General features: G+C 71.1%; 40 protein-coding genes, 1 tRNA gene and 1 pseudogene (2 of these 42 cut by a window edge). 24 read left to right on the top strand and 18 right to left on the bottom strand.

Annotation, left to right across the window (positions count from 1 at the left end):
* A protein-coding gene (locus ABS735_RS24215; RefSeq protein ID WP_373900461.1) for an alkaline phosphatase family protein crosses the window boundary here: on the top strand, positions 1-960 show its 3' portion. 474 nt of this gene lie to the left of the window's left edge; the window shows 960 of its 1,434 coding nt (coding positions 475-1,434); its start codon lies off the left edge, out of view; its stop codon occupies positions 958-960.
* Between the two features lie 113 nt (positions 961-1,073).
* Entirely contained in the window at positions 1,074-2,276 is a 1,203-nt protein-coding gene (locus tag ABS735_RS24210) for a sugar phosphate isomerase/epimerase family protein (RefSeq protein WP_373900463.1), read from the top strand.
* 79 nt (positions 2,277-2,355) lie between these two features.
* On the opposite strand, the gene ABS735_RS24205 is transcribed toward ABS735_RS24210, so the two are convergent.
* From ABS735_RS24205 to ABS735_RS24190, 4 genes are all read right to left on the bottom strand, one after another.
* Positions 2,356-3,735, bottom strand: a complete 1,380-nt coding sequence (locus tag ABS735_RS24205) for an OFA family MFS transporter (RefSeq protein WP_373900464.1) — start codon at positions 3,733-3,735, stop codon at positions 2,356-2,358.
* A 120-nt stretch (positions 3,736-3,855) separates the two neighbouring features.
* The gene (locus ABS735_RS24200; RefSeq protein ID WP_373900465.1) at positions 3,856-6,000 is read right to left on the bottom strand and encodes an acetate--CoA ligase family protein; all 2,145 of its coding nucleotides are present in this window, start codon (positions 5,998-6,000) and stop codon (positions 3,856-3,858) included.
* Positions 6,001-6,004: 4 nt separating this feature from the next.
* Entirely contained in the window at positions 6,005-7,255 is a 1,251-nt protein-coding gene (gene frc / locus ABS735_RS24195; protein ID WP_373900466.1) for a formyl-CoA transferase, read from the bottom strand.
* Between the two features lie 10 nt (positions 7,256-7,265).
* The gene (locus tag ABS735_RS24190) at positions 7,266-8,948 is read right to left on the bottom strand and encodes a thiamine pyrophosphate-binding protein (RefSeq protein WP_373900467.1); all 1,683 of its coding nucleotides are present in this window, start codon (positions 8,946-8,948) and stop codon (positions 7,266-7,268) included.
* 143 nt (positions 8,949-9,091) lie between these two features.
* Between ABS735_RS24190 and sucC the strand changes: the two genes are divergently transcribed.
* Genes sucC through ABS735_RS24175 form a run of 3 tightly spaced genes read left to right on the top strand, consistent with a single transcriptional unit; the run spans position 9,092 to position 12,812 of the window.
* Positions 9,092-10,234, top strand: a complete 1,143-nt coding sequence (gene sucC, locus ABS735_RS24185) for an ADP-forming succinate--CoA ligase subunit beta (protein WP_373900468.1) — start codon at positions 9,092-9,094, stop codon at positions 10,232-10,234.
* A gap of 14 nt (positions 10,235-10,248) precedes the next feature.
* Complete coding sequence (sucD, locus tag ABS735_RS24180) at positions 10,249-11,241, top strand: succinate--CoA ligase subunit alpha (protein WP_373900469.1); 993 nt, start codon at positions 10,249-10,251, stop codon at positions 11,239-11,241.
* On the top strand, positions 11,238-12,812 hold the full coding sequence (locus ABS735_RS24175; RefSeq protein WP_373900470.1) for an aldehyde dehydrogenase family protein: 1,575 nt from the start codon (positions 11,238-11,240) through the stop codon (positions 12,810-12,812). The genes sucD and ABS735_RS24175 overlap by 4 nt, the downstream gene beginning before the upstream one ends.
* A 34-nt stretch (positions 12,813-12,846) precedes the next feature.
* On the opposite strand, the gene ABS735_RS24170 is transcribed toward ABS735_RS24175, so the two are convergent.
* On the bottom strand, positions 12,847-14,178 hold the full coding sequence (locus tag ABS735_RS24170; RefSeq protein ID WP_373900471.1) for a DUF2254 domain-containing protein: 1,332 nt from the start codon (positions 14,176-14,178) through the stop codon (positions 12,847-12,849).
* 142 nt (positions 14,179-14,320) lie between these two features.
* Between ABS735_RS24170 and ABS735_RS24165 the strand changes: the two genes are divergently transcribed.
* From ABS735_RS24165 to ABS735_RS24150, 4 genes are all read left to right on the top strand, one after another.
* Positions 14,321-14,405: transfer RNA gene (locus ABS735_RS24165), tRNA-Leu, on the top strand.
* A gap of 122 nt (positions 14,406-14,527) precedes the next feature.
* A complete protein-coding gene (locus ABS735_RS24160; protein ID WP_373900472.1) occupies positions 14,528-15,631 on the top strand; it encodes an effector-associated domain 2-containing protein in 1,104 nt (367 codons plus the stop codon).
* Between the two features lie 54 nt (positions 15,632-15,685).
* Complete coding sequence (locus ABS735_RS24155; RefSeq protein WP_373900473.1) at positions 15,686-15,931, top strand: hypothetical protein; 246 nt, start codon at positions 15,686-15,688, stop codon at positions 15,929-15,931.
* A gap of 29 nt (positions 15,932-15,960) precedes the next feature.
* A complete protein-coding gene (locus ABS735_RS24150) occupies positions 15,961-17,832 on the top strand; it encodes an HEXXH motif domain-containing protein (protein ID WP_373900474.1) in 1,872 nt (623 codons plus the stop codon).
* A 69-nt stretch (positions 17,833-17,901) separates the two neighbouring features.
* Here the strand turns inward: ABS735_RS24150 and fxsT are convergent, their stop codons facing one another.
* The 3 genes from fxsT to ABS735_RS24135 form a co-directional block, all read right to left on the bottom strand.
* The gene (fxsT, locus tag ABS735_RS24145) at positions 17,902-21,807 is read right to left on the bottom strand and encodes an FxSxx-COOH system tetratricopeptide repeat protein (RefSeq protein WP_373900475.1); all 3,906 of its coding nucleotides are present in this window, start codon (positions 21,805-21,807) and stop codon (positions 17,902-17,904) included.
* 197 nt (positions 21,808-22,004) lie between these two features.
* Entirely contained in the window at positions 22,005-23,453 is a 1,449-nt protein-coding gene (locus ABS735_RS24140) for a VMAP-C domain-containing protein (RefSeq protein ID WP_373900476.1), read from the bottom strand.
* 141 nt (positions 23,454-23,594) lie between these two features.
* Positions 23,595-23,903 carry a trypco2 family protein gene (locus tag ABS735_RS24135; RefSeq protein WP_373900477.1) on the bottom strand — a complete coding sequence of 103 codons (309 nt, stop codon included), beginning with the start codon at positions 23,901-23,903 and terminating at the stop codon, positions 23,595-23,597.
* A 476-nt stretch (positions 23,904-24,379) separates the two neighbouring features.
* Between ABS735_RS24135 and fusA the strand changes: the two genes are divergently transcribed.
* Positions 24,380-26,455 (top strand): elongation factor G, encoded by a 2,076-nt coding sequence (gene fusA / locus ABS735_RS24130; RefSeq protein WP_373900478.1) that lies wholly within the window; start codon positions 24,380-24,382, stop codon positions 26,453-26,455.
* 54 nt (positions 26,456-26,509) lie between these two features.
* Here the strand turns inward: fusA and ABS735_RS24125 are convergent, their stop codons facing one another.
* Positions 26,510-28,351: a coagulation factor 5/8 type domain-containing protein gene (locus ABS735_RS24125; protein ID WP_373900479.1), complete on the bottom strand. Its 1,842-nt coding sequence runs from the start codon at positions 28,349-28,351 to the stop codon at positions 26,510-26,512.
* A 266-nt stretch (positions 28,352-28,617) separates the two neighbouring features.
* Between ABS735_RS24125 and ABS735_RS24120 the strand changes: the two genes are divergently transcribed.
* The 4 genes from ABS735_RS24120 to ABS735_RS24105 all read left to right on the top strand — a co-directional run bounded on the left by ABS735_RS24120 (position 28,618) and on the right by ABS735_RS24105 (position 35,482).
* Entirely contained in the window at positions 28,618-29,691 is a 1,074-nt protein-coding gene (locus ABS735_RS24120) for a DUF1996 domain-containing protein (RefSeq protein ID WP_373900480.1), read from the top strand.
* Positions 29,692-29,783: 92 nt separating this feature from the next.
* On the top strand, positions 29,784-31,571 hold the full coding sequence (locus ABS735_RS24115) for a discoidin domain-containing protein (RefSeq protein ID WP_373900482.1): 1,788 nt from the start codon (positions 29,784-29,786) through the stop codon (positions 31,569-31,571).
* A gap of 34 nt (positions 31,572-31,605) precedes the next feature.
* Positions 31,606-34,098, top strand: a complete 2,493-nt coding sequence (locus tag ABS735_RS24110) for a glycoside hydrolase family 3 C-terminal domain-containing protein (protein ID WP_373900483.1) — start codon at positions 31,606-31,608, stop codon at positions 34,096-34,098.
* 343 nt (positions 34,099-34,441) lie between these two features.
* Complete coding sequence (locus ABS735_RS24105; protein WP_373900484.1) at positions 34,442-35,482, top strand: LacI family DNA-binding transcriptional regulator; 1,041 nt, start codon at positions 34,442-34,444, stop codon at positions 35,480-35,482.
* Between the two features lie 13 nt (positions 35,483-35,495).
* On the opposite strand, the gene ABS735_RS24100 is transcribed toward ABS735_RS24105, so the two are convergent.
* Positions 35,496-36,149, bottom strand: coding sequence for a TetR/AcrR family transcriptional regulator (locus ABS735_RS24100; protein WP_373900485.1), 654 nt, complete (start codon positions 36,147-36,149; stop codon positions 35,496-35,498).
* A 180-nt stretch (positions 36,150-36,329) separates the two neighbouring features.
* Positions 36,330-37,646 carry an ROK family protein gene (locus ABS735_RS24095; protein WP_373900486.1) on the bottom strand — a complete coding sequence of 439 codons (1,317 nt, stop codon included), beginning with the start codon at positions 37,644-37,646 and terminating at the stop codon, positions 36,330-36,332.
* Between the two features lie 178 nt (positions 37,647-37,824).
* Here ABS735_RS24095 and ABS735_RS24090 point away from each other — a divergent pair, with 178 nt between their 5' ends.
* The 5 genes from ABS735_RS24090 (at position 37,825) to ABS735_RS24070 (ending at position 44,526) form a co-directional block, all read left to right on the top strand.
* Positions 37,825-39,141 carry an ABC transporter substrate-binding protein gene (locus tag ABS735_RS24090; protein ID WP_373900487.1) on the top strand — a complete coding sequence of 439 codons (1,317 nt, stop codon included), beginning with the start codon at positions 37,825-37,827 and terminating at the stop codon, positions 39,139-39,141.
* 58 nt (positions 39,142-39,199) lie between these two features.
* Entirely contained in the window at positions 39,200-40,264 is a 1,065-nt protein-coding gene (locus ABS735_RS24085) for a carbohydrate ABC transporter permease (RefSeq protein ID WP_373900488.1), read from the top strand.
* A gap of 7 nt (positions 40,265-40,271) precedes the next feature.
* Entirely contained in the window at positions 40,272-41,111 is an 840-nt protein-coding gene (locus ABS735_RS24080) for a carbohydrate ABC transporter permease (protein ID WP_373901261.1), read from the top strand.
* A gap of 44 nt (positions 41,112-41,155) precedes the next feature.
* Complete coding sequence (locus ABS735_RS24075) at positions 41,156-42,514, top strand: GH1 family beta-glucosidase (protein WP_373900489.1); 1,359 nt, start codon at positions 41,156-41,158, stop codon at positions 42,512-42,514.
* A 122-nt stretch (positions 42,515-42,636) separates the two neighbouring features.
* Positions 42,637-44,526: a discoidin domain-containing protein gene (locus ABS735_RS24070; RefSeq protein WP_373900490.1), complete on the top strand. Its 1,890-nt coding sequence runs from the start codon at positions 42,637-42,639 to the stop codon at positions 44,524-44,526.
* A gap of 10 nt (positions 44,527-44,536) precedes the next feature.
* Here the strand turns inward: ABS735_RS24070 and ABS735_RS24065 are convergent, their stop codons facing one another.
* Both ABS735_RS24065 and ABS735_RS24060 read right to left on the bottom strand, forming a co-directional pair.
* Positions 44,537-45,355 (bottom strand): SAM-dependent methyltransferase, encoded by an 819-nt coding sequence (locus ABS735_RS24065; protein WP_373900491.1) that lies wholly within the window; start codon positions 45,353-45,355, stop codon positions 44,537-44,539.
* A gap of 141 nt (positions 45,356-45,496) precedes the next feature.
* Positions 45,497-45,820, bottom strand: a complete 324-nt coding sequence (locus ABS735_RS24060; RefSeq protein WP_373900492.1) for a hypothetical protein — start codon at positions 45,818-45,820, stop codon at positions 45,497-45,499.
* Positions 45,821-45,970: 150 nt separating this feature from the next.
* Here ABS735_RS24060 and ABS735_RS24055 point away from each other — a divergent pair, with 150 nt between their 5' ends.
* The 3 genes from ABS735_RS24055 to ABS735_RS24045 all read left to right on the top strand — a co-directional run bounded on the left by ABS735_RS24055 (position 45,971) and on the right by ABS735_RS24045 (position 49,633).
* Positions 45,971-46,756 carry an SAM-dependent methyltransferase gene (locus tag ABS735_RS24055; protein WP_373900493.1) on the top strand — a complete coding sequence of 262 codons (786 nt, stop codon included), beginning with the start codon at positions 45,971-45,973 and terminating at the stop codon, positions 46,754-46,756.
* Positions 46,757-46,884: 128 nt separating this feature from the next.
* A complete protein-coding gene (locus tag ABS735_RS24050) occupies positions 46,885-48,525 on the top strand; it encodes a phosphodiester glycosidase family protein (protein WP_373900494.1) in 1,641 nt (546 codons plus the stop codon).
* 70 nt (positions 48,526-48,595) lie between these two features.
* Complete coding sequence (locus tag ABS735_RS24045; protein ID WP_373900495.1) at positions 48,596-49,633, top strand: alpha/beta hydrolase; 1,038 nt, start codon at positions 48,596-48,598, stop codon at positions 49,631-49,633.
* 234 nt (positions 49,634-49,867) lie between these two features.
* Here the strand turns inward: ABS735_RS24045 and ABS735_RS24040 are convergent, their stop codons facing one another.
* On the bottom strand, positions 49,868-50,437 hold the full coding sequence (locus tag ABS735_RS24040; protein WP_373900496.1) for a pyridoxamine 5'-phosphate oxidase family protein: 570 nt from the start codon (positions 50,435-50,437) through the stop codon (positions 49,868-49,870).
* Positions 50,438-50,568: 131 nt separating this feature from the next.
* A pseudogene (locus tag ABS735_RS24035) lies at positions 50,569-51,038 on the bottom strand (alpha/beta hydrolase); the annotation flags it as partial.
* Positions 51,039-51,132: 94 nt separating this feature from the next.
* On the opposite strand from ABS735_RS24035, the gene ABS735_RS24030 reads away from it, so the two are divergent.
* Positions 51,133-51,882: a Type 1 glutamine amidotransferase-like domain-containing protein gene (locus ABS735_RS24030; protein ID WP_373900498.1), complete on the top strand. Its 750-nt coding sequence runs from the start codon at positions 51,133-51,135 to the stop codon at positions 51,880-51,882.
* Between the two features lie 82 nt (positions 51,883-51,964).
* Positions 51,965-53,623 (top strand): HsdM family class I SAM-dependent methyltransferase, encoded by a 1,659-nt coding sequence (locus tag ABS735_RS24025; RefSeq protein WP_373900500.1) that lies wholly within the window; start codon positions 51,965-51,967, stop codon positions 53,621-53,623.
* Between the two features lie 8 nt (positions 53,624-53,631).
* Here ABS735_RS24025 and ABS735_RS24020 read toward each other — a convergent pair whose 3' ends face one another.
* From ABS735_RS24020 to ABS735_RS24010, 3 genes are all read right to left on the bottom strand, one after another.
* On the bottom strand, positions 53,632-55,767 hold the full coding sequence (locus ABS735_RS24020) for a UvrD-helicase domain-containing protein (RefSeq protein ID WP_373900501.1): 2,136 nt from the start codon (positions 55,765-55,767) through the stop codon (positions 53,632-53,634).
* A gap of 81 nt (positions 55,768-55,848) precedes the next feature.
* Positions 55,849-57,105: an McrC family protein gene (locus ABS735_RS24015; RefSeq protein WP_373900502.1), complete on the bottom strand. Its 1,257-nt coding sequence runs from the start codon at positions 57,103-57,105 to the stop codon at positions 55,849-55,851.
* Positions 57,102-57,671, bottom strand: the final stretch of a protein-coding gene (locus ABS735_RS24010) for a DUF4357 domain-containing protein (protein WP_373900503.1). 1,248 nt of this gene lie beyond the right edge of the window; the window shows 570 of its 1,818 coding nt (coding positions 1,249-1,818); its start codon lies beyond the right edge, outside the window — the gene reads right to left on this strand; the stop codon is at positions 57,102-57,104. Before ABS735_RS24010 ends, ABS735_RS24015 begins: the two co-directional genes overlap by 4 nt.

Below are 57,671 nucleotides of genomic sequence, written 5' to 3'. Positions count from 1 at the left end.
CGGCCCCCGGCCCTGCACGACGAACTCACCGACAAACTGGGCACCTTCCCTCTCTTCCACTTCTGGGGACCCGGCGCGGACCTGGTCTCCAGCCAGTGGATCATCGACGCCACCCGGCACATCATGGCCACCCGGCACCCCGACCTGACGCTCTGTTACCTCCCTCACCTCGACTACGACCTGCAGCGCTTCGGCCCCGACGACCCGCGCTCCCTGAAGGCCGCCGCCGACCTGGACGCGGCCCTGGCTCCGCTGCTCGACGACGCCCGCGCCGAGGGCCGCACCGTCGTCGCGCTCTCCGAGTACGGCATCACCCCGGTCAGCCGGCCCGTGGACATCAACCGCGCCCTGCGCCGCGCCGGACTCCTCGAGGTGCACACCCAGGACGGCATGGAGTACCTCGACCCGATGGCCTCCCGCGCCTTCGCGGTCGCCGACCACCAGATCGCCCACGTGTACGTCCGCCGACCGGAGGACCTCGACGCGACCCGTGCCGCCCTGGACGGGCTGCCCGGCATCGAGCAACTCCTCGACGACGAGGGCAAGAAGGCCCAGCACCTCGACCATCCGCGCGCCGGCGAACTCGTCGCCGTGGCGGAGCCGGACGCCTGGTTCACGTACTACTACTGGCTCGACGACGACCGCGCGCCCGACTTCGCGCAGCTCGTCGAGATCCACCGCAAACCCGGCTACGACCCGGTCGAGCTGTTCATGGATCCGCTCGACCCCTACGTCAAGGTCAAGGCGGCCGGTGCCCTGGCCCGCAAGAAGCTCGGCATGCGCTACCGCATGGCGGTCGTGCCCCTGGACCCCTCACCTGTTCGAGGCAGCCACGGCCGCCTCCCCGCGAGCGACGACGACGGTCCGCTCCTCATCTGCTCCACCCCCCGCGCTGTCGGAGACCGCGTCGCGGCCACCGACGTGAAACAACTCCTGCTCCGGCTGGCCGGACTCGGCTGACGCACCCTTCGGTACGCCCGCCGAAATCCGACTACTGAGAGTGAAACACACGGCACTGACAACGGCCCGCCCGAGCCGCATCGGCGCAGGCCACGACCCAGAAGGCAGGCACCGTGACCCCGTTCACCGACCCCTCCCGCACCGATGCCGGCACCGACCCGGCCGCCGACGGACCCGGCGAGAGCCTGCGCCGCACCCTCGGCGTGAACCGGCGCCGCTTCCTCAGCACCTGCACCGCCGTGGCGGCCGGCGCCGTGGCGGCCCCCGTCTTCGGCGCCTCCCCGGCCCTCGCCCACGGCCGGGACAGAGACCACGACCACGACCACGGCCGCGGGCAGATCCTCGTCCCGGCGGACAAGCGCGGCATCATCCTCTACACCGTCCGTGACGCCACCGCCCGCGACCCCCTCGCCTCCGACCTGCCCTCGGGCTTCCGCGAGGTCTTCAAGCAGCTGGCCCGCCACGGCTACCGCCAGGTCGAGTTCGCCGGATACAACCAGCACGCCAACGCGCCGGGCGGCGCGAGCCTGGAGTCCGTCGAGGGCGCCCGGCTGCTGCGCTCCTGGCTCGACGACTACGGTCTGCGCGCCCAGGGCAACCACGGCTTCATCCCGTCCTCCTGGCCGCTGACCACGGAGGACAAGGACACCTTCAAGAAGCACCTGGAGATCGCCAACATCCTCGGCATGGACCACATGGGCACCGGCGGCGACCCCACCGGCAGCTCCTACCGCGCGGACTGGGACGTGGCCGCCGACAAGTGGAACGCCCTCGGCGCCATCGCCCACCGGGAGGGCATCAAGCTCTACACCCACAACCACGACAGCGCCTACGGCTTCCTGCTCGACGGCGGGCCGCTGGACGACCAGGGCCGGCCGACCCGCAGTTCGGGCATCAGGAAGCTGGAGTACTTCCTGAAGGTCACCGACCCGAGGGTCGTCTGGCTGGAGATGGACATCTTCTGGGCGCACGTCGCCCAGTACAAGTTCCACGAGTACACCGCCCACGACGGCTCCACCAGGAAGAACGTCTTCGACCCGGCCGGACTGGTCGTCCGCAACAACCGGCGTTACCCGCTGTTCCACGCCAAGGACGGCGTCGTCGACACCACCAACGGCCAGGGCTACGACATGGTGCCCTTCGGGACGGGCGTCATCGATTACACGACGTTCTTCTCCAGGGTCGGGCTGCGGAACTACCACCACCCGATGGTCGAGGACGACAACTCCCCGAGCGCCACCGACCCCGCGCAGTCGCTGCGGGAGGCCAAGATCAGCTACGACAACATGGCGGCCCTGCGCAAGCGGCGCCGCTGACCCGGAACACGGACCGGGCGGCCCCTTCCGCATGCTGCGGGAGGGGCCGCCCGGTCCGTGCCGAGGACGCTGCGCCCGGTCAGCCCTCCCCGAGCGGCTGGGGATTGGGCGTGATGTGCTTGTCCTTCGGGCGTCCCGGCGGCCGCAGGGACAGCGCCACGAATCCGGCGAAGAACGAGATGCAGCCCGCCAGGATGTAGGCGCCGTTGTAGCCCCAGACACCGACGACCACGGAACCCATGCCCGCGCCCAGGCCGGAGACGAGCTTGGAGCTGTAGACCATCCCGTAGTTGGTGGCGTTGTTGTTCTCACCGAAGTAGTCCGCCGTCAGCGCCGCGAACATCGGGAAGATGGCACCGCCGCCGAAACCGGAGATGGCGGAGAAGATCAGGAACAGCGGCAGGTTCTTGATCTCCGCCGACAGGATGATGCCGAACTGGGCGAGGCCCAGGATCGCGCACACGTAGAGCAGGCACTGCTTGCGGCCGTACAGGTCGGAGAGCCAGCCGATGACGCCGCGTCCGGTGCCGTTGACGATCGCCTTCAGCGACATGGCGGTGGCAACGATCCCGGCCGCGAAGCCCGCCTCCTCGCCGATGTCGACCTGGAAGGCGATACCGAAGATGTTCACGCCGGAGGTGCAGGCGAGGCAGAACCACATCAGCGCCACCCGGCCGGTCTTCCAGGCCTCCAACGGGGAGTACTGCTTGACGGCCGGGGGGTTCTTCTCCAGCGAACGCCGGGCACGGGGGTCGTCCGGCGGGTTCAACGGGTCGACGGCGGCCGGCCACCAGTTCTTCGGCGGGTCCCGGAAGTAGAACCCGGCGAGCGCCACCGTCGCGGCGAGGAAGACACCCGCCGCGACGAGCACCCAGCGGAAGTTGGAGCCGTCCATGTAGCCGTGGAAGATGAAGACGAACGGCACCGAGCCGTAGGCGAAACCGCCGTTGACGAAGCCGGTCTTCCCGCCCCTGCGCTCCGGGTACCACTTGCCGACCATGTTGACGCAGGTCGCGTACACCATGCCGGCGCCCATTCCGCTGAACACGCCGAACCCGATGAAGGCGAGGGCGACGTGCGGCGCGAACGCCAGCGACAGGTAGCCGAGCAGCGTGCCGACCGAACCCAGCATCATCGCCCAACGCGCGGGCAGTTTGCCGCTCTCACGCAGCCGCCCCGCCGGAAAGGCGACAGCGGCCTGGCAGAACACCCAGGCGGTCATCATCCAGTAGATGCTGCCGCTGGACCAGTGGTGGGCCTCATGGAGCGTGTCCTCGGCGGACGCGAACGCGTACTCGGCGGAGGAGATGCCCATCATGCCGATCCAGGGCAGGATCACCATCCACTTGCGCTTGCGCCCCATGATGTCGATGTCGGACTCGCCCACGCGATAGACGCGTCCGTTCCTGTCGGTCACCTCCCGGTAGCCGACGACCCGTGTGACATCGGTGGTTGTCATGTCGTTTGCACCCCTAGCGTCGAAAGTTCTGGCCAGCGCCCCCTGTCCAATGCCTTCCGTGCGCGCGCGGGTCCCGGGCCGGCCGACGCGCACCCGTCGGCCGGCCCTCGCCGTCTCACGTCATGAACCGCCCCCCAGCAATCCCGCGGCCCGTGCCCACCGGTACTTGGCGCCCAGCACGGCCACCGGCTTCTCGGTCGTGTACGGGTACGCCACGACGCCGCGCTCGAAGAGGTACTGGCACGCCTCCTCGACCTCGACGTCCCCCGCGAGGGAGGCCACCACGGGCTTCTCGACGCCGCGCTCACGGAACTCGGCCACCACGCGCGCGGTGAGTTCGGCGAACACCATGGGAGGCGTGACGATGGTGTGCCAGTAGCCGAGGACGAGCGCGTGGATGCGCGGGTCCTCCAGGCCGAGCCGGATCGTCGCCTCGTACGTCGACGGCGGCTCGCCCCCGGTGATGTCCACCGGGTTGCCCGCCGCGCCGAACGGCGGGATGAAGGCGCGGAAGGCCGTGTCCAGGTCGGGCGGTATCTCCATCAGCGACAGCCCGTTGTCCGTCACCGCGTCGGACAGCAGCACCCCGCTGCCGCCGGCCCCGGTGATGACGACCACGTTGTCGCCCCGGGGAGCGGGAAGCACCGGCAACGCGCGCGCGTACTCCAGCATCTCGTTCAGCCCCGGCGCCCGGATGACGCCCGCCTGCCGCAGGATGTCGTCGTACACGGCGTCGTCCCCGGCGAGCGCCCCGGTGTGCGATCCGGCGGCCTTGGCGCCCGCCGCCGTACGCCCCGCCTTGAGTACGACGACCGGCTTCTTCGGCACGGTCGCCCGAGCGGCCTCGACGAAGGCGCGGCCGTCCTTGAGATCCTCCAGGTGCATGGCGATGCACTCGGTGTGCGGGTCCTCGCCGAACCAGGTCAGCAGGTCGTCCTCGTCCAGGTCCGACTTGTTGCCGAGGCCCACGATCGCCGACACGCCGGTCTTCGTCGTCCGCGCGAAGCCCAGGATGGCCATCCCGATGCCGCCCGACTGCGAGGTCAGCGCGACGCCGCCCTTGACGTCGTACGGTGTGCAGAACGTGGCGCACAGGTCCTGCCAGGTCGAGTAGTAGCCGTAGATGTTCGGACCGAGCAGCCGGATGCCGTGCCGTTCGGCGACCGCCACGATCTCGTCCTGGAGCGCCTGCTCACCGGTCTCGGCGAAGCCGGAGGGGATGAGCACCGCGTTGGGGATCCCCTTGCGCCCCACCTCCTCCAGAGCAGCCGCCACGAACCGCGCGGGGATCGCGAAGACCGCCACATCCACCTCACCGGGAACGTCGGTGACACTCTTGTACGCCTTCCGGCCCAAGATGTCATCGGCCTTGGGGTTCACCGGGTGGATCTCGCCCGCGAAACCGCCGTCGACGAGGTTGCGCATCACCGAGTTGCCGATCTTCCCCGGCTCGCCCGACGCGCCGATCACCGCGACCGACGAGGGCTGCATCAGACGGCGCATCGAGGTGAGGATCTCCTCGCGCGTGTACCGGCGCCGTTCCTTCGGTGCGTCGGTCGCCAGGATCACCCGGATGTCGGCGGCGACCGCACCCTCGGGCGTGGCGATCACCGGATTGAGGTCCACCTCGGCGATCTCCGGGAAGTCGGCGACCAGTTCGGAGACCCGGCGGATCTGCTCGGCCACCGCCCACCGGTCCACCCCGGCCTGCCCGCGCACCCCGCGCAGCACCTCGGCCGCCCGGATCGAGTCCAGCATGGACAGCGCCTCGTCGGCGTCCAAGGGCGCCAGCCGGAAGGTGACGTCCTTCAGCACCTCGACCAGCACCCCGCCGAGCCCGAACGCCACCACCTTCCCGAACGTCGGATCGGTGACCGCCCCGACGATGACCTCCTGCCCCTGCGGCAGCAGCTCCTGGATCTGCACGCCCTCGATCCGCGCGGAGGCGTCGTACGCGCGCGCGTTGTCGACGATCCGGCAGAACGTCGCCCGCACGTCCGCCGCGCCCTCCACCCCGACGACCACACCGCCGGCGTCGGTCTTGTGCAGGATGTCCGGCGAGACGATCTTCATCACCACCGGCCCGCCGAACCGCGCCGCACATGCCACCGCTTCGTCGACGTCCCGCGCCAGCTCCTCACCCGGTACGGAGATCCCGTAGGCGTCGGCGAGCACCTTGCCCTCGGGGGCGGTGAGCGCGGTGCGCCCCTCGGCCCGGACGGCGTCCAGGAGCCCGCGCACCCGTGCGCGACGGTCCTCGGCCATCACGTCAGATCACCCCGTTCGACTTGAGCAGCCGCAGTTCCTCGTCGCCGAGGCCCAGCTCGCCGACGTAGACCTCTTCGTTGTGTTCGCCCAGCAGCGGCGAACTGGTCACCCGCACGGGGGAGTCCGAGAGCTTGAGCGGGCTGCCCACGGTCACGAACTCGCCGCGCTCGGGGTGCGGGACGGTGACGACCATCTCGTTGGCGACCAGCGAGTCGTCCTCGATGATCTCCTTCGTGGACAGGATCGGCCCGCACGGGATGTTGTGGGCGTTGAGCCGCTCCAGCACCTCCCACTTGGGCAGGGTGGACGACCACTCCTCGATCAGCTGGAACATCTTGTTCAGCTTCGGGAGCCTGGCCTGCGGGGTCGCCCACTCGGGGTCGTCGGCCAGCTCGGGCCGGCCGATCAGCTCACTGAGCGGCCGCCAGCCGACCGGCTGGACGATGACGTACACGTAGTCGTTGGGACCGCCCGGCGCGCACTTGACCGCCCAGCCCGGCTGGCCGCCGCCGGACGCGTTGCCGGACCTGGGAACCTCGTCGCCGAAGTCCTCGTTGGGATATTCGGCGAGTGGACCATGGCTCAGGCGCTGCTGGTCGCGCAGCTTCACCCGGCAGAGGTTGAGCACCGCGTGCTGCATGGCCACGTTCACCCGCTGACCACGTCCGGTGTGCTCCCGCTGGTAGAGGGCGGCGAGGATGCCCGCCACGACGTGGACGCCCGTGCCCGAGTCCCCGATCTGGGCCCCCGTCGCCAGCGGCGGCCCGTCCTCGAAACCGGTGGTGGACATCGATCCGCCCATGGCCTGCGCGACGACCTCGTACGCCTTGAACGCGGTGTACGGGCCCTCGCCGAACCCCTTGATGGAGGCGTAGACGATCCGTGGATTGATCTCCTTGATGCGGTCCCAGGTGAACCCCATCCGGTCGACCGCGCCCGGGCCGAAGTTCTCGACCATCACGTCCGAGCGCCGGATCAGCTCGGTGAGGATCTCCTTGCCGCGGTCGGTCTTGGTGTTGAGGGTGATGCTCCGCTTGTTGCAGTTGAGCATCGTGAAGTAGAGGGAGTCGACGTCCGGCAGATCGCGCAGCTGTCCCCGCGTGATGTCGCCGGTCGGCGCCTCCAGCTTCACGACGTCGGCGCCGAGCCAGGCGAGCAGCTGGGTCGCCGACGGGCCGGACTGCACATGCGTCATGTCCAGGACGCGGATGCCCTCAAGAGCCTTCGCTGACGTTCCCGTCGTGCCAGTCATGGGGGTCACCTCACTTGTACATCGTCTGGTTCATGGTTCCTGGGGCGTACGCGTCCGGGTCCACCCAGACGTTGATCAGGGACGGCTTGCCGGACTCGCGGGCCCGGCGCAGCGCGGGGCCGATGTCGGCGGGGTCGCGGACCTCCTCGCCGTGGCCGCCCAGCATCCGGGCGAACTGGTCGTAGGGCACGTCGCCGAGCGTGTTGCCGACCCGCTCGCGCTCCTTGCCGTACTTGACGGCCTGGCCGTAGCGGATCTGGTTCATCGAGGAGTTGTTGCCGACGATGCCGACGAAGGGGAGGTCGTAGCGGACCAGGGTCTCGAAGTCCCAGCCGGTGAGCGAGAAGGCGCCGTCGCCGAAGAGCGCGACGACCTCCTTGTCGGGCCGCGCCTGCTTGGCGGCCAGCACGAAGGGGACACCGACGCCGAGCGTGCCGAGCGGTCCCGGGTCCATCCAGTGGCCCGGTGACTTGGGCTGGACGACCTGTCCGGAGAAGGTGACGATGTCGCCGCCGTCGCCGATGTAGATCGAGTCCTCGGTGAGGAAGTCGTTGATCTCGCTGACCAGCCGGTACGGGTGGATGGGGGAGGCGTCCGACCTGAGCTGCGGCAGCCGCTTGTCCAGCGCCGTCTGTTCGGCCGCGCGCAGTTCGTCCAGCCACTCCTTGCGCTTGGACGCGCCGCCGTTGAGCCGGCCGGACGCGGCCTCGGTCACCGACTTCAGCACGAGCCCCGCGTCGCCGACGATGCCGAGGTCGATGTCGCGGTTCTTGCCGACGGTGCGGTAGTCGAGGTCGATCTGCACGACGGTCGCGTCGGGGGAGAGCCGCTTGCCGTAGCCCATGCGGAAGTCGAAGGGCGTGCCGACGATCACGATGACATCGGCGTTGGAGAAGGCGTAGCGGCGCGAGAGCTGGAAGTGGTGCGGGTCCCCGGGCGGCAGGGTGCCGCGGCCGGCGCCGTTCATGTACGCCGGGACGTTCAGCGTGCGGACCAGTTCGACGGCCGCCTCGGTCGCGCGGGTCGTCCAGACCTGGCTGCCGAGCAGGATGGCCGGCTTCTCGGCGTGCACCAGCAGGTCGGCGAGCTTCTCGACGGCCTCCGGGTCCCCGGCCGACCGTGTGGAGGCACGGTACGCCCCGGCCTGCGGGACCCGCGCCTTCTCCGTCGGCACCTTGGCGTCCAGCACGTCGCGCGGGATCTCCAGGAAGGACGGTCCCGGCGCGCCGTGGTAGCACTCGCGGAATGCCATCGACACCATGTCGGCGGCGCGCGCCGTGTCCGGCACGGTCGCGGCGAACTTGGTGATCGGCGTCATCATGTCGACGTGCGGCAGGTCCTGCAGGGACCCCATCTTGTGCTGGGTGTGCGCGCCCTGACCGCCGATCAGCAGCATGGGCGACTCGGCGCGGAAGGCGTTGGCGACCCCGGTGACGGCGTCGGTGGTGCCCGGTCCCGCGGTGACCACCGCGCAGCCGGGCTTGCCGGTGAGACGGGCGTATCCGTCGGCGGCGTGTGCGGCGACCTGCTCGTGGCGTACGTCGACGACCTCGATGCCCTCGTCGACGCAGCCGTCGTAGATATCGATGATGTGGCCGCCGCACAGGGTGTAGATGCGGTCGACCCCCTCGGCCTTGAGTGCCTTGGCAACGAGGTGGCCGCCGGAGATGACGTCCTGGGTGTCGTCGGGCATGGCGAAGTCCTGTCCCTTCACGAGGGGTCGGGGCGCTCTCGCGGTACATTGCATACAGTCGACGAATACTGTATGAAACTTGTTATCCCGCATCCGGTGGGTGGTGTCCAGGGGGCGTGCGGCACTTTCAGTCAGGAGCCGAGATGGACCTGTACGAACACCAGGCAAGGGAACTGTTCAAGGAACACGGGATCGTGGTGCCGAGGGCCGAGGTCACCGACTCGCCCGAACGGGCCCGGGAGATCGCCCGCGCACTCGGCGGACGCACCGTCGTGAAGGCACAGGTGAAGACCGGCGGGCGCGGCAAGGCGGGCGGCGTGCGGCTCGCCGCCGACCCCGCCGAGGCCGAGGAGGCGGCGCGACACATCCTCGGCATGGACATCAAGGGCCACACGGTCGACGCCGTGATGCTGGCCGAACCCTGCGACATCGAGCGGGAGTTCTACGTTTCCTACGTCCTGGACCGCGCGTCCGGGGGTTTCCTCGCCATCGCCTCCGCGGAAGGCGGCATGGAGATCGAGGAGGTCGCCGCCCGGCGGCCCGAGGCCGTGGCACGCATCCCCATAGACCCCGCCGTGGGCGTGCACACGGCCACCGCGGTCCGCATCGCCGACGCCGCGGGACTGCCCCCGCAGACCGTCGACACCCTCGTGCGGCTGTGGAAGGTACTGGTCCGCGAGGACGCCCTCCTCGTCGAGGTCAACCCGCTGGTCAGGACGGCCGAAGGCAGGATCGTGGCCCTCGACGGCAAGGTCACCCTCGACGACAACGCCCGCTTCCGGCAATCCCGTTGGGGCGACGAGAAGCCGGCGTCCGCCGACTCCCTGGAGGCGCGGGCCGGCGCCAAGGGCCTCAACTACGTCAAGCTCGACGGCGAGGTCGGCGTCATCGGCAACGGCGCCGGGCTGGTCATGTCGACGCTCGACGTGGTCGCCGGCTGCGGTGCCCGGCCCGCCAACTTCCTCGACATCGGCGGCGGCGCCTCCGCCCGGGTCATGGCCGACGGGCTGTCGGTCATCCTCTCCGACCCCGCCGTGAAGTCCGTCCTCGTCAACGTCTTCGGCGGCATCACCGCCTGCGACGCGGTCGCCGACGGCATCGTCCGGGCCCTGGACGAGGTCCGGCTCACCAAGCCGCTCGTCGTACGCCTCGACGGCAACAACGCCGCCCGGGGCCGGGCCCTCCTCGACGCACGCGCGCATCCACTGGTCGAACAGGCCACCACCATGGACGGCGCCGCCCGCCGTGCCGCCCGACTCGCCACCGCGGCATCCACCGCCGGATAAGGAGACAGGACGACATGGCGATCTACCTCACCAAGGAGAGCAGGGTCCTCGTCCAAGGCATGACCGGCGCCGAGGGCATGAAGCACACCCGCCGCATGCTGGCCGCCGGCACCGACGTCGTCGGTGGCGTCAACCCGCGCAAGGCGGGCCGCACCGTCGACTTCGACGACCGTTCGGTCCCGGTCTTCGGTTCGGTCCGCGAGGGCATCGAGAGCACCGGCGCCGACGTCACCGTCGTCTTCGTGCCGCCCGCCTTCGCCAAGGCGGCGGTCGTCGAGGCCGCCGACGCCGGCATCGGCCTCGCGGTCGTCATCACCGAGGGCATCCCCGTCCACGACGCCGTCGCCTTCACCGCCCACGCCAGGACCAAGGGCACCCGCGTCGTCGGCCCCAACTGCCCCGGCCTGATCACCCCCGGCCAGTCCAACGCGGGCATCATCCCGCCCGACATCGCCAAGCCCGGCCGTATCGGCCTGGTCTCCAAGTCGGGCACGCTCACCTACCAACTCATGTACGAACTGCGCGACATCGGCTTCTCCACCTGCGTCGGCATCGGCGGCGACCCGGTCGTCGGCACCAGCCACATCGACTGCCTCACCGCATTCCAGGACGACCCCGACACCGAACTGATCGTCCTCATCGGCGAGATCGGCGGCGACGCCGAAGAACGCGCGGCCGCTCACATCCGCGAGCACGTCACCAAGCCGGTCGTCGGCTACATCGCCGGCTTCACCGCGCCCGAGGGCAAGACCATGGGCCACGCCGGCGCCATCGTGTCCGGCTCCTCGGGCACGGCACGGGCCAAGAAGGAAGCGCTGGAGGCGGTCGGGGTCCGGGTCGGGAGCACGCCGACCGAGACGGCACGGCACGTGCTCGCCGTGCTCGACGGAGCCGGACTCGACGGAGCCATGCTCGACGGCGCGGCAGACGACGGCGCGGCAGACGACGGCGGGGCAGACGGCGGCGGGGCAGACGGCGGCGCGGCCCGCGACGGGGATCGCGCATGACGCCCGGCGCGCGGGGCTCCGCAGTCCAGGACGCCGCGGCTCTCACCCTCAAGTCCGGCACCTCCTGGTCCGACGCCTGGCGCCGCTGCCGCGCCGTCGCGCCCGAGGCGTTCCGCGACGACCGCGTCCTCAACCTCTGGGACGCCGGCTGGCGGGCGGACGGCCGAGTCCTGCCGGCCACCAGCCCGGTCGACGGCACCCCGATCACCGGCCCGCCCCGGCTCGACGCCGCGACGGCCCACCATGCCGTACGCGCCTCGCTCGACCAGCACCGCGCCTGGCGCCACGTGCCCCTGCCCGAACGCCGCGCCCGCGTCGCGGCCACCCTCGACGCCCTGGCCCAGCACCGCGAACTGCTCGCGCTGCTGCTGGTGTGGGAGATCGGCAAGCCCTGGCGGTCGGCCCGGGCCGACGTCGACCGGGCCGTCGACGGCGTGCGCTGGTACGTGGACGGCATCGACGACATGCTCGACGGGCGCGCCCCGCTGGACGGTCCGGTGTCCAACATCGCGAGCTGGAACTACCCGATGAGCGTGCTCGTTCACGCATTGCTGGTACAGGCACTGGCGGGCAACGCGGTCATCGCCAAGACCCCGACCGACGGCGGCGTCGCCTGCCTGACCCTGGCCTGCGCGCTCGCCGCCCGTGAGGGACTTCCCGTCACCCTCGTCAGCGGCAGCGGCGGCGAGCTGTCCCAGGCGCTGGTGCGGGCGCCCGAGATCGGCTGCGTCTCCTTCGTCGGCGGCCGGGACACGGGCGCCGCCGTCGCCACCGCCGTCGCCGACCTCGGCAAGCGGCACATCCTCGAACAGGAAGGACTCAACACCTGGGGCATCTGGAACTTCACGGACTGGGACGCGCTCACGCAGGTGATCCCGAAGCTCTTCGACTACGGCAAGCAGCGCTGCACCGCCTACCCGCGCTTCGTCGTCCAGCGGCAGCTGTTCGACGCGTTCCTCGCGGCATACCTACCGGCGGTCCGCACCCTGCGCGTCGGCCACCCGCTCGCCGTCGCGGCACCGGACGACCCGTACCCGGCGCTCGACTTCGGGCCGGTGATCAACGCGGCCAAGGCCAAGGAGCTCCAGGACCAGGTCGCCGAGGCCGTCGACCGCGGCGCCGTCCCGCTGCACCGCGGCAGCGCGGCCGACGCCCGGTTCTTGCCCGGCCAGGACACCTCGGCCTACGTCCAGCCGGTCACGCTGCTCAACCCGCCCCGGTCCTCACCGCTGCACCACGCGGAACCCTTCGGCCCGGTCGACACCATCGTCCTGGTCGACACCGAGGCCGAGCTGCTCGCCGCGATGAACGCCTCCAACGGCGCGCTGGTGGCCACCCTGTCCACGGACGACCCGTCGACGTACGACAGGCTGGCGCCGCAGATCCGCGCGTTCAAGGTCGGCCACGGCGTGCCGCGCTCCCGCGGCGACCGCGACGAGCTGTTCGGCGGGCACGGCGCGTCCTGGCGCGGCGCCTTCGTCGGCGGTGAACTGCTGGTGCGTGCCGTGACGCGCGGCCCCGAGGGGGAGCGGCTGCCCGGGAACTTCCCGGACCACCACCTCATGCCGTAACGGACGTGAGCCGGACCATGAGGGCCGCCCCGGGTCAGCCGATGCCCTGGCGGTCCGGCTGCAGGGCGAAGGCGCGGTCCGCCGGGGTCGGCGCGGTCCGCTCGACGGCCTGCCGCAGCAGCTCGCGGTGGCGCAGCAGCGGCTCGCGCCGCTCCGGCGGCACGAGCAGCAGCAGGTCGTCGAGGCCGGCCAGCAGACGTCGCGTGACCTGCGGCGACCCGGCGGCGCAGGCACGGACCTCGGCGAACCCGAGGTCCACCAACTCCGCCCAGCCGGGCACGGGCTGCACCAGCCGGACGACGCCGCGCCTGTCCCGGTGCAGCACGGCGTCCAGCGGCCGCCGGGACAGCGTGGCCAGGATCTGCACGACCCGGTCCAGTGCCTGCACGGCGGTCGTCGGATCGTTCACCGCGGGGGACAGGGCGCGCAGTCCGATGTCGGACAGCTGGCGCAGCCCGAACGCCAGGTCCTGGTGGAAGGTGCGCTCCACCCCCACGGACAGGGCGTACCGCAGCGCCCGGCGCGGTGGAGCCGCCCCGCCGTGCACCGCCAGGACCGGCGTGCCCGGCACCAGGAAGTCACCGATCCGCGGGACCAGCCGCAGCACCACACCGTGCCCCCGGGCCACCCGCACCAACCGGGCGACGTGCACGTCCCGCAGCACACCGGCCTGCCCGTCGTGGGCGACCCACGCCGTCACCGACCCGAGGCCGGGCGCCTCGGCCCCGCCCGCCGGCGCCGGCATCAGCGCCGCCACCCGGAAGGACTCGGCGGCGATACGGGCGATCACATGACTGACCCGCATCAGCCGCAGCGTGGCGTTCACGTACATCACGAAGAGCAGCAGGCTCAGCGCGACCATGACCAGGGTGAGCACCGACTGCACCAGGGGCACCGACGTGGCGGCGCGGGGGTCGGGATTGCTGTCGTAGCTGGTCAGGACGAGCAGCGTCAGGACGAAGGTGGCGAGGAAGACGGCGAAGGTCGCCTTGGTGATCCGGCTGCGGACGAAGAGCCGCACCACCCGCGGGGTGAACTGTCCGCTCGCCATCTGCACGGCGACCAGCGAGATGCTGAACACCACGCCGATGAAGGTCATCATCGCCGAGCCGACCGCCGACACCACCGTCTTCGCGTCGTCCGCGAAGCGCAGCAGGTCGGCGATCGTGTCGTAGTCGCCGTCGTCCTGCAGCGAACGCACGAGGGCGGCATCGAGCTCCTGGGCCACGAGCCAGACCACGAAGACACCCACCATGGCCGCCGTGGGCGCGAACCAGAACGTGTCCCGCAGATGCTCCCTGAGCGGCGACAACGCCCGCGGCCGACGACGCTGAAGCGGGCCCTGCGTAACCATCCGGTCACTCATGGTGCGACCCTAGGCGCAGCGGAGCCGCCGGTCCCGGATCGCCGCTCAGGGGAAGGAAACGCAGGTGAAAGGCACCGCGAAACCTTGGTATGGTTGTCCATGTCGCCGCGGGGGAACACCCCGCACCGCGACAAGACACCTGGTCCGGGTGGCGGAATGGCAGACGCGCTAGCTTGAGGTGCTAGTGCCCTTTATCGGGCGTGGGGGTTCAAGTCCCCCCTCGGACACTCCATGCGACATACGCGAGCGCAGACGAGGGCCTCGACCACACGGTCGGGGTCCTTCGTGCTTGTCACGGGCCCGTGCGGTCGTGTCTTTGGACGGCCGCCGCACAGGGTAGGGGGCCCCTGTGAGCACAGGACGAGGGGGAGTCGGCGGGCCGGAGATCGCCCGGACCGCAGAGGTGATCGTCGGCCGCTCCGGCGGCGCTCCGGGGCGCAGGGGATCCGGCTACCGGGTCACCGGGCGGTACGTTCTCACCGCCGCGCACCTGGTCGAGTCCCCGTCGGCCACCGTCCGGATCCGCTTCGACGCCGACCGCTCCACCGAGTGGGACTGCGAAGCCCTGGTCGCCCTCAGCTCCCGCCCCGCCGACCTCGCGCTGCTGAGACTCACCGGCAGCCCGCCCGACGCTCGCCCGGTTCGTCATACGCCCCGCTACGCCGTCATTCCCGAGACGGCCGTCACGCTCCCCGTCACGGCCGTCGGCTTCCCCCGGTTCAAGCTGCGCGAGGACGGCGGACCCGAGGGCCGCCCCGCAGACGGCCCACCCAGTCGCTACCGGGACTCCTGCCACGTCGACGGCACGGTGTCCGCACTGTCCAACCGCCGGGCCGGCACCCTGGAGGTCGCCGTCCCGCCCCCCGCCGAAGACGTCGAACCCGACCGGTCGCCGTGGGAGGGGATGTCCGGAGCCCCGCTCTGGTACGGCGACGCGATCATCGGCCTCGTCACCACCCACCACCGTTCCGACGGCCTGGGACGCCTCGCGGCGGTGCGGGTGCAGCGCTGGTACGAGCTGCTGACCCCGGCCGAACTGGAACTTCTGCGTACCTGTGCGGGCCTTCCGGACCGGCCCGGGCCGACGGCTCACCCGGTCCACGGGGCCGGGGGCAGCCAATCACCGCCCGGCCTGCCGTCGCTCGCGGCACTGCCGCCCACTCTCACCCTTGGCGAACTCCGGGATCTGGTCGACGCGTTGACCGCACTGCCCACACTGCGCAGGCCGAACGGGATCGACGCCGTTCTGGAGGGGGTCGACCCCCGGGTGGCCGCCCACCGGCCGCGTGACGACCGGCTGAGGTTCGAGGTGTACGGCGTGCTGCGGACGTGTCTGCGCTTCCCCGGCACTTTCGACCGGTTCATGGAGGAGCTGCGGACATGGGAGGAGGACTCGGAGGAACTGCGCAGAGTCGACAGGGCAATGGCCGAACTGGCCCTGCGTCACAACTGACTTGATGTAGCAGCTGGCCGGTACACAGGGTTTCGACCCACCTTCCCCTGGGTCATGATGAAGGGGAACGACGGCGCGTACGAGACCAAACGGGGAGGGGACTTGGCAGCCGTGGAGCGGGCGACGCCGGCCTTTGAGTCCGGACTCATTGACCTCTCGGGAATATCGCTCGAGGCGTTGCGTTCTCTTGACGGCCCAGTCATGTCCGCATCTCTCGAACGGTTGCTGGCCGATGTCGACGATCCTCACGCGATCACGGTGGCCGGCGTCAACCAGACGTACACAGGGCTGGGTGACTAGAACCGTAGCCGTGTGCAGAGGGAGTGCCAGTGGGTCCCGCGGACAGCGCGTCTGCCGATCGGTCCGCCGTTCACCACATCTCGGAGGCCGGCCTGCGCGGGCTCGTACGGGGCGGTGGAGACGTTCACGTCCTCGACGAACTGCTGAGCGCCGAGCGGAGTCGCCGGTTGCTGTTGCTGCGGGCCCTGCTCGACGGAAGCGCCGACCGTTTCCAGGACCCCGCGGGCCGGCCCCCGTCCGTCCACGACGCCTGGCGACTCCTCGAACGTGCGCAGGCCGAAGCCCCCGACGCGGTCGACGGTGTCCTGATGGCGCCGGGGACCGGCACCTGGGTGTCGTCGGCCCTACGGCTCCTGCGAGACCGCGCGCATGAGGAGACCGCCGTCCGGCGGGCCCTGGGGCACCTGTCCGCCCTGGCCGTCGCCGCCGCGGCTCGTGCCCGTATCGGCTTCACCGCGTGGGTCCCGGCACACGAAGGGATGGTCCCGCTCCCCGGCCTGGGGTGCGCGGTCCTCCCCGCCGCACAGAAGTGGGCGGCCGTGCGGGTCGCCGGAGACGGCGAACGCCTGAGGATCACCGGACCGGACGGCGATGTGGTCGTGGGCCCCGACTGGCAGCGCCCGGCACCCGGTTGGCAGCCCACCCGACGGGTCACCCTGGGAAGAGACGGCTCGGCGGGGTCCCTCGCCCTGGAAGAACACGACCCGTTTCGCACCTTCTCCGGCCCCAGTGCGCCACGAGCCCTGTCCGAGCAGGAGGCCGGAGCCTGGCAGCGCGCGGTCGACGACGCCTGGGAACTGCTGCGGCGCGACGAACCGACCCAGACGGAAGCGATGCGCCGGGGCTTGAAGTCCCTCATTCCGGTGCCCAGAGGAGAAAGGTTTCGGCCATACAGCAGCTCCTCCGCGGAGGCGTTCGGCGGGGTCAACGCCTCTCTGCCCGACGAGGGCCCGGAGCTGGCCGCCACTCTCGTTCACGAGTTCCAGCACATCAAGCTCGGCGCGCTCATGCACCTGGCTCCCCTCGTCACACGCAGCGACAAGACCGACGAGCAGCCGGAGCTCTTCCACGCGCCGTGGCGGGACGATCCGCGCCCCCTGGAGGGCCTGCTGCAGGGGATATACGCCTTCTTCGGCGTCACCCGCTTCTGGCGCGCACACCGCCATGCCGCCGAGGCGGCACACAGGCCACTGGCACACTTCGAGTTCGCCCTGTGGCGCGACGCGGTGTGGTCGACGCTCGGCAGCGCCCGTGGCCACCAGCGGTTGACGCCCTTGGGAAACCGGCTTCTGGACTCCCTGGCGCACACATGCGCCGGATGGCTCACCGAGCGCCTTCCCGCACGGGAGCTGCGCCTCGCGCGCGAAGCGGCCGACAGCCACCGTGCCCGGTGGCGTGAGCACCATCTCCGACCGCCGTCCGACGTGGTGTACGAGGCGGTACGCGCATGGCGGCGCGGAGAGAGCTGCCCGGCGTCGGTCCGGACGGCACCGTCGTCGTTGAGACCGGACCCCGACGCCTGCTTTCTCGACACGGCGGCGGTGCTGGCCCGCTACCGCCTGACGGAACCGGACGGCCCCTGGCGGGACCCCGCCGTGGCGGCGGACGCGGTGCGCGGGGCCGGGCCGGTGGATGTCCTGCTGGCCTCCGGTGAGCGCTCGGCCGCCCGATGGGCCGCCGTGGACCGGCTGATGGCCGGGGACCCGGCCGTGGGCTCCTGGGCCGCGCTGGGCCGCGCCGTGGCCGACGCCCCGGAATGGCTGAGCGCCCACCGATTCCTGCTCAGCTCCCCGCAGTGGGCGCGGGCCGTGCGCGACGTGCTGATGGCCGAGCACGGGGAGCGGCCCGAGCCGCTGGCGCTCGCCGCATGGCTGGCCCGCGGCGCCCGGCCGACGGGCTGAAGGCCGCGAGGGCAGCCCGCCCTCGCGGCCGTCCCGCGCCGGTACCTCACGACGTACGCGGGCGGACTCTCACAACGGCATGGGGTCGATGTCGCAGTTGGCCCGCATGCCGTTCATGAAGGCGACGGTCGCAGGGTGGGGCACGGGCTCCTCCTGGCCGGCGGGCTGGGTCTGGGTGCCCAGCACCCGGCCCATACGCTCCAGCGTGTCGGACTGCAACGTCTCTCCCTCGCCCTCCTGCCCTACGGCCGCCAGGTCGAGCGAGAGGTTCGCGGCGCAGGCCAGGGTGGTCGGGTGATCGGGACCGAAGGTCTGCTTGCACCGCGCCAGCGCGTCGCGTCCGGTGCGGACCGCGGCGTCGAGTTCCCCGAGTGCGGACAGGTCACTGGCCAGGTTCACGGCCGCCACCAGCGTGAACGGGTGGTCCGGCCCGAGGGCGTCGGACAGCCCGGCGAGAGCCGCGTCGTCCAGGCCCCGGGCCTCCGCGGGCCGCCCGAGCAGCCGCTCGGACACCGCGAGGCCGACATCCGCCGCCAGCGTGTACGGGTGCTGAGGGTGGAAGACCTTGCGGTAGCCGGCACAGGCCTGGGCGCCGCGGGCCCGCGCCGCCTCGAGGTCGCCGTTCTGGCGCAGCGCGATGGCGAGAGGCAGAGCGGTGGCCAAGGACTGCGGATGGGTGTCTCCGTAGCGCCGGGTGAACGCCTCGTGGGACTTGATGGCCAGTTCCAGCGCGCGCGCGTGGTTGCCGGCCTTGCGGCACGCGATGCCCAGTTCCCGTTCGGTGCTGATCGTGGCCGGGTTGTCGTTGCCGAAGACGTCCCGGAACGCTTCCAGCGCCGCTTCCTGAAGCCGTAGTGCTCCGACGTAGTCGCCCGACTCGCGCACATCGATCGCGATCGAGTTCTCCGTGATGAGACTCCGCTGGTCGTCGCGCCCGAACAGGCGCAGCTTCAAGTGCCAGGTCTTCCGGTCGAGTTGCAGCGCCTCCTGGAACTGTCCCGACAGACGCAGACTCACGCCCAGGTTGTGAGCCATGTTCAGGCTGGCAGGGTCGTCGTCGCCGAAGGCCCGGTGCGCCCGGTCGTGGACGAGCCGGTCCAGTTCGGCGCCCTCCAGGAAGCGTCCCTGCGCGCGCCGTACGGCGGCTTCCATCTGGGCCGCGTCCAGCGCCTCCTCGCTGTCGGGCGAGGAGACGCGTTCGTGGACGCTTCTGATGTGCTCCACCAGAGTGGAGGCGTCGGTGTACCGGCCGACCATCAGGTAGACGAAGACCAGCCACCGCCCCATCAGAAGGGTCTGGACGTCCTCCTCGCCGAAGCGCTCGACCCAGGCGTTCCAGGCGGTCCGGGAGAAGTCCAGCGAGACCTCGTGGTCCCCCCAGTAGTAGAGGTACTTGGCGATGTTCATCACCAGCTGGCGCATCCAGGGCTGGTCGGAGGCGACGGCGTCGGAGGCGATCACGTGGGTGTAGAGCTCCGCATAGCGAGGCCAGCTCTCCGGATCGGTCGGCGTCCTCGGATCCGCGGCCGCCATCAGGGCGTGGGCGCCTTCACGCATGCGGTTCTGCTCCTCTGGGCTCATACGGTTGATCAACACGTGCTGGACCAACCGGTGCATCTCGATGGAGTTCGTTCGATGGTCGATTCGGGCGAGCGAGTAGCGGTTGATCTCCCTTATCGCGCGAGCGAGCTTCATCGGGTCGTTCAGAGCCGCGTCCAGTTCGGGGAAGATGGTGTTGTACCCCGGGCCGGACAGGATTTGCCTCGAGATCGGGTCGGGAGCGAAGTAGGAGCACAGCTGCAGCAGTCGCAGGGCGGCAGGGCTGCGGGTCTCCAGATGGTCGAGGGAGACGTTCCAGGCGGCCGCGACGGGCAGTTGGTAGTCCGGTGGCGGCGCGGTCTCGAGAAGTTCGTTCTGCTTGCTTTCGAAGAGGCGCAGGTACTCGGAGGCGGGCATGCCGGTCTCCGCTCGCCAGGCGGCAGCCTGGACCAGGGCCAGCGGCAGGTCGCCCAGCGCCTCCGCCAGCGCCTCGGCCTCCTCGTCCGCGAGTTCCGGTCCCGAACCGCGGAGCAGGTCCTTGCTCTCCTCACGGGTGAACACGTCCACTTCCAAGGACCCGCCGATCAGGCCCCAGCGGCGGTTGCGGGACGTGACCAGGATCGTGCCGGTGCCCCCGGTCGGGAAGTAGGGCCGTACCTGCTCCGGGCTGTCCGCGTTGTCGAAGATCAGCAGCCACCGGGAGTAGGGGCGCCCCTCGCGCAGTGCCTCCCGGACGGCCGGACCGGCGATGTTGGCCTCGGAGGTGGTCACCAGCCGCAGGCGCTTGGCCAGCTCCACCAGGGACTGGCCGATCTGTCCGGGCCGCTCCGACGGGATCCACCACACGATGTCGTACTCCGACTGGTGCCGGTAGGCGTACTCGATCGCCAGCTGGGTCTTGCCGACGCCGCCCATGCCGTGGATCGCCTCGGGGAGCACCGTGGTCGTGCCCTCCCGCAGCCGCTGGCCGAGCAGGTCCAGCAGTTCGCTCCGGCCTGTGAAGTTCTGGTTTCGCGGCGGCAGGTTCCCCCAGACGCGTGGCTGAACGGCGCGCTCTCCCTCCAACGTGCGCTGGGGTGTGGTGGACATCGGGGTGGCTCCTTCGCTAGCGCCGGAATCGTCGGACGGTGTCAGGGGGGCTTCGGCGGGCGGGACCTTGGCCAGCGGCACTGCATACCGCTGATCGTGCCATTTCAGGGCGTGACGCAACAATTTGGCGCGCTGAAGGTGTGAACCGGACAATGCGTCCAGCGCCATCAGTTCCACTCGGAGGAACGGGGCGTTCTTGTGCGTCACATGCGGTGTCGACGGCTTGTGCGACGCCTCGTCGGGCGGTGGCAGGAGCGTCGCGGTGGCCGGTGCCGAGGCCAGTACCTCGCGGACGTCGTGCAGGGTGCGGATGGTTGCGCTGCGCCGCCCCTGGGCGAGCAGTTCCTCGCGGACGTCGGGGAGGAAGTCGTAGACCACGGCCCCCGGGGCGTCGGCGTGCACACCGGTGGGGCGGACCAGGCCGCTCATGAAGAACTCGGACGCGTGAACAGGCCCGGCCCCGGGCGTCGACCGGATCAGCCGGCGGATGACCGGCAGGCTGAGGGGTGCCGCCGCGAGCCGGGTACCCAGGCGGAAGGCGACGGGGGAGGCCGCGGCACGGAAATCGAACACCCGGTCCGCGGCGGACGGTGGGCCGTCTGCGGCGGGGAACTCGGCGGCCCACGGGAAGACACGGGCCGCGTCCGGCCGCCCCTTCCAGGTGTGGGCCCGGGTCACGGGGAGGTCCAGCGGTTGCGTCGGCGTCCCGGTCAGCAGGGCGGAGAAGGCACGCGCCCCGTGGTGAGTGAGCGACAGGACGGGTACCGCGACCGGGCTCTCTTCGTCGTCGGTGTGGACCGGGCGGGACGCGTTGGCCGCACCCTGCGACGAGACGGGAAGTTCCCGCTCCCGCCAGGCCCAGCCGGCGTTGGCCGCCCACGGGCGGGGCGCCGCGACCCGGGCGTGCAGCACGTCGAGGCCGGTCCGGAACCAGACGTGGGGCGGCAGTGGGTCGACCACGGCGACGGGCCAGGACTGTGCCCACTGTCGCAGCAGGGGCTGCACTGTGCCGAGATGCCAGCCGGCCGCCAGGGCGTCCGTGACCACCAGAACCACGCGGCGCGTACCGGTCGTGGGCTCCTCGAGCGGGTGTTCCGTGCGGATCCGGGCCGGGAGCGCTTCGTCGGTGCCGCGCAGGGGGAGTACCCGGACGGTGGCGAAGCTTTCGGCCAGGGCTGCGGACAGGTTCTCGACGACCTCGTCCCAGATCCGCATCGTCACATGCGAGTCGACGACGAGCGTCGCTTCCCTGGGTGACCCGTCGTCCTCGGGGCGCCAGTCACGCCAGAGACGCGCCACGTCCGGCTCGGGCCGCGGCCGCTCGTGCCGGTCACTGTCACTGGCCATGATCACGCCCACGGATTCGCTGTCGGTGCGGGGACGGGGGCGGTGGGCCTCCCGCTTCAGTTCCGGTTCGGGCCCTGGGGGCAGCCCTGTCCGGGGGCCGGCCCACCCGCGGACCGCGGGGGTGGCCCAGCTCCCCGGCCGACGCACTTGTCATCACGTCAGTGCGCTCCCTTCTGCCCCCGTCCGCGTTCACTGTCTTATCCGGCACGGTCGGAACCGCCGCCCGGTACCGATGGGCCGGGCAGGCGTTCCGGGTCGTCCAGCAGCAGGGCCAGATGGTGGCCGACATGCCCGTGCCAGCCTTCGGGCCCCAGTGCCAGCGCCCGGTCGCGCCATCGGCGGGTGCGCTCGAGAACGCCCGCCAGACCACGTTCCTGCAAGATGTCCGCGGCCGCCTCCCGGAAGGCGGTCCCGGATTCGCCACGGTCCCACAGAAGGGCCGGGATGCCGGCCCGCAGTGCCGCCACGAATTCCTGCTGGGAGCGGGACGATTCGGTGCCGGGCGGCCCGCTGAGGACGAGGCAGACGATCTGCTGATCGTCCTTGAGCTCCCGTTCGAGGTGGAACGCGGACTGGTCCGGCGGGCTCCAGTGCGACCTGCTCTCGGCGGGCCTGTCCTTCAACTGCCGCCAGCGGTTGTTCCACGGCCGGTGCCAGGCGGCCTTGCGCAGACGCTCGAAACTGCGCAGCACGACGGTGTAGTCCATGACCAGGGGTGTGGGCACGGCTGCGTCGGCCTCCTTGTGCCACCACTCCACGGGCTCCGCGAGCAGTTCCCACGGCAGGATGAACTCGATCACCACCGGTTGCCGCAGATCGGACCAGCGCTCCTCGGCCTGTTCGATCAGGCGGTCCGTGGCGGCCGGAAGATCGTTCCGGTGTCGCTTGACCGTCTCACCGGGGATGGGATGCCAGCCGTCGGCGTCGGACTGGCGCCAGTGCGACATCCAGAAGTGGTCGGGGTCCACGCCGTCCGGTTCGAACTGGATCAGCAGGTACGCGGGGTGGAGCGAGGGTTCGCCGGGCGGGGCGGACTCGCCCTGCTGCCAGTCGGCCATTTCCTCCGCCAGCCCGCGGAGCTGGGCCTGCTTGCGGTTCCAGCGGCGTAAGTGCTCCGCCTCCTCCGTACGGCCCTCCTTCACCAGGTGCTCGGCGGCGAGCGACAGGAACGCCATGGACGGAGGCAGTTCGTCGGCGGCGGTGTTGTCGCCCGCCAGGCGCAGGAAGACCTCCCAGCCCGTGCTGCACCACTCCTCGAGCTCCTGGGTGCGGGAGTGACTGGCCCGGCGCGCGAGGGTCGTCAGGAGAGAGGCGGACCGCAACTCGTGCAACAGCGGGCGCAGCGGGCGCAGGTCGGTGTCCTTGAAGAAGGACGTGGCCTCCCACTCGTCCACCAGACGCCACAGGGCGAGCATGCTCACCGAGCCCTGCTCGGCGTAACCCAGGCAGCGGGCCAACGTCTGCAGTCCTTCGTCGGTCTCGGCGCACTTCTTGACCAATTGCCGTGACCACAGGACGAGCGGCTGGTCCTGTCGGGGGTCGACGGTCAGCCGGAGTTCCGCGGAGAGGTCCTGGGCCAGCATGTCGGAGCCGGTCTGCCGGCGTATCGTCTCCGTCGCCGCCAGGACGCCCGCCATCTCGGCCATGAGTTCGTTTCGAACACGTGCGGCGCTGCGCCCCTCCACCTCGTGACCTCCCCCAACCGTCATCGAGTACGTCCGCGCCCGGTCCGGACAGCGTACGACTAGCCTTCCCACTGCGTCAGCGGCGCGAACAAGGCGGAATTGTCAACGCTCGCCGTCCGCCTCGTCGTCGGAGACCAGCACGTGGCGGCGGGTGCCGTCGGGCGCCACCAGCGTGGGCTGCAGCGTGAGCGTGACGCGATGCGTTCGGGAGGACGTGACGGACGCGTCCGTGCCGGCCTCGACCACCCAGAAGTTCACCTTGCCGCCGGCGCCGCCGGTCCGGTCTATCGCGACGGTCGCCTCGATCTCCACGGGCCCCAGTTCGAAGCGGACCGGGCCGGGGCCGGCCACGGTCAGTGCCGAGTTGAGCTGGTCCCTCAACTCCCGCACCATGTCCGCCAGTTCAATCATGGATCCTCCCGTGACGATCGTGCGTGGCGATCTTACCGACCGACGGGGGTGCGACGGACCACTCTTGTGGAGAAAGCTCCGTAGGGATGAACGGGTCCCGGGCCACGAGCAGCGCGCGGCTCGTCCGTGCCGGAGACGGCGTCGGCCGCGCGCAGCCGAAAATGCCGTGCTCCGCCCCCGTCGCCCTCCCTACACTGGCTCGAGACCGCGCGCCGCCACGGCCGTCGCGGTGCGCCATGCCGACACGTGAGGGGGGCCGGGCCGTGCGCGAACGCATCGAGTTCGTCGTCCCCCGCTGCGGCTCTCGCTTCGAGGTGATCCTCGTGTCTTCGGCCGTCCGGTGCCCGCTGCGCGGCCGGCACCGGTGACCCCGACACACATGTGACGCTCGTACCCCTGTTCGGCAGGGGAGTGTGCTGTCGTGTGCGGGGGAAATCGCGCCGACCCACTCCGGATCATCCGAAAGGCCACAGGCCGTGCGCACCCACACCAACACCCGCACCAACCCGCTCACCACCGTCCGCAACCTGGGCATCCTCGCCCACGTCGACGCCGGCAAGACCACCGTCACCGAGCGGATCCTCTACACCACCGGTACCACCCACAAGCGCGGCGAGGTCCACGACGGCACCACCGTCACCGACTTCGACCCGCAGGAACGCGACCGCGGCATCACCATCTTCGCCGCGGCCGTCAGCTGCTCGTGGCACGGCCACCGGATCAACCTCATCGACACCCCGGGACACGTCGACTTCGCCGACGAGGTCGAGCGCTCGCTGCGCGTGCTGGACGGCGCGGTCGCCGTGTTCGACGCGGTCGCGGGAGTGGAGCCGCAGAGCGAGTCCGTGTGGCGGCAGGCCGACCGGCACGACGTGCCCAGGATCGCGTTCGTCAACAAGATGGACCGGGCGGGCGCCGACCTCGACACCGCCGTCGCCTCGATCCGGGAGCGGCTGCACCCCGTACCCCTGGTCGTTCAGCTGCCCATCGGCACGGAGGACGGCTTCACCGGCGTCGTCGACCTGCCGCGCATGCGCGCCCTCGTGTGGGCCGACGGCGCGGACACGGCCGAGGAGAGGCCCGTGCCCGACGCCCTGCACGAGGAGGCCGTACGCAGGCGACGGCTGCTGGAGGAGCAGGTGGCGGAACGTCACCCGGCCGCACTGGAGGAGTTCTGCGACCGGGAGGCACTCACCGCGGACACCCTCGCCGCCGCCCTGCGCGACCTGACGCACACCGGCGACGGCGTGGTGGTGCTGTGCGGCTCGGCCTACCGCAACCGCGGCGTCGAACCGCTGCTGGACGCCGTGGTGGCGTACCTGCCCTCGCCGCTGGACGTACCCCCGGTGCACGGCACCCACGACGGCACGGAGCAGGAACGGCCCGCCGACCCGGCGGCACCGATGGCGGCACTGGCGTTCAAGGTGAACGCCACCCCGACGGGACGGCTGACGTACCTGAGGGTGTACTCGGGCACGATCGAGAAGGGAGCCACCGTGTGGGACTCGGGCACGCGCCGCACCGAGCGCATCGGCCGCATCCTGCGGGTACGGGCCGACCGGCACGACCCGCTGGAGCGGGCGGTCGCCGGGGACATCGTCGCCGTGGTCGGGCTGAAGTCGGCCCGCGCCGGCTCGACCCTGTGCGCGCCGGACGCCCCACTCCTCCTGGAACCCCCGGGCGTGGCCGAACCGGTCGTGCACGTGGCCGTGGAGGCCAAGCGCTCCACCGACACCGACCGGCTGGCCTCCGCGCTCGCCCGGCTGACCGAGGAGGACCCCTCACTGACCGTGCGGACCGACCCGGAGACCGGGCAGACCGTGCTGTCGGGCATGGGCGAACTGCACCTGGAGGTCGCGACGGAGCGCGTCCGGCGCGAGCACGGACTGGAGGTCGCGGTCGGCCGTCCCGGTGTGGCGTACCGGGAGACGGTCGGCGAAGGAGTGACCGGCTTCGTCCACCGGCACGTCAAACAGGACGGCGGCGCCGGGCAGTTCGCACACGTCGTGCTCGACGTGGAGCCGTGGGAGGAGGACACGGAAGGCGGAGGCGGTTTCGTGTTCCGTTCCACGGTCGTCGGCGGACGCGTACCGCAGGAGTACGTCCGGGCCGTCGAGGCGGGCTGCCGGGACGCCCTCGCCGAGGGTCCGCTCGGCGGGCACCCGGTGACCGGCCTCAGGGTCACGCTCACCGACGGCCAGACCCATGTGAAGGACTCCTCGGACACGGCCTTCCGCACCGCCGGCCGGTTCGGTCTCCGCGACGCCCTGCGCGCCTCGGCGATGGTCCTGCTCGAACCGGTCGTGGACGTCACGGTCACCGTGCCCGAGGACGCGGTCGGCGGCGTGCTCGGTGACCTCGCCGCGCGCCGCGGCCGGGTCACCGGCTCCGCCACGCGGGGCGGCGCGGCGGTGGTCACCGCCACCGTGCCGCTGGCCGAGCTGTTCGGCTACGCCACCCGGCTGCGCAGCCGCACCCAGGGCCGCGGCACCTTCACCGCCCGGCCCACCGGCTACGCACCGGCGCCGACGGCCGCGGCGCAGACCCGGTAGCGGCCGGGGATGCCCCCGCTCCATGCGGGCGGGGGCATCCCGCATCCCCGTCTCTCAGGGGTACTGCACCACCTTCGACGGCACGGTGTCCGTCCCCGACGTGGGCGAACCCGTGTCGTTGATGACGCATTCGTACTGTCCCTGGCCGCCCAGCGACACCACGAGCAACCCGTGGAAGCGCACCCCGGACCGGTTCGGCGCCGCGAAGCCGTGGTGCTGCACGATGGACGGGTTCACGTTGTAGTAGCAGTAGCTGCCCAGGCCCCAGCCCTCGTGCTCGGTGACGTCGTCCCCGACCTTGTAGGCGGCGTATCCCTTGATCGAGCCGTTCTGGATCGCGGCCTGGTCGGGAGCGTCGTACGCCTTCTCGTTCTGGAAGAAGATCGTGCGGCCGCGCTCGCCGTTCCACTGGACGTCGTACTTGTTGAAGTGCTCGACGAACAGGCCGGTGATCAGTACGTCGTCGCCGTTCACCACCACGCCGTAGTCGGCGCGGTTGGTGTCCCAGCCGACGCCGTCGCCGTGGTCGGCGCGCCACACCCAGGTGTGGTCGACGATGGTGTGCCGGCTGTTGATCACCATGCTGGTGGTCGCCTTGCCGGGGCCCGCCCCGCCGATCCGGACGAACACGTCCTGCACGGTGACCGGGTTGGCCGAGTGGTCCGCGGACGCCCCCTCGGGCCCGACCTCCAGCAGGGTCGCGGAGTTGACCGGGCCGGCGTCCACGAGGAATCCGGCCAGTCGCACGCCGTCCACGTCGGCGACCTTCAGCGCGGTGACGCCGTTGTCGGGGATGAGCGTGGCGTAGCCGAGGCCCAGGACGACCGTGCCCGCGCGGTTCACGTCCACGGTCCGGTCGAGGTGGTAGACCCCCGGCGTCAGCAGCAGGTGCAGGCCCTCCTCCAGTGCCTGGTTGAGGGTGGCCGCCGGGTCGCCGGGCTTGGCGACGTAGAACTGGGACAGCGGGAGCGAGGTGCCGCGCGGGGTGCCGTTGCCCCAGGAGACGCCTCGGGCGTCGGTGCGCTTCTCCGGCAGGAAGACGCGGTACTCGTCGCCGTCGAGGTACAGGAACGGCTTCTCCCGGGAGACGGGTGTCGTCTCCAGCGTGGTGTACGGCGGCTCGGGGAAACTCTGCGCGGGCGCGCCCTCGACACCGGAGAACACCATGTTCCACACGGCGTTGAGCCAGCCGCCGACTGAGCTGTCCCGGGTGTACCACTGCTGCTGCGAGTACGGGCCGACCTCGCCGTCGATCCGGCTGTCGGCGATGTAGCCGCCGCTGGCCCAGCCGTAGCCGTCGGGGGCGAGGTTGAGGCCGCCGCGCACGTGCATGCGCCGGAAGGGCGCCGCCTGCGAGACCGCCCAGCGGTTGGTGCCGCTGACCGGGACCAGGGCGAGGTTCTCCGCCGAACGCCAGAAGTTCTGCGTGGCGTTGCCGTCGAACCAGCCGGCGTCGACCGTGACGTCGCCGTTGATGGTGGTGTCGTCGGGGGAGAGGCCGAGGCCCGCGATGGAGGTGTAGAAGCCGAGCTGGGCGTTGAGGCCGTTGTAGGTGCCGGGCTTGAACAGCAGCGCGTAGCGGCCGGTGCCGAACTGGGCCGACTCCTGCTGCTTGAAGATCTCGTCCAGTCGGCCCTGGATGTTCGCCGTGGACGGGTCGAAGACGATGACGTTCGGCCCGAGGTCACCGCCGCCGGGCAGGGCGCGGGGGCCGTCGGGGGAGTCGGCGGCCGTCGCGGCGGAGGCGGAGGCGGTGGGGGTGGTGGCGGTGGCGGTGGCGGATCCAGCGCCGGCCAGTGAGGCCAGCACGGGCGCCGCCGCGGCCGCTCCGAGGAGGCTGCGGCGCCGCACCCCGGAGGGTTCGGGCGTGGGGGAGTGCGTGGGGGAAGAGGGCATGTGGGGCGGCTCTCCTTGTTCGGGAAGTGAACGCAATGGAGGTGGGGGAGCGCTCTCTGGGAGTGCATGCTTCATCGGTCGGCACGGACACGTCAAGAGTTGCGACCGTTTCTTGTGTGCTGTGTTCAACAAGTGGGGGCGCAAGTCTCGTTGGTGCGTCCGTCGCTCAGTCCGTCGAATCCCTTGACACCCTCCCCCGTGCCCTCAACACTCCGACTTGGGAGAGCGCTCTCCGAGAATTTCCCCGACCTTCTCAGGAGGTCTCCATGCCACGGAGATCGAAAGTTCTGTCCGGCACCCTCGTCGCGAGCGCCTTACTGCTCACTTCGATCGGCATCGGCACGGTCGCCGCCAACGCGGACACCCCGGCGCCCGCCCCGGCCGCGCACGCCGGGCACACCATGGCGGTCTCGACCGCCGCCTCGCCCGAGGACCCGGACGGCGACGGCTACATCCCCGCGAACCCGCCGGTCACCGGCGTCACCCCGTCCACGAAGGAGCCGCCGCACCGCTACTTCCACGAGTTCCAGGCCAACTGCGCGGTCAGCCACACGGCACCCGACGACCCGATCGTCTTCCCGCAGCAGCCCGGCAAGTCGCACGACCACACGTTCATGGGCAACACGACGACCGACGCGAACAGCACCACGGCCTCGCTCGACGCGGGGTCCACCACCTGTCTCGCACCCGGTGACCGCTCGGGCTACTGGATGCCGACGATGTACGACGGCGACCGCCCCGTGCTCCCGGTCGGCCCGCAGACCATCTACTACAAGGCCGGCGTCACCGACTACACCAGCGTGCGGCCCTTCCCGAAGGGGCTGCGCTACGTCGTCGCCGACCCGATGCAGAGCGCCCAGGAATTCCGCGACCACCCGGGCTTCGTCGAGGGCTGGGAGTGCGGCGACAGCTTCTTCAACGTCGACTTCCCGACCGACTGCCCGGAGCGGCAGGACGTCCAGGTCAACATCCGCTTCCAGGCGCCCAGTTGCTGGGACGGCAAGAACCTGGACACACCGGACCACAAGAGCCACATGGCGTATCCGGTGGTCAACCCCGGGACAAACAACAACATCTGCCCGGCCGACCACCCGGTCGCCCTGCCGATGATCGAGTTCAAGATGGCCTTCCCGGTCAACGGCGATCTCTCCCAAGTGCGGCTGGCCAGTGGTGCGAGCTACTCGTTCCACTACGACTTCTTCAACGCCTGGGACGAGCCGACCCTCGCCGCCATGGTCGGCCACTGCATCGTCGGCGGGCTGCAGTGCGACGCGCGCGGTTACGACCAGACCCACCCGGAGGCCGGCGCCGCACTGAACGAGGACTACGAACTGCCCTGACCCGGCCGTCCCCATCAGACCGGCCCGGCCGTCCACGTCCCCGCCGCGGCCGGGCCGCCCCCCCCATACCCGCAGACCGGAGAGACACCCCCATGAGCCGACCCCACACCCCCACCCGCAGACTCACCGCTACCCGCAGACTCACCGCTACCCGCAGACTCACCGCCCCCCTGACCGCCGGCCTGCTCACCGTCGGCGCCCTCACCGCCCTGCCCGCGACGCAGGCGCACGCCGCCGGCAGCGTCGTGACGGTCACCGGAAGCCAGGGCGACTGGCAACTGACCGTGGACGGCAGCCCGTACACGGTCAAGGGGCTGACCTGGGGCCCGTCCCCCGCCGACGCGGACCGGTACCTGCCCGACCTGGAATCCATGGGCGTCAACACCATCCGCACCTGGGGCACCGACGCGAGCAGCCGCCCGCTGCTCGACTCCGCCGCCGCCCACGGCGTCAAGGTCATCGCCGGCTTCTGGCTCCAGCCCGGCGGCGGTCCGGGCAGCGGCGGCTGCGTCGACTACCTGACCGACACCGCGTACAAGGACCAGATGCTCGCCGAGTTCCCGCGCTGGGTCCAGGAGTACAAGGACCACCCGGGCGTGCTGATGTGGAACGTCGGCAACGAGTCGGTGCTCGGCCTGCAGAACTGCTACAGCGGCGACGAGCTGGAGCGCCAGCGCGACGCCTACACCACCTTCGTCAACGATGTCGCCAAGAAGATCCACGCCGTCGACCCGAACCACCCGGTCACCTCCACCGACGCCTGGGTCGGCGCCTGGCCCTACTACCAGAAGAACGCCCCCGACCTGGACCTGTACGCCGTCAACTCCTACGACGCCGTGTGCGATGTGCGCTCCGCGTGGGAACAGGGCGGCTACACCAAGCCGTACATCGTCACCGAGTCCGGACCGGCCGGCGAGTGGGAGGTGCCGGACGACGCCAACGGCGTACCGGAGGAACCCACCGACCAGGCCAAGGCACAGGGTTACACCGACGCCTGGAACTGCGTCACCGGGCACCGGGGCGTCGCCCTGGGCGCGACCCTGTTCCACTACGGCACCGAGTACGACTTCGGCGGCATCTGGTTCAACCTGCTCCCGGCCGGGCAGAAGCGGCTGTCGTACTACGCCGTGAAGCGGGCCTACGGCGGCGACACCTCGCGCGACAACACCCCGCCCGTCGTCTCCGGCTTCGGCGTCGAGGGCGATGCCGGCAAGGTGCAGGCCGACAAGGACCTGGTCCTCACCGTGCGCGCCACCGACCCGGACGGCGACCCGATCGCGTACGAGGTGCTGGCCAACAGCAACTACATCGACCAGAGCAAGCAGCTGACCCCGCTGCCCTTCACCGACCTCGGCGGCGGACGCCTCAAGGTCACCGCCCCCGACCGGCCCGGCGTCTGGAAGCTGTACGTCAAGGCCACCGACGGCAAGGGCAACGTCGGCGTCGAGACCCTCTCGGCGCGGGTCGTGCCGCCCGCCGTGGACGGCACCGACGTCGCCCTCGGCAAACCGGCCACCGCGTCCTCCTTCCAGCCCAGCTACGGGGACTGCCCCTGCACCGCCGCCAACGCCGTGGACGGGAACCCGGACACCCGGTGGGCCAGCGACTGGAGCGACCCGCAGTGGGTCCAGGTGGACCTCGGCACCCGCACCACGTTCCGGCACGTCCAGCTGTTCTGGGAGGCCTCCTACGCCAAGGCCTACACCGTCCAGACCTCCGACGACGGACAGAACTGGCAGACGGTGTCCACCGTGACGGACGGCAACGGCGGCGTCGACACCCTCGACGTGACCGGCACCGGCCGCTACGTACGCGTCAACGGCACCGCGCGCGGCACGGGTTACGGCTACTCGCTGTACGAGTTCGGCGTCTACAGCTGACGTCGCGTACGAGACAGGAAGGGGGGACATCCGGGTGGGGACGAGTGACGAAGAGATCGACCGGCTGCTCGGCAAACTGACACCGCGAGCCCGCGCACTGCTGCTGACCGGTGCCACGACCTGGCGCACGATGGCGGAACCGGCCGTGGGCCTGCGGGAGTTGGTGATGTCGGACGGCCCGGCGGGCGTACGGGGCGAGGCCTGGGACGAGCGGAACACCTCCGTCCTGATCCCCTCGGCCTCGGCGCTCGCCGCCACCTGGGACGAGGAACTGGTCGAACGCCTGGGCGGCCTGCTCGCCGCCGAGGCCCGGCGCAAGGGCGTGGACGTCCTCCTCGCCCCCACCCTCAACCTGCACCGCAGCCCGCTGGGCGGCCGGCACTTCGAGTGCCTCTCCGAGGACCCCGAGCTGACCGGCCGCATCGGCGCCGCGCTCGTCCGCGGGATCCAGGCCCACGGCGTGGCCGCCACCGCCAAGCACTACGTGGCCAACGACTCCGAGACCGACCGCCTCACCGTCGACGTGCGGGTGGGCGAACGGGCGCTTCGGGAGGTCTACCTCGCGCCCTTCGAGACGGCGGTGGCGGCCGGGGTCCGGCTCGTCATGGCGGGGTACAACGCGGTCAACGGCACCACCATGACCGCGAACGCCCTGCTCACCGACCCGCTGAAGAGCGAGTGGGGCTTCGACGGGGTCGTCGTCTCCGACTGGGGAGCCGTGCGCGGCACCGTCGACACGGCCCGCGCCGGTCTCGACCTCGCCATGCCGGGCCCCGACGGCCCCTGGGGCGAGGCGCTGGCACGGGCGGTGGCCGACGGCGACGTGCCCGAGGCAGCCGTCGACGACAAGGCGCGGCGGTTGCTGCGGCTCGCGGCACGGCTGGGCGCGCTGGGCGGGCACGACTCGCCCCGCCCGCCCGCGAAGGGCGCGTCGCGAGGTGCCGAACACCCGTCGGTCCCGGCTCCGTCCCGCACCCGCGAGGGGCGGGCGCCGGCCCGCCGCGCCGTCGCCGCCGGCACCGTCCTGCTGGCCAACCGGGAAGTCCTGCCGCTCGACCCCGAGCGCCTCGGGACGGTCGCCGTGATCGGTACGCACGCCGCGCGGACCCGGACCCAGGGCGGCGGCAGCGCGGGCGTCTTCCCGCACGACGAGGTGTCCGTCCTGGACGGCATCCGGGCCGGGCTCCGCGGCCGGGCACGTGTCGTCCACGTCCCGGGCCCCCGGCCGGACGGCCCCGCACCCCCACTGGGCCAGGACTCCTGCACCGACCCGCGCTCCGGCCTGCCCGGCGTCCTGCTGCGGATGCTCGACGCGGACGGCCGCGAGCTGTACGCCGAACGCCGCAGGGGCGGGCGGCTGCTCGAGCCCCGCCTGGTACCGGGCGCGCACACCGTCGAGATCGGCGCCCGGCTGCGTCCCCGCACCGCGGGCCGCTGGACCCTGGGCGTGGCCGGCTTCGGCCGGATGAGCCTCACCCTGGACGGACGCACCCTCCTGGCGGGCGACTTCCCGCCACTCACCGACGACCCGGCGGTGGTGCACGTCAACCCGCCCGCCCAGTACGCCACCGCCGACCTCGCCATCGGTCAGGACGCCCTGCTGGTGGCCCGCCGCGAGCTGGCGCCCGGAACCGGCCGGGCGACCGTCGTCGTCGCCGCCCCGCCGGCTCCGGACGTCGCCGCGTCGCTTTCCGAGGCCGCCCGCGCGGCGGGTGCGGCGGACGCGGCGATCGTGGTCGTCGGCACCACCGAGCACGGGGAGTCGGAGGGCTACGACCGTACGAGCCTGGCGCTCGGCGCCACCCAGGACGCGCTGGTCCGCGCCGTTGCGGCCGCCAACCCGCGCACCGTCGCCGTCGTCAACAGCGGCGGTCCGGTGGAACTGCCCTGGCGCGAGGAGACGGGCGCGGTGCTGCTGGCCTGGTTCCCCGGGCAGGCGGGCGGCGAGGGACTCGCCGACGTGCTCTTCGGCCGCGCCGAGCCGGGCGGACGGCTGCCCACCACCTGGCCGGCCGCCCTCGCCGACGCCCCGGTCACCCGCACCCGCCCGGCCGGTGGCCGCCTCGACTACGACGAAGGCCTGCACCTCGGCTACCGGGGCTGGCTGCGCCACCACCGCACGCCCGCCTACTGGTTCGGTCACGGGCTCGGCTACACCACCTGGTCCTACGAGGAGCTGACCGTCCCGGCGGCGGCCCGGGCGGGGGACGGCCTCACCGTGCACGTACGGGTGCGCAACACCGGTGCGCGGGCGGGCCGGGAGGTCGTGCAGGTCTACCTCGCCCGACCCGTCTCGAGGCTCGACCGTCCCGTGCGGTGGCTCGCCGGGTACGCGGCGGTGCGGGCGCGCCCGGGGGAGACGGTGACGGCGACGGTGCGGGTACCGGCGCGGGCGCTGTGCCACTGGTCGGTGCAGGAGCACGCCTGGCGTACGGAGGCGGGGCGCTGGCGGGTGCTGGCCGGGAGGTCGGCGGGGGACGTGCCGCTGGTCGCGGACCTGGAGGTGGTGGACGGGTCTGTCGCGTGAGGACTTGATGCGGGGCACGGGACCGCCGCGTGAGGAGTCGAGGTGGTGCCGGGGCCGTCGCGTGAGGAGTCGAGGTGGTGCCGGGGCCGTCGCGTGAGGAGCTCAGGGGGTGCGCGGGTCCGTCGCCTGAGGGCTCGAGGTGGTGCACGCGTCTGTCGCGTGAGGAGTCCAGGCGGTACACGTGTCCGGCGCGCGCGGGTGGGCGCACATCCTCCGGGTCGTGCACGCGTCGTACGCACGGGGGTAGGTGCACCATCGCCTCCGGGTCGTGCGCCCGGCTTCCGCGCGAGCGCGGGGGAGAGCGCTCTACCACGCTCCGGACCTCGCCGGTTAAGGTGCGGGCATGAGCAGACAGGCCCCGACCCTGGAGGACGTGGCCCGGGAGGCCGGCGTCTCCCGGGCCACCGTCTCGCGGGTGGTCAACGGCGTCCGCAACGTGGACCCGGCCATCCAGGACCTGGTCCGGCGGGCCATCGACCGGACCGGGTACGCGCCCAACCAGGCCGCCAGGCAACTGGTCACCCGGCGCACGACGACCGTCGCCCTGGTCGTCTCGGGCGCGGGCGACGCCTCGGACACGGAACAGAACGCGTTCGCCACGCGGGTGTTCGCCGACCCGTTCTTCGGCCGCGTCGTCGGCGGCGTGGTCGGTCACCTCCGGCCGCGCAGGATGCACCCGGTGCTGATGTTCGCCGAGACGCCCGAGGCCCGACAGGAGGTCGTGGCGTACCTCAGGCAGGGCGGCGCGGACGGTGCGCTGGTGGTGTCCACGCACCCCGACGACCCGCTGCCCGCGCTGCTCGCCGGCGCCGGACTGCCGGCGGTGCTGTTCGCCCGTCCGGGCCGCCCGGTGCCGCTCAGCTACGTCGACCTCGCCCACCGCGACGGCGGCCGGCTCGCCGCCGAGCACCTGCTGGAGCGGGGCTGCCGGCGGATAGCCACCGTCGCGGGCCCGCTGGCGGTGGCGGCCAGCCAGGAGCGCCTCGCCGGCTTCCGTGACACCCTGGCCCGGCACGGGCACCCCTACGTACCGGTGGCCGAGGGCGGCTTCACCGTGGACAGCGGTATGGCCGCGATGACCTCACTGCTCGCCGAACACCCCGACACCGACGGCGTGTTCACGGCCAACGACCTGATGGCCCAGGGCGCCGTCCAGGTGCTGCGCGACCACGGGCGCCGGGTGCCGCAGGACGTGGCGGTCGTCGGCTTCGACGACTCCAGCGTGGCTGTCACCTGCCGGCCCCGGCTGACCACCGTCCGGCAGCCGGTGGAGGAGATGGCGGCCACGATGGCACGCCTCCTCGACGACCACATCAAGGGGGCGCGCACCGAACCCACGTCGGTGATCTTCGACCCGGAGCTGGTGGTGCGGGACTCGGCGTAGCCGAGAGCACCCGTCAGGGGATCGTAGCCTCGATGTGGGCGAGGTGGGCGGCGAGGATCTCTTCGAAGGCGGCGCGGCGGTCCGCCCCCAGCGGGCGGATCTCGCGGGCGAAGTGGGCCAGCGCGGGGAAGCGTTCGGGATCGGCGCCCAGCACCGCGACCCGGAACTGCTCCATGCCCTGCTCGTACTCCTCGGCGCCGACGGCGCCGAATCCGCCCTCGGCCGTGATCAGCGAGGCGATCAGGACCACCAGCCGGTGGTAGCGCGCCGGGATCCGGTCGTCGGGCAGGCCCGAGGCGCGCAGGGCCTGCAGCGCCTCCTCCATCACCAGCCGGGAACCGGCCCCGCCCGATCCGTGACGTCCCCAGACGGCGGCGAGCTGGGGCTGCTGCCCGAAGGCATCACGCAGGCGCAGGGCCACGGCGGTGAGGCGCTGTTTCCAGTCGCCCTCGGGCCGGTAGCCGTCCATGGCGGACAGCAGGATACGGTCGGCGACCGCGCGCATCAGCTCGGTCTTGTTGCGGAAGTGCCGGTAGAGGCTGGAGGAGTCGGTTCCCAGCGCCGCGGCGAGCTTGCGCACGCTGAACGTCTCGGCGTCGCCCGTGAGCAGCAGCTCCGCCGCCGCATCCAGGATCTGTTCGGTCGACCAACGCCTTCGGCCTGCCATCTCGCCCCTTTCGTCCGGCTCAGCCTAGCCCATGCACCTCCCTTTGCACGCGCTGCGTGCATACGTCTGCATACCGGCACGCCGAGAGCGCGTGCCGCCGAGGGGCGGGGCCGCACGCACGAGCGGAGCGCCTCCCTTCACGGACGACACGCCTCCCACATCCGTCCCGCACTCGCACCCTCACCCCCCGCCCCGCTGCCCCGCCAGCCTCCCCCCGAGCGCCGCCCGCCACGCCGGCGCCGGCGCCGGGGAGTCGACCGGCACGCGCCGACCGCCGCGGGCGAAGAACGCCGCCAGGGGCAGGATCGCGGCGCCCACCGTCACCGCGTCGGGGCCGAGGCGGCCCAGCGCGATGCCCACCCGTCCGGCGGGGTGCCGCAGGGAGTGGGCCAGCGTGTGGGCCCGCACGGACTCCAGGAAGGCCGGGCCGAGTTGGAGCCCGGCCCAGCCGCCCACCAGGATCCGCTCGGGCTGGAAAAGGTTCACGAGGTCGGCCAGCCCGGCGCCCAGGTACTCGGCGGTCTCCGCGAGTACCTCCGTCGCCACCGGGTCGGGTTCGCCCCCGTCCCCGGGGCGTGCGGCGGACAGCATGGCGGTCAGTGCGGCCTCCTCGTCGGCGCCGGGCGGCGGCTCACCGCCCGCCTCCCGCCACCGCGCGAGCAGCGCCTCCGCGCCGGCGTACGCCTCGAGGCACCCCCGCGCACCGCACCGGCAGCGGCGCCCCCGCACCCGTACCGTCAGATGCCCCCACTCCACCGCACGCCCCTGCTCCACCTCGTCGGTGACGACGCACGCGCCGACCCCGGAGCCGAAGAGCACGACCACGGCGTTGCGGGCGCCGCGTCCGCCGCCGAACCACATCTCGGCCTGCCCGAGCGTCCTGGCGCCGTTCTCGATGAACAGCGGTACGTGCGCGGGCAGCCGGCCCGAGCCGCGCAGCAGGGCCTCCAGCGGGACCGCGTCCCAGCCGACGGTCTGGCCGTGCACCAGGGTGCCGTCGGCGGTGCGCTCGACGATGCCGGGGACACCGATGCCGACGCCCAGCAGCTCACCCGGGTCCTGTGCGGGGCCGTCGGCGGCGAGCACCTCCGCGACGCCGTCGAGGATGTGCCCGGCGACGACGCCGACGTCGTACGAGCGCGAACCGTGGCCGGGCAACACGCGCTCCGTCCGGGCCAGTTCGGACATCGACAGGTCGAACAGCTCCACGCGTACGCGGGTCTCGCCGACGTCGACGCCGACCAGGCGTCCCCGGTCCGCCGCGACGCGGACCAGGGTGCGCGGGCGGCCGCCGTCCGTGCCGAGGCTGCCCGCCTCCTCCACCAGCCCGTCGGCCATCAGTTCGGCGACCACGTTGCTGACGGATCCCGAACTCAGGCCCGCCGCGGAGCCCAGCGCGAGCCGGCTCATCGGACCGTCGAAATACAACCGTTGCAGAACGGCGCTGCGGCTCTCCCGCCGCAGGTCACGGACCGTGCGCCCGCCGTGCCTGGCCATCCGGCCCCTTTCTTTCCCGTCCTCACGCGCCCCTCGAACGTGCGTGAGACCTTGACGAGTCTTTCTCTCGGGGTTTAACTCACGTCCTAAATTAAGCCATGAGGGGCTTCGGGAAGGAAACAACCGAGGCCGCCGTCGGGAAACTTACCGACCGACTCCCGGAAGGAACCCAGGAGCCATGCGCAGCATCCGAGCCGCGGCCGTAGGCGCCGTCACCCTGTCTCTCGCACTCGCCGCCACGGCCTGCGGAGGGGGCTCCTCCTCGGGCGGCGGATCCAACGACTCGCCGAAGGAACTCACCTACTGGGCGTCCAACCAGGGCGCCAGCGTCGAGGTCGACAAGAAGGTCCTCCAGCCCGAACTGGACAAGTTCGAGAAGGAGACCGGCATCAAGGTGAAGCTGGAGGTCGTGCCCTGGTCCGACCTGCTGAACCGGATCCTCACCGCCACCACCTCGGGACAGGGTCCCGACGTCCTCAACATCGGCAACACCTGGAGTGCCTCCCTCCAGGCCACCGGCGCGCTGCTGCCCTGGGACGCCGAGAACTTCGAGAAGATCGGCGGCAGGGACCGCTTCGTCGACTCCGCGCTCGGCTCGACCGGTGTCGAGGGCCAGGACCCCGCCGCGGTCCCGCTGTACTCGATGGCCTATGCGCTCTACTACAACAAGCAGATGTTCGCCGACGCCGGCATCACCAAGCCCCCGGCCACCTGGGACGAGCTGGTGGAGACCGGCAAGAAGATCTCCAAGGGCGGCAAGTGGGGCCTGGGCGCCGAGGGTTCCAACCTGTCCAACAACATCCACCAGGTCTTCGTCCTCGGCAAGCAGCACGGCGCCGACTTCTTCACCGCCGACGGCAAGCCCGACTTCACCTCCGACGGCGCCGTCGCCGCCGTCAAGCAGTACGTCGACCTCATGGCCAAGGACAAGGTCGTCGCGCCCGGCAACGCCGAGTACGCGCAGAACCAGTCCCTCAGCGACTTCGCCAAGGGCAAGACCGCGATGGTGCTGTGGCAGACCGCCTCCGCGACCTTCAAGACCATGGGCATGAAGGACGACGAGTGGGGCGTAGCCCCCGCCCCCGTCCCCTCCGGCACCCCCGGCGCCGACGCCGCCACCAACTCCATGGTCGCCGGCATCAACATGGCCGTCTTCAAGAACAGCGACAACGTCGACGGGGCCACCGAGTTCGTGAAGTTCATGACCAGCGATGCCGAGCAGAAGCTCCTCAACAAGGCCTACGGCTCCATCCCGCCGGTCAAGGCCGCCCAGACCGACCCGGCGTTCAACACCCAGGCCACCGCGGTCCTGCGCGAGACCCTCGCCACCAGCGCCGCCGCGCTGCCCCAGGTGCCCGACGAGTCGCAGTTCGAGACCGCGGTCGGCACCGCCGTCAAGGAACTGTTCGCCGACGCCGCGAACGGACGCGAGGTGACCACCGAGTCCGTCAAGGAGAAGCTCGCCAAGGCACAGCAGCAGATGCCCAACAAGTGAGCGCCGCCCTGGCCTTCGATCCAGCCCCACCGACTCCGACACGGACACGGACCTCTCCATGACCACCACGACCGCCTCGGCGCAGCCCGGCGAGCGGACGGTCGGCAAGAGCTCCCCCGGGACAGCGCGCGGACCCCGCCGCCGTCCCGGGCGGATCCGCCGCATCGGCCTGCCCTACCTGCTGCTCCTGCCGGCCCTGCTCCTCGAACTCCTCGTCCACCTGGTGCCGATGGTCATCGGCATCGTGATGAGTTTCAAGGAACTCACCCAGTTCTACATCCGCGACTGGACCACCGCCCCGTGGACCGGCCTCGACAACTTCAGCATGTCGGTGGACTTCGACGCCCCCGTCGGCGAGGCGCTGCTCCACTCCTTCCTCGTCACCTGCGCCTTCACGATCCTCTCCGTCGGACTGTGCTGGCTGATCGGCACCGCCGCCGCGGTCTGCATGCAGGACGCCTTCCGCGGCCGTGGTCTGCTCCGCGCGATCTTCCTGGTGCCGTACGCCCTGCCGGTCTACGCGGCCGTCATCACCTGGGCGTTCATGTTCCAGCACGACAACGGCCTGGTGAACCACGTCCTGCACGACCAGCTCGGCCTCACCGACAAGCCCTCCTTCTGGCTGATCGGCGACAACAGCTTCGTCGCGCTGCTCGTCGTGTCCGTCTGGAAGGGCTGGCCGTTCGCCTTCCTCATCGTCATGGCCGGACTGCAGAACATCCCCAAGGAGCTGTACGAGGCCGCCGCCCTGGACGGTGCCGGCGTCTGGCAGCAGATCCGCCGGATCACCCTGCCCTCGCTGCGTCCCGTCAACCAGGTCCTCGTCCTCGTGCTGTTCCTGTGGACGTTCAACGACTTCAACACGCCGTTCGTCCTGTTCGGCAAGGCCGCGCCGGAGGCCGCCGACCTGATCTCCATCCACATCTACCAGTCGTCGTTCGTCACCTGGAACTTCGGCACCGGCTCCGCGATGTCGGTCCTGCTGCTGCTCTTCCTGCTGCTGGTGACGGGCGTGTACCTGTTCCTGACCTCCAGGAACGCGCGGGCCCCCCGGACCCCTCGGACCTCCCGGACGACCCGGACGACCCGGAACTCCCAGGAAAGGAAGACGGCCGATGTCTAGGTCCCCGATGGCGGCGCCGCGCTCCTTCACGTGGACCCGCCGCGTCTTCCTCACCCTGCTCACCGGCTTCGTCCTGCTGCCGGTGTACGTCATGGTCTCCAGCTCGCTGAAGCCGCTCGAGGACGTCTCCAGCCAGTTCCACTGGCTGCCGAGCGGCCTGACCGTCCGCCCCTACATCGACATCTGGTCGACGGTCCCGCTGGCCAAGTACTTCGTGAACTCGCTGATCGTGGCGGGCGCGGCGACCGTCTGCTCCGTCGTGATCGCGGTCTTCGCCGCCTACGCCGTCAGCCGCTACGAGTTCCGCGGCAAGCGCGTCTTCTCGGTGACCGTCCTGTCGACGCAGATGTTCCCCGGCATCCTCTTCCTGCTGCCCCTCTTCCTGATCTACGTCAACATCGGCAACGCCACCGGCATCGCCCTGTTCGGCTCCCGCGGCGGCCTCATCCTCACGTACCTGACCTTCTCCCTCCCCTTCTCCATCTGGATGCTGATCGGCTACTTCGACTCGGTGCCCCGGGACCTGGACGAGGCGGCCCTCGTGGACGGCTGCGGCCCGCTGCGCGCCCTGTTCAAGGTCGTGGTGCCCGCCGCGATCCCCGGCATCGTCGCGGTCGCCGTCTACGCCTTCATGACCGCCTGGGGCGAAGTCCTGTTCGCCTCGGTGATGACCAACGACGCCACCCGCACCCTCGCGGTCGGACTCCAGGGCTACTCCACGCAGAACGACGTGTACTGGAACCAGATCATGGCCGCCTCGCTGGTCGTGAGCGTCCCCGTGGTCGCCGGATTCCTGCTCCTCCAGCGCTATCTCGTGGCGGGCCTGACGGCCGGAGCCGTCAAGTGACCGGCACGCCCCAGCACGTACACCCCCAACCCGAAAGGACCTTCGTGACCATCGACTTCGCCGCACTCCCGGACGACTTCCTGTGGGGCACGGCCACATCGGCGTACCAGATCGAGGGAGCCGTGGCGGAGGACGGACGTTCGCCGTCGATCTGGGACACCTTCTCGCACACCCCCGGGAAGATCGACCACAACGACCACGGCGACGTCGCCTGCGACCACTACCACCGCACCCACGAGGACATCGAGCTGATGCGGCGGCTGGGCACCAACGCCTACCGCCTCTCCGTCGCCTGGCCGCGCGTCCTGCCCGGCGGCGACGGCCCGGTCAACGCGAAGGGCCTGGCCTTCTACGACCGGCTCGTCGACGACCTGCTGGCGGCCGGCATCACCCCGTCCGTCACGCTCTACCACTGGGACCTGCCGCAGGTGCTCCAGGACCGGGGCGGCTGGCCCGAGCGCGCGACGGCCGAGCACTTCGCCTCCTACGCCTCCGTCGTCGCCGAACGCCTCGGCGACCGGGTCGACCACTGGGCCACCCTCAACGAGCCGCTGTGCTCGGCCTGGATCGGCCACCTGGAGGGCAAGATGGCCCCCGGCTGGACCGACCTGACGGCGGCCGTCCGCGCCTCCTACCACCTGCTCCTCGGCCATGGCCTGGCCATGGAGGCCATCCGCGCGGCCGCCCCGAACGCCCAGGTGGGCATCGTCAACAACCTCTCCACCATCCACGCCGCCACCGACCGCGACGAGGATCTGGCGGCCGCCCGCCGCATGGACGGCCACACCAACCGCTGGTGGCTGGACCCGATCCACGGCCGCGGCTTCCCCGAGGACATGCGCGAGGTCTACGGCGTCGAACTGCCCGAGCGGCCCGGCGACATGAAGCTCATCGGCGCCGAACTGGACTGGCTGGGCCTGAACTACTACTTCCCCCAGACCGTCGCCGCCGACCCCACCGGACCCGCCCCGCACGTGCGCACCGTCCGCCGCGTCGGCGTCCCGCGCACCGGCATGGACTGGGAGATCGACGCCGGCGGCATCGAGGAGCTGCTGCTGCGCCTGACCGACGACTACGGGGCGCGCAAACTGTACGTCACCGAGAACGGCTCCTCCTTCCCGGACGTGATCCGCCCCGACGGCACCATCGACGACCCCGAGCGCCAGGAGTACCTCACGGCCCACCTCGCGGCCTGCGCCGCCGCCGCCCGCAGGGGAGCCCCGCTGGCCGGCTACTTCGCGTGGTCGCTGCTGGACAACTTCGAGTGGGCGTACGGCTACGACAAGCGCTTCGGCCTCGTCCACGTCGACTACGCGACACAGGTCCGCACCATCAAGGGCAGCGGACACCACTACGCGGACATCATCGGCCGGGCGCGGGGGAGGGAGCGCAAGGCCGCCTGAGACCCCGTGGTGGGCGCGGATGCGGGAGTCCGCGCCCACCACGGTCAGGGCGCACGAACTGTTCTGTCAGGTGTTCTGTCAGGTTCATGACATTGCCCAGTCGTCCCAAGGAGAAGAACCGCATGCCATCCCGTACCCCCCGCACCCTCCTCACCGCCCTGACCGCGCTCGCCCTGCTGGCCGCGGTCCCGGCCCTCACCACCCCCACCCCGGCCGCCGCCCAACCGGCCGCCGCCGCGGCAGCGGCCTGGGACACCGACCGCGCGGCCGCCGCGTACGCCGCCGACCCGGCCGCGGTCACCGCCTCGGCCGGCGAGAACGCCGGCACCGCACCCGGCCTCGCCTTCGACGGCGACGGCGGCACCCGCTGGTCCAGCGACTTCACCGACGGCGCCTGGATCCGCGTCGACCTCGGCACGACGATCCGCGTCGACCGGGTGACGCTGGACTGGGAGGCGGCCTACGGCAAGAGGTACGTACTGGAGGCGTCCACCAACGGCACCGACTGGACGGCCTTCTACACGGAGACGGCCGGCACCGGCGGCTCGGTCACCGCGCACACCTACCCGCAGGAAGTGCGGGCCCGCTACGTCCGCATGCGCGGCATCGAACGCGCCACCCCCTACGGCTACTCCCTCTACTCCTTCAAGGTCTACGGCGGCGAACCGGCCCCTGCCTCCACCACCCGCACCAACCTCGCCCTGAACCACCCCGCGTACTCGAACGTCTACCAGCACGCGGGCAACTCACCGGCGTTCGTCACCGACGGCGGCCACCCCACCGACCTCAAGGCCGACGCCACCCGCTGGTCCAGCGACTGGAACGCCGACCGCTGGGTCTCCGTCGACCTCGGCGCGACCTCGACCATCGACACGGTGGACCTGTACTGGGAGGCGGCCTACGCCGTCGACTACGAACTCCAGGTCTCCGACGACGACCGAACCTGGCGCACCGTGTACCGGCCCTCCGCCGCCGAGGTCGCCGCCCGCCGCGCGGACGTGAAGTCCCCGGGCGAGGCCACCGGCCGCCACGACAACGTCCGCCTGCCCCAGCCGGTCACCGGCCGCTATGTCCGCATGCTCGGCAAGGAACGCCGCTCCTTCTACAACCCCGCCCCGGCCACCGCCCAGTTCGGCTACTCCCTCTACGAGTTCGAGGTCTGGGGCACCGGAGGCAGCGCGGCCGCCGCGTACCCGGCGCTGCCCGGCGAACAGTCCGGCGCCTACCGGACGACGTTCTTCGACGACTTCACCGCGGGGGCACTGGACCGCGGCAAGTGGCGCGTCGTCCGCACCGGCACGGAGATGGGCTCCGTCAACGGGGAGTCGCAGGCGTACGTCGACTCGGCCGACAACATCCGCCTGGAGAACGGCGCCCTCGTCCTGCGCGCCAAGCACTGCAAGGGCTGCACCCAGGCAGGCGGCGGCACCTACGACTTCACGTCCGGCCGCATCGACACCAACACCAAGTTCGACTTCACCTACGGCCGGGTCAGCGCCCGCATGAAGCTCCCCGTCGGCGACGGCTTCTGGCCCGCCTTCTGGCTGCTCGGCAGCAACGTGGACGACCCCTCCGTGTCCTGGCCGGCCTCCGGCGAGACCGACATCATGGAGAACATCGGCTACGGCGACTGGACCAGCAGCGCCCTGCACGGCCCCGGCTACTCGGCGGACGGCAACATCGGCGCGCGCCAGGTGTACCCGGCCGGCGGACGGGCCGACCAGTGGCACACCTACGCGGTGGAGTGGACGCCGACGGGCATGAAGTTCTCCGTCGACGACAGGGTGGTCCAGGAGACGACCCGCAACAAGCTGGAGTCGACGCGGGGCGCGTGGGTCTTCGACCACGACCAGTACGTCATCCTGAACCTCGCCCTCGGCGGCGCCTACCCGGCCGGCTGGAACCAGGTCACCAGCCCGTACTGGGGGCTGCCGCAGTCCAGCGTGGACCGGATCGCGGCCGGGGGAGTGCAGGCGGAGGTGGACTGGGTGCGGGTGGAGCAGAAGGGATAGCCGCCGTGCGTCAGGCGCCCTTCCGGGCCACTCCGCCGTAGATGCCGATCGGCGGGGCGTCGGGGCGCCGTGCCTCCTCGGGGCGCCAGTCGGTGACCCGGACCAACCCCGGCTCGACCATCGCGAAGTCGCCGAACAGGTCGAGGACCGCGGCGTGCGAACGCAGGTTGAGGGACGCGGTGGCGCTGTTGTAGACGGCCGCCGCGTCCTGGCGCCGGTCCTCGTGGACATCGCCCGTCGCATGCGACAGGACGAGGTAGGAGCCGGCCGGCAGCGCGTCGCGGAGCGTGGCGACGATGCCCGCCGGGTCCTCCGCGTCGGCGACGAAGTGCACCACGGCCACCAGCAGCAGCGCCACCGGCCGGTCGAAGTCGATGACCGCCCGCACCTCGGGGTGGTCGAGGATCGCGCGGGGGTCGCGCAGGTCGGCCAGGACGACGGCGGTGTCCGGGTCGTCCGACAGGGCCCGGGAATGGGTGGCGACGATGGGGTCGTTGTCGACGTAGGCCACCCGCGTCCCGGGAGCCACGGCCCGCGCGATCTGGTGCACGTTGGGCTCGGTGGGCAGGCCCGTGCCCACGTCGAGTATCTGGCGGACGCCGCCCTCGGCCACCACGTGCCGCACCGCGCGGTGCATGAAGTGCCGGTTGGCGAGGACCCCCTCGCGCACCTCGGGCGCCGCCTTCATGAACTCCTCGGCGGCCCGCTGGTCGACCTCGTAGTTGTCCTTCCCGCCGAGGAAGTAGTCGTACATCCGGGCGGGATGGGGCCTGCTCGTGTCGATCCGGTCGGGATGGGCGGCGCTCTCGCCACTGCTCAGGGAGGTCATGCGGCCTGACTCCGTCCTCAACTCGTGGGCCACCCACGGCACAAGCGCGGTGAGCACCTGGGTGAGTGCCTGTCGGAACATCATCTTGGCACGAGAGCGGGCGCAGGGCGGGCCCGGCCGTGCCGGAACCCGCCCCCGCTCTCATCCGCGCGCGAGCACGGCCTCCCACGCCGCCGCCACTGCGGGGTGACGGGCCGTCAGTAGCGCTCCCCGGGCCGACGAACCGCCGTCCGCGGCCCACCCGTCGTCACACCCGAGCAGGCCGGCCACCGCGTCGCAGGCCGCCGGATGCACGGCCGGCAAGGCGACGCCGGACGCTGCTGCGGACTCACCCGGTGCTACCCACTCCCGCGTGCAGCCCAGCAGCTCCGCCACCGCGTCGCACGTCGCCGGATGCGCCGGCAGCAGGATCGACGTCTCGAAGACCGCGACGGCGTCGGCGGTGGAGGCGAGACAACGCACCATCTCCCATGCATGCGAAAGGGGGCGCTCACGCCACCTCGGCGGAACGAGAACGAAGTTATCGGCGACCACTGACAACACCCTGTGACCTGCGCCGGATCCGGATAGGCTGACGACCTGTCGGTGCCGTTCCCGCGTACGGAGGAGTGTCCTGTGACCGCCGGTATACCCAGACCCCGCATCGACACGAGCAAGCCGCACCCCGCCCGCGTCTACGACTGGCTGCTGGGCGGCAAGGACAACTACCCCGTCGACCAGCAGGTCGGCGAGACCCTCCCCGAGGAGGCACGCGGCAACGCGGCCCGCAACCGGGCGTTCATGCACCGCGCGGCGGCCTGGCTGGCGAAGGAAGGCGTCGACCAGTTCCTGGACATCGGCACCGGCATCCCCACCGAGCCCAACCTGCACCAGATCGTGCAGGCGATCAGGCCGGACGCCCGGATCGTCTACGCGGACAACGACCCGATCGTCCTCCGGCACGCGGAAGCGCTGCTGACCAGCACCCCGGAAGGCACCACCGACTTCCTCCACGCCGACGTACGGAAGCCCGCGACGATCCTCGAACGTGCCCGGGAGGTGCTGGACTTCGAGCGACCGATCGCCCTCTCCCTGATCGCCCTGCTGCACTTCCTGCCCGACGACGAGGACCCGTACCGCCTCCTGCGCACCCTCGTCGAAGCGCTCCCCTCCGGCAGCTACCTGCTCCTCTCGCACGGCACCGCCGACCAGCACCCGGAGCTGAAGGAGGAGACCGAGGCCGCTTACAAGAAGGGCGCGATCCCGCTGCGGATGCGTACCCGGAGCGAGGTCGAGCCCTTCTTCGCGGGACTCGAACTCGTCGCGCCCGGCCTGGTGTCCGCAACCGAGTGGTACCGGCAGGAACCGGCACCGGTGCAGGAACGCAGCGGCTTCTACGTGGGCGTCGCGCGGGTCCCCTGACCAACTCGAGCCGCACGAAGGGGCGGCCCACGCCCACCGGGCCGCCTTGACGTGAGCCGGAACCGGCCGATACTTGTGCGCAGCATGGGTCGGTCGGTGTCCGTGGTCGGCGCGAGGCGGGACGACAGATGAAGAAGAGACTGTGTGCCACGGGTGCCGTACTGGGCGTCCTCACCACGCTGGCCGCACTTCCACCGGCCGCCGAGGCGTCTTTGCACCCGGGCGGACACCCAACGCCGGCCCGGCAGATGCTCCCCCTGGGGCCCGCCGACCTCCCCGAGACGCGCACCACGACCACCCTCCAGCCGGGTGTCACCCTGACCCGCATCGTGCGCGGGAACGCCGACGACCCCGCACTCCACTGGACGGTCGAGGTGTCCATCCCCGGCGGTGACACGTCCCCGGACCCCGACGCACCGCCGACGGCCCTCAAGGACCGGGCGAGCGCCGACGAACTCGCCGCCGATCTGCGACGGGACGGCTTCCAGGCCCGGGTGGAGGAAGTGAGGACCCCGGAAACGGCCGACTACCCGGGCGGCACCCTCGGCTGGCGGGTCCGCATCGGAACGTTCGGCTCGCAGACCACCGCGACGACCGAACGCACCCGCCTGAGAGCGGCCGGCTACTCGGGCTCGGCCGTCTACACCGGCTGGGACGGGGAGTCCACGGACCGCGGCCCGTGGCACGTCGACGTACTCACCATCGACCCGCGCACGTTCCGCGGCACTCTGGACGCGTCGTACGGCCCCGACCTGGAGAACCGCGAGACGACCACCGAACTCTCGGCCTCCGCCGCCGCGACCGCCGCGGTCAACGCCGGCTTCTTCGTCCTCGACCCCAAGGCGGGCGCGCCGGGCGACCCGGCCGGAGTGGGCGTCTACGACGGACGCCTGCTGAGCGAACCGGTGGCCGGACGCCCGAGCCTCGTCATCCACGACAACGCCCGCCGCACGGAGATCACCCGCCTCACCTGGCAGGGCCGGATCACCACCCCCACCGCAACCCTCCCGCTGAACGGCATCAACCGCGTACCCGGCCTGATCAGGAACTGCGGCGGCAGCGCCGGCGACACCCCGACGTCGCTCCCACTGCACGACGTCACCTGCACCAACCCCGACGAGCTGATCACCTTCACCCCGGACTACGGCGCCCGCACCCCCGAGGGCGACGGCGTGGAAGCCGTACTGGACGCCCACGACCGGGTCGTGGAACTCCGGTCACCACGAGGCGGGACGATTCCCCCGGGCGGCAGCTCGGTCCAGGCGACGGGCGACCGCGTCGCTGACCTGACAGCCCTGGCCCACGTAGGGAACCGCCTGCGCGTCACCACGACCCTGCTGGACGCCCGAGGCCACCGGATCTCCCCTTCACCCCGCACCGACATCGTGAACGCGGGCCCCGAACTGGTCCGCGACGGCCGTATCCACATCACCCCCGCCACCGACGGCATGGTGCACCCCGACGACCCGAGCTGGTACTACGGCTGGGTCCACAAACGAAACCCGCGCACCCTGGCCGGCGTGGACGCCGCCGGCCGCACCGTCCTCGTCACCGCCGACGGGCGCAGCACGGACTCCCTCGGACTCAGCATCGGCGAGAGCGCCGAGGTCGCGAGGTCACTCGGCCTGCGCGACGCGGTCAACCTGGACGGCGGAGGCTCGACGACGATGGTGGCCGACGGCGCCGTGCTCAACAGCCCGTCGGACGCCGCAGGCGAACGCCCGGTCGGGGACGCGCTGTTGGTCCTGCCGCGCAGGCACGGACCCTGACCTGCGCGCGGGCCGCCGCCTGCCGCACGCACCACCGCACCACGACCAGCAACCCACCCAGGGAGCCGCCGTGTTCGCGAACGTGCCCACCGTCCTGAGCCCTCTGCGGGCCAGAGTCCTCCTCGTCCTCACCGTCCTGCTGGCCGTCCTGACGCCGACCGCCCCGGGGGCGCTGGCCGCGGGGCAACCGGACACCGTCCGCCGCCCCGGCGCGGAAGTCGTCGCCGTCACCCAGGTCGCGGACCGGCAGGTCGACCTGTCGGTCCGGTCAACGGCCCTGGGCGGCCGCACGGTCAAGGTCCGGCTCCTCACCCCCGACGGCTGGACCTCGAACGACCGGCACAACCGTCAGCACAGCCCGCACTGGCCCACCCTCTGGCTCCTGCACGGCTGCTGCGGCGACTACACGTCGTGGACGAGCATGACGGACGTGGCGGAGACGGACAGCCTGCGCGACGTCCTCGTCGTGATGCCCGAGGCGGGCTGGAACGGCTGGTACAGCGACTGGTGGAACTACGGCGAGGGCGGCGACCCGGCATGGGAGACGTTCCACACCAAGGAACTGCGCCACCTCCTGGAACGCGACTGGGGCGCGGGCTCCGACCGCGTGGTCGCCGACCTGTCCATGGGCGGCCAGGGCGCCCTGTTGTACGCCGCCAGGCACCCCGGAATGTTCAAGGCGACGGCGGCGTACTCCGGTTCCGCCCACCCCCTCCTGAACGACGAGTCGATCGACCGCATCATGGGCTTCTTCGCCGGCCAGGACAACGACCCGCTCCGCGTCTGGGGCGACCCGGTCGCCCAACGCCGCATCTGGCAGGCCCACGACCCCTTCCACCTCGCCGACCGCCTGAGGTCGATCCCGGTCTACCTGTCCTGCGGCGACGGCACCACCGGCCCCCTCGACCCACCGGGCACCACGAGCGCCCTGGAGGCCGACTTCAACCGCCAGAACCAGGCGCTCGCGGCCGAGCTGAAGCGCGTGGGCGCGAGGCACGTGACGACCAACTTCTACGGCCCGGGGACCCACGGCTGGGCCTACTGGGAACGGGAACTGCACGCGTCGCTGCCGATGCTGCTGGGGGCGCTGGGCACAGACGACAGCTGATCGGGGTGGTGCGAGGCATGGTGCTCCCTGTTTGTCCCTGAAGGGCAGGGCAACCCTGAGCAGGAGAGAGACTGTCTGCGGTTGAGACTCGGCAGAGGCTGCCGTGTCCTTACCACGCTGTCCTCACGCCGGATGCCACCGCTCCGTCGGCCCTCCGTGGCGCCCTCTACGCGGCGGCCTCGTTTCCCGGTCGTGCCCAGCTCGGGCCGTCGCCCCCGGCTGCCCGACCGGCGCTCAGAACACCCACCGCGTATGGCTGTAGACCCCGTCGTCCCGGCCGAACCCGTACGCGGTGACGGGGGCTACCGCGAACAGCACCGCGTCTCCGTTCCGGATACTGTCCCCGATGCCGTGGAAGGTGCCTTCGGGTGAGGTGATGTGCGCTCCGTACTTCGACTCGTACGCCGCGATCACCTCCTCCAGCACCGCCGGATCGGCAACCGGTTCGGCCTCGCCCTCGACGACCAGGTCGAACCCCTCGGTGAGTGAGTTCCGGCCCGTGAGCAGCGCGCAGTGCGCATCGTGCGCCAGGTTCCTGGCCTTCTGCTCACCCGGACCGGTGGAGAAGTACAGGACCCCGTCGTGCCACGCCGCGATCGCCGGCGTGATGTGTGGCCCGCCACCGGGCCGCATCGTGACCACCCAGAAGATCTCGGCGCCTTCCAGCCGCCGCAGGGCCTCGGCCCACTCGGTGGCGGTGACGTCCGCGGCGCCTGGGCGGGGATTGAGTGCGGAGCTGTAGCGGGCGTCGAGTTCGGTCGTGGGCTGCGTTGCGGCAGGTCGTTGCGTTCGTTGCGTGGACATGGCAGATCTCCTTGCTCTCCTGTCCGTAACGACTGCCGAACGGCCCGGAAATCATCGCTACGCCCGATGGGTGTACGTCTGTCATCGGGACCGGTGTGCAGCTCGGACCTCGTGCCGCGCGGAGAACACCCTCAACCTCTGCGAGGCAAGCTCCTGGGCCTCGCAGCGAGGAACGGTTCGAGAAGGGCGAGCAGGCTTTCGGGACGATGCAGCGGGATGATGTGTTGTGTCCGCAGTCCTCGATCACGTGGCCGCCCAGGTGATCGGTGACCGGCCGCAGCTGCCGTTCGAGGGCTTTGCCCACCGGATGGGCGCCGATGGCCATAGTGGGCACGGTCAACCGGCCTCTGGCGACAGCCTCCTGGCTCTGCTCGCCGCTCGAGGGCAGTGCCCGGTAGTACGAGAAGGCACAGCGCAAGGCCTCGGCCCCGGTGTACGCGTGGACGAAGGCGTCCCGGACCGCGGGCTCCACACCTTCGCCGAGTGAGCCCGAGCCGAGGAACCAGTCGATGTACTGGCTCTCGTGCCCGGTCAGCACCGTCCCCGCGAGACCGGGCACCCCATGGAAGCCGAACCACCAGGGCGCGCCCTGCGCGAGAAAACGATTGCGGACGCAGGGCAGGGCGCGGCACCGTTCGAGGCATCGTCCACGTCTGAGCCCTCAGCTGTGCACCCTGAACCGAGGAGGCACCCTCGTGACTGTCGTTCCGGAACCGCGTCTGGCCCTCATCGGAGGGGGCTTCTCCGATGACGAAGACGGCCTGCTGGACGACTGGGTGCTCGGCCAGGTGCGGGTCCCTCGGCCCAAGGTGTGCTTCGTTCCGACGGCGAGCGGCGACGCCCCCGCCTACGTGGAGCGATTCTTCGCCGCCTTTCAGGCCCGTTCCTGCGAGCCCAGCGTCCTGCCTCTGTTCCACCGGGAACTCGATGACGAGGCTCTACGCACATTCGTGCTCAGCCAGGATGTCGTCTACGTAGGCGGAGGCAGTACCGCGAACCTGCTGGCCGTCTGGCGCGCGCACGGAGTGGACCGGCTCCTGCACGAGGCCTTCGACCGCGGGACCCTGCTGTGCGGCATCAGCGCGGGCGCCAACTGCTGGGCCGAGGGCTCGCACACCGACTCCTTCGGGCCGCTGACTCACCTCGCCGATGGGCTGGGTCTGCTGTCCGGCTCGGTCTGTCCGCACTACGACAGTGAGCCGGGAGCTCGATCGTCCTACCGTGCGGCCGTGGCGAACCGCGCGCTTCCGCCCGGTTGGGCCCTGGAGGACGGCGTCGGTGCCCTCTTCACCGACGGCCGGCTGACGGACTCCGTGACACGCTTGCCTCAGGCCCGGCTGTATCGGGTGGAGCCGGACGGGGGCGGCGGGGTCACGGAGCAAGCCGTGCCCTGTCGTTTGCTCGTCCCACCACACCAGGTCACTCCACCCGCAAGAGCGAGGTGACCGGCAGATCCGGATATTTCGTTAGCGCGGTCAACAAAGAGTTCGTTGAAGCGCTGGTAGGCGGTGTGTACGGTTACGCACTATGGCAGACACTCCCGCGACCCCGGACGGCCCCATGGTCACCGGTTCCGAGATCGCCCGGCTGGCCGGCGTCACTCGCGCCGCCGTCTCGAACTGGAGACGACGGTACGACGACTTCCCCGCACCTGCCGGTGGAAGTGTGAACAGCCCTCTCTTCGCCTTGGCCGACGTGCAGGCCTGGTTGACCAAACAGAGGAAAGGCCAGGAGGTCTCCGAGGAGGTACAGCTCTGGCAGGCGCTGCGGGCGACGTACGGCGAGGACATGGTCCGAGGACTCGCGACGGTTGCGGAGGTGCTCGTGGGGGCGAAGGTGCCGAGGTCGTCCGAGTTGCCGGCAGAGGCCGTCCGACTGGCACGTGCCCTCGCACAGGGCGGGTCTGCGGGTGAGGTGGTGGAAGCTCTGGCGGAGCGCTTCACGGATTCCGTACGCCGAGCCGGGTCGGACCAGGTCACGTCCCCTCGCATCGTTCGCGCGCTGCGTCACTTCGCGGGCGAGGTGCCCTCCGACTCCACCGTCTTCGACCCGGCCGCCGGCATCGGCACTCTGCTCCTCGCGGTCGGCCCTCACCGCGGGCCACGACGCAGGGGTCAGGAGAGTGATCCCTCCAGTGCCCGGCTGGCGCAACTACGCGCGGAACTGGCAGGACGCACCGACGTGGAAGTCGCTGCTGGAGACTCTCTGCGAGACGACAAGTGGCCGAGCCTCAAGGCCGACCTCGTCGTCTGCGATCCTCCAGTGGGAGACGCCGACTGGGGGAGGGAGGAACTGCTCCTGGACTCCCGCTGGGAGCTCGGGACCCCCTCGCGCGCCGAAGGAGAGCTCGCCTGGCTTCAGCACGCGTACGCGCACACCGCCCCCGGCGGCCGGGTCGTCATGGTGATGCCGGCTTCCGTCGCCTACCGCAAGGCAGGCCGGCGTATCCGCGCCGAACTGGTGCGTCGAGGTGTCCTCACCCAGGTCACAGCACTGCCGCCCGGTAGTGCCGCCTCGCACTCCCTCCCCGTTCATCTGTGGCACTTGCGCCGCTCGGCAACCATGGGCGATGCCGCGACGAGCGTCCGCATGGTCGATCTGACGGCGAACGATCCGGACGGAAGCCTGGATCCGGCATATGAGCAGGCGGCCGACGTTCCGCTCATCGACCTTCTCGACGATACGGTCGACCTCACACCAGGTCGCTACGTGAAGGAGTCGCACCGCGACTACGCGTCCGAGTACAGGGCCATCCGGCAGGAACTGAGCGAACAGGTGGACCTGCTGGCCGGCCTGCTGCCGGAGCTGATCGCGGGCCAGGGGGCCGGCACGTTGGAGAGTTCGTCTGTGAGTGTGGCCGACCTCGCGCGCGCCGGGCTGGTCGAGTACGGGGACCTGGAGCCCGTCTCGACGAGCGACCAGCTCGACACGGACTTCCTCCAGGGTTTCCTGCGCAGCGCGTCCAACACCCGCCGGTCCACGAGTGCCAGCGGCACCTTCCGACTGGACGGCAAGGGGGCCCGCGTCCCGCAGATGGACATCGCCGAGCAGCGCCGTTATGGATCAGCGTTCCGCAGGCTTCAGGAGTTCGAGGAACGGGCGCGTCGGATTGCCGAGCTGAGCCGGCAGGCGGCCGAACTGGCCCGCGACGGCATCGGCAACGGCGCGCTGCGACCGGGCAAGTGACCCCTGTGTCACGAAGCCTCCGGCACGAACGGGCTGCCCGCGCCGCTCCATGAAACGGCCAGTGCCTCGCGCGCCCGGGTGCAGGCGACGAACAAAAGGCAGCGTTCCCGCAACAGGTCGGAGTCGTGCTGCAAGGGGTCCACCGAGGCCGGTGTCACCTCGCGCGCGAACGGCACCGCACCCGCCGTCACCCCGAGGACGGCGACACAACGGAATTCCAGCCCCTTCATGGCATGCATCGTGGCGAGACGCACGCCGTTCACACCGGGCCCCGGATTGTCCCTGACCCGGGCAACCGGCACCCCGGCCGCGGTCAACTTGTCGTACGCCTTGTCCAGCAACACGTTGAACCGGGCGCACACACCGATCTCGGACGGAGCAATGCCCTGGTCGATCCAGCCCTGGACACGCTCGACCAGCGCCGTGACCTCCGTCTGTTCCGAACCGTGCCCCGCCACCTGCGGCCTGCGCCCGTGCAGCAACGACCGGTACCCGGCGAGAGTGTCGCTGCCCTCGCCCCCCAGGTCGTCAACGGACACCGGGCTGAGGATGCCTGTCGACCAGGCGAGGATCTCCTCCGTGCTGCGGTAGTTGATGCGCAGCCGGTGAGTGCGTCCCGCCACGGCGATGCCGAGCGAACCGAGCGAGACCTTCGAGTCGTAGATCCGCTGATGCGGATCACCGGTGAGGAACAGATCGTCACTGCCCGGCGCCACCGCGCCGCGCAGGACACGCCACTGTGCGGGGTGCAGGTCCTGCGCCTCGTCGACCACCACGTGGTCGTGCGTCGGCGAGGCAGCGGCCAGGAGCTCGGCGGCCCGGGCACACACCTTCAGATGCGTCGTGGCCTTCTGGTCGCGCAGCATCGACTCGAACAGCTCGACCGCGGGCCACAGTTGTTCCCTCCTGGCGGGTGACAGCGCGCTGCCGCGACCACGCCGTGAGGCGGAGCGGTACGTCGCCAGGGTTCGCAGGTCCTGGGCGAGGACCACATGCCGGTACTCCTGCGCCAGGAACTGCTCCGTCCACGGAAGTCCGAGCTTCTTGACGACCCGCTGCCACACCTGACGCTCCTCCCGGTCGCCGAGGGGGGTGGGCACCTTGCCGTCGCCACGAGCCACGACGCCGTGCGCGTAGGCGTTGACCGTGGTCACCTCGACCCGGCCCAGCAGCGAATCGTCACCGTCCAGAAGGAGGCCGAGATTCTCGCGCAGCGAGGCCGCAAGCGCGTTGGTGTACGTGGTGAGGAGTATCCGGGTGTCGGGCGCCCGGGTCAGGAGGTGCTTGACCCGGTGCAATGCGGCCACTGTCTTCCCCGTCCCCGGCCCGCCGGTCACCTGCACCGGACCGCCGTACGACACCCGGTACGCGACCCGGCGCTGTGATGGGTGCAGGAACACCCGCCAAGCGGCGAACGGCTTCTCGAGGATGTCGGACAGCTCCTCCGGCCCACTGACGAGCGTGATCCGACTGGCAGTGTTGGCGATGGCGGCGGCGAGAGTCTCGTCGGGGTCGGGGCCGGCGTCCACGGGACGGCGTACAGCGACGACGTCCCGGTATACCTCCTCGGGCGGGAACCCCTCGGCGAGGTACTGCAGCACCTCGAACTGGTCCTCCGGCAGCAAGGTACCGAACGCCTCAAGCTGCGGCTTGTCAATGACGGTGCGCACCGCCCGTAGCACCTGGTCGTCGACGCCCAGTTCACGCAGCACGGTGTCCGAGTACGCGGCGAAGAGCAGCGAAGGGGCGGCGGCGGCCGCTTTCTCGAGCTGCGGGGTCAGCTGCTCGATCGCTCGTACGTTGCGGACCTCGAGGGCGCGCGTCGCGGAGTTCGTCGTGTACAGCCGCTTGGCGGCCCAGGTGTAGGCGTCGTCGTGCCGGACCACGTTGACCAGGAGGAACACATCGCTGCCGTCGTCCGGGGCGAGCACGACGCCCCGCCAGAAGTCGTTGATGCGGATGGTCCGCATGCGACGGTCGGCGGCCTTCTCGACCGATTCGAGATGCAGCCCCTTGTCCTGCTGCAGCTCAGGCACGGTGAGTTGCTGGAACTTCTGCATCGCCTTGCGCACGCCGTTCCTGACCGGCTTCTCGAGAGCGTCGTAGCTCTCCCAGAAGCTGTTGGCAAACGCAAGCTGTGGCACGATGCGCACTCCCCACCCCGGACTGTCACTGCGTGGTCGATCATACGGGGGCGGTACACGCATCGCGCCGATGCGACCGCTTCAGCCGGCCCCCATCCGCCGCGCGACCTGAGCGATGTCGGCCAGCAGGCCCTCAGGTTCCTGGTCCAGGTCGAGAGCGTGCTGATGGATCAGGATGCCCGCGTGCCGTACCCGGTGGGACAGGTGCGGCGCATTGCCCTTCGCGTAGATCAAGTGCCCTTCGCCTAGGCCGAGAGCCGTGCAGTACGCCAGCATCTGGTACAGATCGGCGTCCGGGTAGCCGCCCCGCTTCTCGGCCTTGTACTTGGCGTCCGCGACCGCGCACGGAACGCCGTCGGCCCCGTACAGCACGAAGTCCGGACGCATACGGATCGCGGAGGCGTCGTCGAGGTGGTGGGTGTCCTGCAGCCGGGCCTCCCAACCCCCACCACGTACGGTCTCGCGCAGCGCAACGGTGACGAAGTCCTCGAAGAGCTGGTTCATGTCGAACAGAAACCCGTCGATGCGCAGCCCGCCGGGCGCGTGCTCGACCGAGGCCCCGCGAAGGCAAACCCCCGCGAGGCGCAGAGCGCGGTGGTACCGGGCATTGAGGCGGGTCGGCTGCCATCGGGGAAGCTCCTGGCCCCGTACGACCGGCGTCACGTCGGCGAGCCGAGCCCGCTGATGCAGCAGTCTGCGACGTACCTCGGGCGGGACGCCGGGCAGGCGCAGCAGGCGTTCGACGGCTGTGCGCAGCAGACGGTTCTCCGCGACGTCGGTGGTGAACTCGTCGTAGGCCACCTCCACCGGCAGTATCGCGCCGAACCGTCGCCGGATCTGCTCGGCCTCCCTGATCCGGCCGCGGACGACCAGGGAACTCTCCTCAGCGGCCCGGTAACCCTGCAGCAGCCCCTGGCGCAGCACCCGGTCCACCTGCCGCTCCACCGCATGGGCGAGGGCGGGCAGCAGACCGTCGTGCTCTGTCACGCCCACCTCCCCGTCGCGCCAGCCGCCCGTGGGTTCGAGGCTGTAGCCAAGAAGGAAGAAGAGCCGGGCGATGGGCACCTTCGGCACGACGCGCACGACGAACGGCTCCCGCACACCGGGCACGGAGATGTTCACCGCCCCGACCTTGCTGCCGGCCCGCAGCGACCAGCGACCGGGCGTGTACGGGTCGGGCGCCGCGTCGACGATGTCTCCGGCGGCCAGTGCCCGACCCACACCGTCTGGCAGGTCCAGGCCGGTGACGGCCGCGTACTCGGTGAGGTCCACACTGGACAGGACGTCTGCCGACGTCGCCTCCGGGGAAGTACCGTCTCCGGCGGGCGTGGACGTCATCCCAGCGACGTTCGCAGCGCGGCCAGCCCGTACCGCGCCTCGACGTCCACACCCTCGCCGTAGTGGTGTTCCTCCAACAGAGGCAGGATCTTCGTCCGCCAGGTCCGCTCGAGGCCGCCCTCCCGAAAGACACCCTTCTTCATCAGGTAGGAGGGACCGACACGGAAGTCCACATCATCGATACGGGAGTTGAGCGCGTCGAGCAGATCGGCAGGTTCGGGCTCTCTGCCTTCCCGCTCCAGCCAGCGACGCAACAGCCCACTCGTCGGCTCGGTGCGCGGCGACAGCTCCACGAACGCGAATCGCCGCCGCATGGCCGCGTCGACGAGGGCGATCGACCGGTCGGCAGTGTTCATGGTGCCGATGACGAACAGGTTGGGCGGCAGCGCGAAGTCGTCACCGGAGTACGTGAGACGCACCGATTTGTTCCGGTACTCCAGCAGGAAGTACAGCTCGCCGAAGACCTTCGCGAGGTTGGCACGGTTGATCTCGTCGATGACCAGGAAGTGCGGGATGTGCCGGTTGCCCTCCCGGGCGGCGAGGTCGGCGAGTTCGCGCAGCGGGCC

The sequence above is a fragment of the Streptomyces sp. MMCC 100 genome (assembly GCF_041538145.2).
GTDB lineage: Bacteria > Actinomycetota > Actinomycetes > Streptomycetales > Streptomycetaceae > Streptomyces.
This window is presented reverse-complemented; position numbering and strand designations above follow the sequence as displayed.

What these genes read in the sequence shown, in the direction of transcription:
- ABS735_RS24205 (WP_373900464.1), bottom strand. Translation starts at nt 3,735, where the DNA reads ATGACAACCACCGATGTCACACGGGTCGTCGGCTACCGGGAGGTGACC.
- ABS735_RS24200 (WP_373900465.1), bottom strand. Translation starts at nt 6,000, where the DNA reads ATGGCCGAGGACCGTCGCGCACGGGTGCGCGGGCTCCTGGACGCCGTC.
- frc (WP_373900466.1), bottom strand. Translation starts at nt 7,255, where the DNA reads ATGACTGGCACGACGGGAACGTCAGCGAAGGCTCTTGAGGGCATCCGC.
- ABS735_RS24190 (WP_373900467.1), bottom strand. Translation starts at nt 8,948, where the DNA reads ATGCCCGACGACACCCAGGACGTCATCTCCGGCGGCCACCTCGTTGCC.
- sucC (WP_373900468.1), top strand. Translation starts at nt 9,092, where the DNA reads ATGGACCTGTACGAACACCAGGCAAGGGAACTGTTCAAGGAACACGGG.
- sucD (WP_373900469.1), top strand. Translation starts at nt 10,249, where the DNA reads ATGGCGATCTACCTCACCAAGGAGAGCAGGGTCCTCGTCCAAGGCATG.
- ABS735_RS24175 (WP_373900470.1), top strand. Translation starts at nt 11,238, where the DNA reads ATGACGCCCGGCGCGCGGGGCTCCGCAGTCCAGGACGCCGCGGCTCTC.
- ABS735_RS24170 (WP_373900471.1), bottom strand. Translation starts at nt 14,178, where the DNA reads ATGAGTGACCGGATGGTTACGCAGGGCCCGCTTCAGCGTCGTCGGCCG.
- ABS735_RS24155 (WP_373900473.1), top strand. Translation starts at nt 15,686, where the DNA reads ATGATGAAGGGGAACGACGGCGCGTACGAGACCAAACGGGGAGGGGAC.
- fxsT (WP_373900475.1), bottom strand. Translation starts at nt 21,807, where the DNA reads ATGGCCAGTGACAGTGACCGGCACGAGCGGCCGCGGCCCGAGCCGGAC.
- ABS735_RS24140 (WP_373900476.1), bottom strand. Translation starts at nt 23,453, where the DNA reads ATGGCCGAGATGGCGGGCGTCCTGGCGGCGACGGAGACGATACGCCGG.
- ABS735_RS24135 (WP_373900477.1), bottom strand. Translation starts at nt 23,903, where the DNA reads ATGATTGAACTGGCGGACATGGTGCGGGAGTTGAGGGACCAGCTCAAC.
- ABS735_RS24125 (WP_373900479.1), bottom strand. Translation starts at nt 28,351, where the DNA reads ATGCCCTCTTCCCCCACGCACTCCCCCACGCCCGAACCCTCCGGGGTG.
- ABS735_RS24120 (WP_373900480.1), top strand. Translation starts at nt 28,618, where the DNA reads ATGCCACGGAGATCGAAAGTTCTGTCCGGCACCCTCGTCGCGAGCGCC.
- ABS735_RS24115 (WP_373900482.1), top strand. Translation starts at nt 29,784, where the DNA reads ATGAGCCGACCCCACACCCCCACCCGCAGACTCACCGCTACCCGCAGA.
- ABS735_RS24105 (WP_373900484.1), top strand. Translation starts at nt 34,442, where the DNA reads ATGAGCAGACAGGCCCCGACCCTGGAGGACGTGGCCCGGGAGGCCGGC.
- ABS735_RS24100 (WP_373900485.1), bottom strand. Translation starts at nt 36,149, where the DNA reads ATGGCAGGCCGAAGGCGTTGGTCGACCGAACAGATCCTGGATGCGGCG.
- ABS735_RS24095 (WP_373900486.1), bottom strand. Translation starts at nt 37,646, where the DNA reads ATGGCCAGGCACGGCGGGCGCACGGTCCGTGACCTGCGGCGGGAGAGC.
- ABS735_RS24090 (WP_373900487.1), top strand. Translation starts at nt 37,825, where the DNA reads ATGCGCAGCATCCGAGCCGCGGCCGTAGGCGCCGTCACCCTGTCTCTC.
- ABS735_RS24085 (WP_373900488.1), top strand. Translation starts at nt 39,200, where the DNA reads ATGACCACCACGACCGCCTCGGCGCAGCCCGGCGAGCGGACGGTCGGC.
- ABS735_RS24080 (WP_373901261.1), top strand. Translation starts at nt 40,272, where the DNA reads ATGGCGGCGCCGCGCTCCTTCACGTGGACCCGCCGCGTCTTCCTCACC.
- ABS735_RS24070 (WP_373900490.1), top strand. Translation starts at nt 42,637, where the DNA reads ATGCCATCCCGTACCCCCCGCACCCTCCTCACCGCCCTGACCGCGCTC.
- ABS735_RS24065 (WP_373900491.1), bottom strand. Translation starts at nt 45,355, where the DNA reads ATGACCTCCCTGAGCAGTGGCGAGAGCGCCGCCCATCCCGACCGGATC.
- ABS735_RS24060 (WP_373900492.1), bottom strand. Translation starts at nt 45,820, where the DNA reads ATGGTGCGTTGTCTCGCCTCCACCGCCGACGCCGTCGCGGTCTTCGAG.
- ABS735_RS24050 (WP_373900494.1), top strand. Translation starts at nt 46,885, where the DNA reads ATGAAGAAGAGACTGTGTGCCACGGGTGCCGTACTGGGCGTCCTCACC.
- ABS735_RS24040 (WP_373900496.1), bottom strand. Translation starts at nt 50,437, where the DNA reads ATGTCCACGCAACGAACGCAACGACCTGCCGCAACGCAGCCCACGACC.
- ABS735_RS24025 (WP_373900500.1), top strand. Translation starts at nt 51,965, where the DNA reads ATGGCAGACACTCCCGCGACCCCGGACGGCCCCATGGTCACCGGTTCC.
- ABS735_RS24015 (WP_373900502.1), bottom strand. Translation starts at nt 57,105, where the DNA reads ATGACGTCCACGCCCGCCGGAGACGGTACTTCCCCGGAGGCGACGTCG.